Annotated in this window: 3 protein-coding genes (2 of these 3 cut by a window edge); all 3 read right to left on the reverse strand. The window is 73.0% G+C overall.

The window, feature by feature from the left end; all coding sequences use genetic code 11:
• Tightly spaced (at most 60 nt apart), the 3 genes in view from DEJ51_RS34930 to DEJ51_RS04650 form a layout consistent with a single transcriptional unit that may run on beyond the window.
• Window positions 1–19,503, reverse strand: partial view of a type I polyketide synthase gene (locus DEJ51_RS34930; protein ID WP_223835665.1) — the 5' portion only. Its footprint begins 489 nt before the window's first position; 19,503 of the gene's 19,992 nt are visible here — the first part of the coding sequence; it begins with the start codon at window positions 19,501–19,503; its stop codon lies off the left edge, out of view.
• Between the two features lie 24 nt (window positions 19,504–19,527).
• Entirely contained in the window at window positions 19,528–29,901 is a 10,374-nt protein-coding gene (locus tag DEJ51_RS04645; RefSeq protein WP_150256424.1) for a type I polyketide synthase, read from the reverse strand.
• A 60-nt stretch (window positions 29,902–29,961) separates the two neighbouring features.
• On the reverse strand, window positions 29,962–57,671 hold the 3' portion of the coding sequence (locus DEJ51_RS04650) for a type I polyketide synthase (protein WP_223835666.1). Its footprint extends 6,718 nt past the window's final position; only the last 27,710 of its 34,428 coding nucleotides appear in the window; its start codon lies off the right edge, out of view; it ends in the stop codon at window positions 29,962–29,964.

Consider the following 57,671-nt stretch of genomic DNA (forward strand, 5'->3'; position numbering starts at 1 on the left):
GGTCCGCTCCCGCTCGGCAGCCGACAGCTCGGCCAGCCGCTGGGCCAGCGTCTCCCCCGCCGCCGCGGTGGAGCCGGGCGCCGCCGTCTCCGCTGCCGTGGTGTGCGGCGTTCCGGCCTGGCCGGCCGCCCGGCGCGGCCGGGCCGGCGTGCGGACCAGGCCCCGGAAGACGGGGAGGATCCCGCCGTCCGCCGCCCGGGCCCGCAGGGTCGGGAGGTCGACCGCGACCGGCAGCAGCACCGGCTCGTCCCGTACGGCGAGGGCGAGGTCGAACAATGCCAGGCCGTCCTGCGCCGACAGCGGTGCGACGCCGCCGCGGGCGGCCCGTTCCCGCTCCGCCCCGGTGAGGCGGCCCGCCATGCCGCGCTCTTCGGCCCACATGCCCCAGACCAGGGAGAGCGCGGTGAGACCGCGGGACCTCCGGTGCCGGGCGAGGGCGTCGAGGAAGACGTTCGCCGCGCCGTAGTTGGCCTGGCCCGCCCCGCCGAGGGTGCCGGCTGCCGCGGAGAACAGGACGAACGCCGACAGGTCGAGGTCGCGGGTCAGCTCGTGCAGGTGGAGCACGCCGTCGACCTTGGGCCGCAGGACCCGGTCCACGCGCTCCGGGGTGAGCAGGTCCACGACGCCGTCGTCGAGGACCGCCGCCGTGTGGACGACCGCCGTCAGCGGGTGCTCGGCCGGTACGGAGGCCAGGACCGCGGCCAGCGCGTTCCGGTCGGCCACGTCGCACGCGGCCCAGGTGACCTCGGCCCCCGACTCCACCAGCTGCGCGGTGAGTTCGGCCGCGGACTCGGTGTCGCCTCCCTTGCGGCCGGTGAGCAGCAGGTGCCGGACCCCGTGCTCGGCGACCAGGTGCCGGGCCAGCAGACCCGCCAGCCCGCCGCCGGCTCCGGTGATCAGGACGGTGCCGTCGGTGTCGATCCGGGCCGCTCCGGCCGGGGCCGGGTCCGCCTTGATCCGTGCGAGGCGCGGCGCGTACAGCACCCCGCCGCGCACGGCCAGTTCGGGCTCCCCGGAGGTGAGGGCGCCCGCCAGGACCCGGCCGGAGGGGTCGGCGTCGTCGAGGTCGACGAGCACGAACCGGTCGGGGTGCTCGGTCTGCGCGGAGCGCAGCAGCCCCCACACCGGGGTGCCGGCCAGGTCGCCCGGTTCGGTGTCCGCGTGGGCCGCCACCGCACCGCGGGTGACGACGGCGAGCCGCGCGCCGGCGAAGCGGCCGTTGTCCAGCCAGCTCTGCACCAGCGCGAGAGCACGGTACGTCGTTTCCCGTACTTCGTGGGCGAGGTCGGCGGCGGCTTCCCCTTCCCCGGTGGGCGTCAGGAGCGGTACGACCACGGTGTCGGGCAGCGGCTGCCGTCCGGCGCCGACGGCTGCGTCCAGGGCGGCGAGGTCGTCGTACGCGGCGACGGGAGCCGCCGCGGTGAGGGCGGTGGTGATGCTGCCGGTGGTGTCGCCGACGACCACGAGGGCCGCGGTCGCGGAGCGGGCCGGGAGCGGCGTCCGCACCCAGTCCAGGCGGAACAGCGAGTCGTGGACGCCGTCGGCCGCAGGGGCCGCGGCGAACCGCTCCGTGTCGATCTCCCGCGTCACGAGGGCTTCGACGGAGGCGAGGGGCGCGCCCTGCCCGTCGGCCAGGGCGACGGACACGGTGTCCGCGCCGACGGCCGTGATCCGCAGGCGCAGCGCGTCCGCTCCGGTCGCGTGCAGCCGGATCCCGCGCCAGGCGGCCGGCTCCCGGCCGACACCGCCGGTGGCTCCCAGCGCCTGCCCGACGGTGTCGAGCAGTGCGGGGTGCAGGGCGAACCCGGCTGCCGTGGCGCCGAGTTCGTCCGCCAGGCGGGCCTGGGCGAAGATCTCGTCGCCGCGCACCCAGACCCGGTCCAGGGCCTTGAGCGCCCGGCCGTGGTAGAGCCCGGCGGCCATGAGCCGCTCGTACACGTCCTCGGTCGCGACCTCCTCGGCCCCGGCGGGCGGCCACGCGGTGCCACCGGCGGCGACGTCGGCGGAGTCGATGATGTCGCCGTTCTCGCCGTTCTCGTCGTTCTCGTCGTTCTCGCCGGTCTCCCCGTCGGCCAGGAATCCGGTGGCGTGCCGCGACCAGGCGCCCGCCTCCGGGGTGTCCGTGCCGGGCTGTTCCGAGCGGCTGTGCACGTGCACGGTGCGGCGGCCTTCGTCGTCCGCCCCGCCGACGGTGACCCGCAGCCGGACTGCCCCGTCGTCGGGGAGCACCAGCGGCGCCTCGGCCGTCAGCTCGGCGATCCGGTCGCAGCCGGCCTCCTCCGCGGCCCGCAGGGCGAGTTCGACGAGGACCCCGCCGGGCACCACCACGGAGTCGGCCACGACGTGCTCGGCCAGCCATGGGTGCGTACGGCGGGACAGCCGGCCGGTGAACAGGAAGCCGCCCGTGTCCGGCAGTTCGACCGCCGCTCCGAGCAGCGGGTGGCCGGCCGGCTCGACGCCGAGGGAGGCGGCGTCCTCCAGCGGGGCGAAGGCGTCGACCCAGTAGCGCTCGCGCTGGAAGGCGTACGTGGGCAGGTCGACGCGCTGGGCGCCGGTCTCCGCGTAGGGGGCGGTCCAGTCGACGGCGACACCGTGGACATGGGCCCGGCCGAGCGCGGCGAGCACTGCCTCAGCCTCGGGGCGACCCTTGCGCAGGACGGGCACGAAGACGGCGTCCTCGGCGGTGGTGCAGTCCTGGGCCAGGGCGGACAGGACGCCGTCGGGGCCGAGTTCGACGTATGTCGTCACATCCGCGGCCTCCAGGGCCCGGATGCCGTCGAGGAAGCGGACCCCCTGCCGGACGTGCCGGACCCAGAAGTCGGCCGAGCCCATCTCGTCGGTGACCGGCGCGCCGGTGAGGTTGGAGACGATCGGGATCCGGGGGGCGGCGAAGGTCAGCTCCTCCACCACCTTGCGGAAGTCGGCCAGCATCCCGTCCATGAGCGGGGAGTGGAAGGCGTGGCTGACGGTGAGCCGCTTGGTCTTGCGGCCCTGCGCCGCGAAGGCGTCGGCGACGGCCTGGGCGTCGTCCTCGTCACCGGCCACGACCACCGACTGCGGCCCGTTGACGGCCGCGATGCTGACACGGTCGGTCAGCAGCGGCAGGACCTCGTCCTCCGACGCCTGGACCGCGATCATCACACCGCCCGACGGCAATGCCTGCATCAACCGGCCCCGCGCGGAAACCAGCGAGCACGCGTCCTCCAGCGAGAACACACCCGCCACATGCGCAGCAGCGATCTCACCGACCGAATGACCGGCGAGGAAGTCCGGCGACAGGCCCCAGCTCTCCACCAACCGGAACAGCGCCACCTCCACCGCGAACAACGCGGGCTGCGCATACTCCGTACGATCCAGAACCGCCGCATCGTCGCCGAACAGAACGTCCTTCAACGGCAGTTCGAGATCCATCCGGGCACAGACGGCGTCCAGCGCGGCCGCGAACACCGGGAAGGCGTCGTACAGCTCACGCCCCATCCCGAGCCGCTGACTGCCCTGACCCGTGAACAGGAACGCCGTCTGCCGGTCTCCGCTCGCCACGCCCTGCGCGACTCCCGGCGCGGACTCGCCCGCAACGAGGGCGGTCAGTGCCTCTCGGTACTCCTCCGGCGCCCCCGCGACGATCACGGCGCGGTGGTCGAGGACCGCCCGGCCGGTGGCCAGCGAGCGGCCGACGTCCACCGGCCGCAGGTCCTCACCCGCGGAGAGGTGGGCCAGCAGCCGGGACGCCTGCTCGCGCAGGGCGGCCTCGGTCCGGCCGGACAGGATCCACGGCCAGGTGCCGGGGACGTCCTGCGGCTCCTCGGCCGGCGCAGCCTCGGGGGCCTGCTCCAGGATGGTGTGCGCGTTGGTACCGCTCACACCGAAGGACGAGATGCCCGCGCGGCGCGGTCGCCCCGTCTCGGGCCAGGCCCGCTGCTCGGTCAGCAGCTCGACCTCGCCCGCGGACCAGTCGACGTGCGGGGTCGGCTCGTCCACGTGCAGGGTCTGCGGGAGCACCCCGTGCTGCATCGCCAGCACCATCTTCATCACACCCGCCACACCGGCAGCAGCCTGCGTGTGACCGATGTTCGACTTCACGGAGCCGAGGAGCAGCGGACGGCCGTCCTCACGCTCCTGCCCGTAGGTCGCCAGCAGGGCCTGCGCCTCGATCGGGTCACCCAGCTTCGTACCCGTACCGTGTGCCTCCACGGCGTCCACGTCGGCGGCCGACAGCCCGGCACTCGCCAGCGCCGCCCGGATCACCCGCTGCTGCGAAGGACCGTTCGGCGCGGTCAGACCGTTGCTCGCACCGTCCTGGTTCACGGCCGAACCCCGGACCACCGCGAGCACCGGGTGCCCGTTGCGACGGGCATCCGACAGCCGCTCCACGAGCAGCATGCCAACGCCCTCACCCCAGCCGGTGCCATCGGCCGCGGCCCCGAACGCCTTGATCCGACCGTCAGCGGCCAGACCACCCTGCCGGGCGAACTCCACGAACGCACCCGGCGTCGACATCACGGTCACACCACCGGCCAGCGCGATCGAGCATTCGCCGTTCCGCAGGGCCTGCACCGCGAGGTGCAGGGCCACGAGCGAGGCGGAGCAAGCGGTGTCGACGGTGACCGCCGGGCCTTCCAGACCGAACACGTAGGAGAGGCGGCCCGAGACGACACTGGCGGAGTTGCCGGTGCTCATGAAGCCGTCGCCGCCGTCGGCTGAGTTCAGCACGAGCGACAGGTAGTCCTGGCCGTTCGTGCCGACGAAGACACCTGCCTGGGTGCCTCGCATCGACGCCGGGTTGATGCCGGCCCGCTCGAAGGCCTCCCAGGTGGTCTCCAGCAGCAGCCGCTGCTGCGGGTCCATGGCGAGGGCCTCGCGCGGGGATATTCCGAAGAAGGCCGGGTCGAACTGGGCCACGTCGTAGAGGAATCCGCCTTCGCGGGCGTACGAGTCCTCCTGCTCGGACCGCGGCCCGAACAGTTCCTCGGCGTCCCAGCCACGGTCGGCCGGGAACTCCCCGATGGCGTCACTGCCGGTGGCCAGGAGCCGCCACAGGTCCTCGGGGGTGCGCACACCGCCCGGGAAACGGCAGCTCATGGCGACGATCGCGATCGGGTCGTCGTCGGTGGCCGCGAGAGCAGGCGCGGAGGTGGCCACCGCGGCTTCGGTGCCGAACAGCTCACCCCGCAGGTACGCCGCCAGGTCCACGGCGGTCGGGTAGTCGTAGATCATCGTGGCCGGGAGGCGCAGCTCGGTGGCGGCGCCGAGGCGGTTGCGCAGCTCGACCGCGGTGAGCGAGTCGAAGCCGAGTTCCTTGAACACCCGCCCCGCACCCACGCTTTCCAGACTGCTGTGGCCGAGGACCGCCGCGACCTCCTTGCGGACGAGGTCCAGGAGGAGGCGGTCCCGCTCGGCGGCGGAGAGGCCCGCCAGTTGCCGTCCGAGCGCGTGCCGGCTCTCCTCGACCTGCGGTGCGACGAACACAGCACGTGCTTCAGGGAGTTCGGCGAAGAGGTTGCCGGGGCGCACCGAGGTGAACCCGGGAGCGAAGCGGTCCCAGTCCACGTCCACGACGGAAACCACGGTGTCGTGGGCCGCGAGGGCGCGCTCCATGGCGGCGACGGCAGACTCGGCGTTCATGGGCGGTACGCCACCGCGGCGCATCCGCGCGTCCAGCACCCGGTCGGCGGCCATGCCGCCCTCGGCCCACGGACCCCAGGCGATGGACGTCGCGGCCAGCCCGGCCGCCCGCCGCTGCTCGGCGAGGGCGTCCAGGTAGGCGTTGGCGGCGGCGTAGTTGGCCTGACCGGCCGTGCCCCAGGTTCCGGTGACGGAGGAGAAGAGGACGAAGGCGTCGAGCTCGATGCCGAGTTCGACCGTCAGCTCGTGCACGTTGAGTGCGGAGGTGGCCTTGGCGCGCAGGACGCTCTCGAACCGCTCCGGCGTCAGCGCGTCCAGCACACCGTCGTCCAGCACACCAGCCGTGTGCACGACCGCGGTCAGCGTTTCGGCCTCGGCGGCGAGCAGCTCCCGCAGAGCCTCCCGGTCCGAAGCATCACAAGCAACGACGGACACATCGACACCCAGCTCAGCCACCAGCTCAGCCACACCCGGAGCATCCGGGCCCCGGCGGCTGGTCAGCACCAGACGCTCGACACCCGCACCAGCGAGCCAACGAGCCACCCGGCCACCCAGCGCACCGGTCCCACCGGTCACCAAAACCGTCCCGGACGGCGACCAGGAACCCTCCGCCCGAGGCGCACGCACCAGACGACGACCGAAGACACCGGACGACCGGACAGCCACCTGGTCCTCGGAACCACCCAGAACGGCAACCAGCCGGCCCATGGCCCGCTCGTCCCACACCTCAGGCAGGTCAACGAGACCGCCCCAGCGCTCGGGAACCTCAAGCGCCGCGACCCGACCCAGACCCCACACCTGCGCCTGAACAGGCGACACGAGCTTGTCCGAACGGCCCACGCTCACGGCACCCCGGGTCAGGCACCACAGCGGCGCCGCCAGACCGGCATCACCCAGGGCCTGCACCAGACCAGCGGTGGCAACAAGCCCGCCGGTCTCATCCAGCGCCAGCAACGACACCACACCAGCCACCGCACCAGCACCAGCACCAGCACCAGCACCAGCACCAGCACCAGCCAGCAACTCGGCCAGCCCAGCACGGTCCATGCCCGGCTCCACCACGACCCGGCGCACCTCGGCACCGCGCCCGGCCAGAGTCGCCACCACAGCCGTGTCATCCACACCTGCGGCAGGCACGACGACCAGCCACTCACCCGACAGCCCGGCACCAGCAGCGCCGTCCGTCAGCGGCTTCCACGACACCCGGTACCGCCAGCCATCCACATCCGACCGGTTGTCCACCTCGTTGCGACGCACCAGCGCCGCCTCCGGCCAGTACCGCCGGCGTTGGAAGGCGTACGTCGGCAGGTCGACTCGTACCGCACCGGTCCCGAGCACCGCAGGCCAGGCAACTGCGAGGCCGCGTACGTGGCTCCGGGCCAGGGCGGTCATGACGGTCTCCGGCTCGGGCCGGCCCTTGCGGGCGAGGGGCACGAACACCGCTCCGTCCTCGCCGAGGCACTCCGCGCCCAGAGCGGACAGCACGCCGTCGGGGCCGAGTTCGAGGTAGGTCGTCACCCCCGCGGCTTCAAGCGCCCGGATGCCGTCCAGGAAGCGAACCGCCTCCCGGACGTGCCGCACCCAGAACTCCGCCGAACCCATCTCGTCCGAGACGAGGGCACCGGTCAGGTTGGAGACGACCGGAATCCGCGGAGCCGCGAACGACAACCCCGCCACGACCTCACGGAAGGCGTCCAGCATCCCGTCCATGTGCGGGGAGTGGAAGGCGTGACTGACGGTGAGCCGCTTGCTCTTGCGGTCGGCGAAAGCCTCCACCACCGCGAGCACAGCGTCCTCGTCACCCGCCACCACGACCGACGCAGGGCCGTTGACGGCCGCGATGCTCACGCGGTCGGTCAGCAGCGGCAGGACCTCGTCCTCCGACGCCTGCACCGCGACCATCACACCGCCCGACGGCAGCGCCTGCATCAGCCGCCCGCGGGCGGCGACGAGCGTGCAGGCGTCCTCCAGCGAGAACACACCCGCCACATGCGCAGCCGCGATCTCACCGATCGAATGACCCGACAGGAAGTCCGGCCGCACACCCCACGACTCGACGAGGCGGAACAGCGCCACCTCGACCGCGAACAGGGCCGGCTGGGTGTACTCCGTACGGTCCAGCAGCTCCGCATCGCCGCCGAACAGCACGTCCTTCAGCGGCAGTTCGAGGCTCATCCCAGCGGACACCGCGTCCAGCGCCTGCGCGAACACCGGGAAGGCGTCATACAGCTCACGGCCCATCCCCAACCGCTGACTGCCCTGCCCCGTGAACAGGAAGGCGGTCTTCCCGCCCACCGGCGAGCCCTTCACCAGCCCGGCCGCCGATGCGCCCTCGGCCAGAGCGGTGAGACCGGCGAGCAGACCCTCCCGGTCCGCGGCGACGACCGCCGCCCGCTCCTCGAATGCCGATCGGCCCGTCGCCAGGGTCCTGGCGACGTCCGTCATCCGCAGCTCGGGGTCGGTGAGCAGCCACGCGCGCAGGCCGTCGGCCTGGGCCCGGAGACCCTGCTCCGTCTTCGCCGAGACGACCACCGGCAGCAGGGCCGGGCCCTCGGCGGCCGGTTCCACCGCCGCCTGCGGCGCCTGCTCGATGATGGTGTGGGCGTTGGTGCCGCTGAAGCCGAACGACGAGATGCCCGCACGGCGCGGGCGGCCGGTCTCCGGCCAGGCCCGCTGCCCGGTCAACAGCTCGACCTCGCCCGCGGACCAGTCGACGTGCGGGGTCGGCTCGTCCACGTGCAGGGTCTGCGGGAGCACCCCGTGCTGCATCGCCAGCACCATCTTCATCACACCCGCCACACCGGCAGCGGCCTGCGTGTGACCGATGTTGGACTTCACGGAGCCGAGGAGCAGCGGCCGGCCGTCCGGGCGCTCCTGCCCGTAGGTCGCCAGCAGTGCCTGCGCCTCGATGGGGTCGCCGAGCCGCGTGCCCGTACCGTGGGCCTCCACCGCGTCCACGTCGGCGGCCGACAGCCCGGCACTCGCCAGCGCCGCCCGGATCACCCGCTGCTGCGAAGGACCGTTCGGCGCGGTCAGACCGTTGCTCGCACCGTCCTGGTTCACGGCCGAACCACGGACCACCGCGAGCACCGGGTGCCCGTTGCGACGGGCATCCGACAGCCGCTCCACGAGCAGCATGCCGACACCCTCACCCCAGCCCGTACCGTCCGCCCCAGCCGCGAACGCCTTGATCCGGCCGTCCTCCGCCAGACCACGCTGACGGGCGAACTCGATGAACGTACCCGGGGTGGACATCACGGTGACGCCACCGGCCAGCGCCATGGAGCACTCGCCGTTGCGCAGGGCCTGGATCGCCCAGTGCAGGGCAACCAGCGAGGAAGAACAGGCCGTGTCGACCGTGACCGCCGGCCCTTCCAGACCGAACACGTACGACAGTCGGCCGGACACCACGCTGGCGGCGTTGCCCGTGCCCAAATGGCCCTCAAGACCGGCTGGTTCCTCGAGGAGGACGGAGAGGTAGTCCTGGCCGTTCGTGCCGACGAAGACGCCGGCCTTGCTGCCCCGCAGCGTCTCGGGGTCGATCCCGGCCCGTTCGAACGCCTCCCAGGAGGTCTCCAGCAGCAGCCGCTGCTGCGGGTCCATGGCGAGGGCCTCGCGCGGGGAGATCCCGAAGAAGTCGGCGTCGAAGTCGGCTGCGTCGTAGAGGAATCCGCCTCCACGGGAGTACGAGGTGCCCTGGGCACCGGGGTCGGCGTCGTACAGGGCGTCGAGGTCCCAGCCGCGGTCCAGCGGTAGGTCGGAGATCGCGTCGGTACCGGAGGTCAGCAGCTGCCACAGGTCCTCGGGGGTGCGCACACCGCCCGGGAAACGGCAGCTCATGGCGACGATGGCGATCGGGTCGTCGTCCACGGCACCGACCACGGCACTGGTCGCCTCGGTCTCGGTACCCAGGAGTTCGGCGCGCAGGTGGGCGGCGAGAGAGACCGGCGTCGGGTAGTCGTAGACGAGCGTGGCCGGGAAGCGCAGCTCGGTGGCGGCACCGAGGCGGTTGCGCAGCTCGACCGCGGTGAGCGAGTCGAACCCGATCTCGCGGAAGGCCCGTCCGGTTTCCACGTCCTCGGCACCGGAGTGCCCCAGGACCTGGGCGACCTGCGTACGTACGAGGTCGAGGAGGAACGGCTCCCGATCGCCGTCGGCCATCCTCCGGAGCTGCGCGACGAGCGCCGAGGCCGACCGCTCGGTACGGTCGCCCGCGGTCTGCGCGCCCCGGGTGAAGGCCTCCACTTCGGGTAGGTCGGCGAGCAGCCGACCCTCGCGCACGGCGGTGAAGCCGGGTACGAAGGCCGCCCAGTCGAAGTCGGCTATCGTCAGGGCCGCTTCGTCGGAGCCGACCGCCTGGCGGAACGCGGTGATCGCGAGATCGGCGTTCATGGGCGGTACGCCACCACGGCGCATCCGGGCTTCGAGAGCCTCATCGGCGGCCATGCCGCCCTCGGCCCAGGGACCCCAGGCGAGGGAGGTCGCGGCCAGCCCGGCCGCCCGCCGCTGCTCAGCCAAAGCGTCCAAGTAGGCATTCGCGGCGGCGTAGTTGGCCTGACCGGCCGCACCGATCGTGCCGCTCATGGAGGAGAAGAGGACGAAAGCGTCGAGCTCGATGCCGAGTTCGACCGTCAGCTCGTGCAGGTTGAGCGCGGAGACGGCCTTCGCCCGCAGGACGCTCTCGAACCGCTCCGGCGTCAGGGCGTCCAGGACCCCGTCGTCCAGCACACCAGCCGTGTGCACGACCCCAGTCAGCGTGTCGGCCTCGGCGGCCAGCAGCTCCCGCAACGCCTCCCGGTCCGAAGCATCACAAGCAACGACGGACACATCGACACCCAGCTCAGCCACCAGCTCAGCGACACCAGGGGCATCCGGCCCCCGGCGGCTGGTCAGCACCAGACGCTCAACACCCGCACCAGCGAGCCAACGAGCGACCCGGCCACCCAGCGCACCGGTCCCACCGGTCACCAGAACCGTCCCGGACGGCGACCAGGAACCCTCAGCCCTGGCAGCACGCACCAGACGACGACCGAAGACCCCAGACGACCTCACCGCCACCTGGTCCTCGACACCACCCAGAACGGCAACCAGCCGGCCCATGGCCCGCTCGTCCCACACCTCAGGCAGGTCAACGAGACCGCCCCAGCGCTCGGGAGCCTCAAGCGCCGCGACCCGACCCAGACCCCACACCTGCGCCTGAACAGGCGACACGAGCTTGTCCGAACGACCCACACTCACCGCGCCACGCGTCAGGCACCACAACGGCGCCCGAACCCCGGCATCACCCAACGCCTGCACCAGACCAGCCGTCGGCACAACACCCGCAGCCTCATCCAGCGCCAGCAACGACACCACACCAGCCACCGAACCAGCACCAGCCAGCAGCTCGGCCAGCCCAGCACGGTCCATGCCCGGCTCCGCCACGACCCGGCGCACCTCGGCACCGCGCCCGGCCAGAGCCTCCACCACAGCCGTGTCATCCACACCTGCGGCAGGTACCACCACCAGCCACTCACCCGACAGTCCGGCACCCGCGGTGCCCTCCGTCAGCGGCTTCCACGACACCCGGTACCGCCAGCCGTCGACTTCCGACTGCTGCTCCGCCTGGCGGCGCCATGCGGACAGTGCCGGGACGAGTTCGCTGAAGCCGGCGTCGTCGCCCACCTCCAGTTCGGACGTCAGGGCGGCGAGATCGCCGCGCTCCACCGCGTCCCAGAACCGGGCGTCCACCGCGTTCACCGCGAAGGCGGGGGTATGCGCGCCGTGGGAGAGCGCGTTCTCCGGCCAGTAGCGCTGGCGCTGGAAGGCGTACGTCGGCAGGTCCACCCGTCGGGCACCCGTACCGGCGTAGAAGGCGGACCAGTCCACGGCCACACCGCGCACGTGGATCTGGGCCAGAGCGGTGACCGTGGTCTCCGCCTCCGGCCGACCGGCACGCAGCACCGGCATGAACCCGGCGGTCGCTTCGCCCGTCACGCACTCCTGAGCCAGCGCCGACAGCACACCGTCCGGCCCGAGTTCGACGTACGTCGTCACCCCCGCGGCCTCAAGCGCCCGCACACCATCGAGGAAGCGAACCGCCTCCCGGACGTGCCGCACCCAGAACTCGACCGAACCCATCTCATCCGAGACCAGCGCACCGGTCAGGTTGGAGACGACCGGGATCCGCGGAGCGGCAAACTCCAGCCCCGCCACCACCTCACGGAAGTCGTCCAGCATCCCGTCCATGTGCGGCGAGTGGAAGGCGTGACTGACCGTCAGCCGCTTGGTCTTCCGGTCGGCGAACGACGCCACCACGGCCAGCGCCGCGTCCTCGTCACCCGCGATCACGACCGACTGAGGCCCGTTGACGGCCGCGATGCTCACGCAATCGGTCAGCAGCGGCAGGACCTCGTCCTCCGAAGCCTGCACCGCGACCATCACGCCACCACCCGGCAGCGCCTGCATCAGCCGGCCACGAGCCGCCACCAGCACACACGCGTCGTCCAGCGAGAAGACGCCCGCGACGTGCGCTGCAGCGATCTCGCCCACGGAGTGCCCCGACAGGAAGTCCGGGACCACGCCCCAGCTCTCCACGAGCCGGAACAGCGCCACCTCGACCGCGAACAGCGCGGGCTGCGCGTGCTCCGTACGATCCAGCAGAGCCGGATCCGACCCGAACAGCACCTCCTTGAGCGGCAGTTCGAGCTTCATTCCCGCGCACACCGCGTCCAGCGCGGCCGCGAACACCGGGAAGGCGTCGTACAGCTCACGCCCCATCCCCAGGCGCTGGCTGCCCTGCCCGGTGAACAGGAAGGCCAGCGCGCCCCCCGCCACCGAGCCGCGTACCAGGCCCGGGACCTGTTCGCCGGCGGCCAGGGCCTCCAGGCGGGCGAGCAGCGTCTCGGGGGCCGTGGGCTCGCCGAGAAGGACCGCGCGGTGTTCCAGGGCGGCCCGGTGCGTGGCCAGGGTGTGGCCGAGGTCGAGGGCGCCGTGGGTTCCGGCGGTGGCGACCAGGTCGGCGGCGGTCGTACGGAGGCGGTCGGCCTGGGCGCGCAGTGCGTCGGCGGTGCGGCCGGAGACGAGCCACGGGAGGACGGCCGGTACGGGGTGCCCTGCGGGGGCCGGCTCGGGCCGGGTCTCCTCGTCGTCCTCGCGCGGTGCCTGTTCGAGGACGGCGTGGGCGTTGGTGCCGCTGTAGCCGAAGGAGGAGATGCCGGCGCGGCGCGGGCGGCCGGTCTCCGGCCAGGCCCGCTGCTCGGTCAGCAGCTCGATGTCACCGGCGGACCAGTCCACGAACGGTGTGGGTTCGTCGACGTGCAGGGTCTGCGGGAGCACCCCGTGCCGCAGGGCCATGACCATCTTGACGACACCGGCGACACCGGCGACGGCCTGGGTGTGCCCGATGTTGGACTTGACGGAGCCGAGCAGCAGGGGGCGTTCGGCGGGGCGGTCCTGGCCGTACGTGGCCAGCAGCGCCTGCGCTTCGATCGGGTCGCCGAGCTTGGTGCCGGTGCCGTGTGCCTCGACCGCGTCGACGTCCCCGGCGGTCAGACCGGCGTCGGCGAGGGCCTCGCGGATGACGCGCTGCTGGGAGGGGCCGTTGGGGGCGGTCAGGCCGTTGCTGGCGCCGTCCTGGTTGATCGCGGTGCCGCGGACGACGGCGAGGACCGGGTGGCCGTTGCGGCGGGCGTCGGAGAGCCGTTCCAGCAGGAGCAGGCCGACGCCCTCGGCCCACACGGTGCCGTCGGCGGCCGCGGCGAAGGCCTTGATCCGGCCGTTCTGGGCGAGGCCGCGCTGGCGGCTGAACTCGGTGAACGCTCCGGGCGTGGACATGATCGTCACGGCGCCCGCCAGGGCCATCGAGCACTCGCCGCGGCGCAGGGCCTGGGCGGCGAGGTGCAGGGTGACGAGCGACGAGGAACAGGCCGTGTCGAGGGTGACCGCGGGCCCTTCCAGGCCGAAGGTGTAGGAGATGCGGCCGGAGACGACGCTGGCGGCGTTGCCGGTGCCGAGGTGGCCCTCCAGGCCGTCGGCGTCGTTCAGCCACAGCTGGAGGTAGTCCTGGGCGTTGGAGCCGACGAACACGCCGGTCCGGCTGCCCTGCAGGGCGGTCGGGTCGATGCCGGCCCGTTCGAAGGTCTCCCAGGCGGTTTCCAGCAGCAGGCGCTGCTGCGGGTCCATCGCGAGGGCCTCGCGCGGGGAGATCCCGAAGAACGCGGCGTCGAAGTCGGCCGCCTCGTGGAGGAACCCGCCCTCGCGGACGTAGCTGGTGCCCTCGCGGTCGGGGTCGTCGCTGTAGAGGGAGTCGAGGTCCCAGCCGCGGTCGGCGGGGAAGGCGGTGATGCCGTCGCGGCCCTCGACGAGCAGCTGCCACAGGTCGTCGGGGCCGCGGACGTCGCCGGGGAGGCGGCAGCCCATCGAGACGATGACGACCGGGTCGTCGTCGGCGCCCGCGGCGCCCGGCCCGGGGGCCGGACGGCCAGCGCCGGGCGCACCGTTCCCGGCGCCGTCGGCCAGGTCACCGATCAGCTCGTCGCGCAGGTACTGGGCGAGGGCCGTCGCCGTCGGGTAGTCGAAGACGAGGGTGGCGGGCAGGCGGCGGCCGGTGGCTTCGCCGAGCAGGTTGCGCAGCTCGACGGCGGTGAGGGAGTCGAAGCCGAGTTCCTTGAAGGAGCGGCCCGGCTCGACGGACGCGGCGCTCGGGTATCCGAGTGCGGCGGCGACCTGCTTGCGTACGAGGTCGAGGACGGCGCGGTCCTGTTCGGCGGCCGGGAGACCGGCCAGGTGCTGCCGCAGACCGGAGGCGGCCGCGGACGCGCCGCCCGCCGATCGGCGCGCGGGGACCCGTACGAGGCCGCGGAGCAGTGGCGGCAGGGTGCCGGCCTGGGCCTGGCCGCGGAGGCCCGCGGGGTCGAGGCGCATCAGGGCGGGCGCGGGCTCGTCGATCCGGTGGGCGAGGTCGAAGAGGTCGAGGCCCTCAGCGGTGCTGAGCGGGGGCAGACCGGCGCGGGTCATGCGGCTGATGTCGGCGTCGGTGAGACTGCCGGCCATGCCGTTGCTGTCGGCCCACAGGGCCCAGGCCAGGGAGGTGGCCGGAAGGCCCAGGGAGCGGCGGTGCTGGGCGAGGGCGTCGAGGAAGACGTTGGCGGCGGCGTAGTTGCCCTGACCCGCGCCGCCGAAGACACCGCCGACGGAGGAGAACAGCAGGAACGCGGAGAGGTCGAGGTCCCGGGTCAGCTCGTGCAGGTGCCAGGCGGCGTCGGCCTTGGGGCGCAGCACGGCGGAGAGGCGTTCGGGGGTGAGGGATCCGATCGCGCCGTCGTCGAGGACGCCCGCGGTGTGGACGACCGCGCCGAGGGGGTGCTCGGCCGGTACGGAGGCGAGCAGCGCGGCCAGCGCATCGCGGTCGGCGACGTCGCACGCGGCCCACGTCACCGAGGCTCCCGCGGCGCTGAGTTCGGCGGCGAGCTGCTGCGCCTCGGGGGTGGTTCCGCCGCGGCGGCCGACGAGGAGCAGATGGCGCACGCCGTGCTGGGCGACGAGGCGGCGGGCGACGAGACCGCCGAGGAGTCCGCCCGCGCCGGTGATCAGTACGGTCGACCCGGGGTCGTACGCGGGCCGGCCGGAGCCGGTCGTCGGTTCGTCGGCGGTGTCCCGGGCGACTCGGGCGAGGCGCCGGGCACGCAGGGTGCCCGCCCGTACGGCGAGGTGCGGCTCTCCCGAGGCGAGGGCGGCGGGCAGCGCGCGGGCGGATGCGGCGGTGCCGTCGGTGTCGACGAGCAGCAGCCGGTCGGGGGCTTCGGCCTGGGCGGAGCGCAGCAGGCCGAGGGCGGCGGCGTGCACCGGGTCGGTGAGCGCGTCGGCGGCCTCGGTGTCGTCGATGGCGGCGACCGCGCCGCGGGTCAGGACGACCAGACGGCTGGTGGCGAACCGGTCGCCGGCGAAGGGGGTGTCGCCGAGCCAGGTCTGGGCGAGGGCGAGGGCGTGGTGCGCGGCCCGGTGCAGGGCCTCGGTGGAGAGTTCCGGCGCGGCGGGGTCATCCGAGGCCGAGCCGGCCTGTCCGTAGCCGACGAACACGGCGTCCGGTACGGGCGCTCCGGCGTCGACGGCCGCCGCCAGCGCGGCGAGGTCCGCGTAGCGGTCGATCCCTTCGGCGTGGAGGGCGGCCGGGGCCTCGATGCCCAGGACCGCCCAACGGCCCTCGTGCGCCGGGGTCGTGCCGACGGGCTGGGCGAGCTCCGTCCAGACGGTGCGGAACACCGATTCGTGGTGGGCGCTGCGGGCCGCCCGGACCTGTTCGGCCGACACGGCCCGCAGGACGAGGGAGTCGACGCTCGCGACGGGCGCGCCCGTGGCGTCCGCGATCTCCAGCCGTACGCCGTCGCCTCCCTTGGGGGTGAGGCGTACGCGCAGGGCGTCGGCGCCACCGGCGTGGAGGGTGACGCCGCTCCAGGCGAAGGGGAGGCGCCCCTCGCCCTCGGTGCCGCCCAGGACGCCGAGGCCGAGGGTGTGCAGTGCGGCGTCGAGCAGGGCGGGGTGGAGGCCGAAGTCGCGCGCCGCCGTGGCGTTCTGCTCGGGGAGTGCGACCTCGGCGTAGAAGCTGTCGCCGTGGCGCCAGGCGGCCGTGAGGCCGCGGAAGGCCGGGCCGTAGCCCATGCCGACTTCGGCGAGGTCGGTGTACAGGCCGTCCGTGGCGAGGGGTTCGGCTCCGGCAGGGGGCCACTGCCCGGCCGCGAGGGGCGCGGGGGCGGGGGCGGCCGTGGGGGCCAGGACGCCGCCGGCGTGGCGGGTCCACGGTTCGTCGGCGGAGCTGTCCTTCGCGCGGGAGGAGACGGTGAAGGCGCGTCGGCCGCTTCCGTCGGCGTCGGGGGCGCTCACGTGCATCTGGAGCTGTACGCCGCCCCGTTCGGGCAGGACGAGCGGGGCTTCGAGGGTCAGCTCCTCGACGAGGCCGCAGCCGAACTGGTCGGCGGCACGGATCGCGAGGTCCACGAAGGCGGTACCGGGCAGCAGGATGCTGCCCATGACGACGTGGTCGGCCAGCCAGGGGTGGGCTGCGGCCGACAGCAGTCCGGTGAAGAGGAAGCCGTCGGATTCGGCGAGGGCGACGGCTGCACCGAGGAGCGGGTGCGCGGCCTCCTCCAGGCCCGCCGCGGTGACGTCCCCGGCGCGGGTGCCGGGCTCGATCCAGTAGCGCTGGCGCTGGAAGGCGTACGTCGGCAGGTCGACGCGGCGGGCGCCGGTGCCCGCGTAGAACGCCGTCCAGTCCACGCGGACGCCGTGGACGTGGGCCCGCGCGAGGGCGCCGACGAGGGTCTCCGCCTCCGGACGGCCCTTGCGCAGCACGGGCACGAAGACCGCGCCCTCGGCGGCGACGCAGTCCTGCGCCAGCGCCGACAGGACACCGTCGGGCCCGAGCTCGACGTACTTGGTGACCCCGGCGGCCTCCAGCACCCGGACACCGTCCAGGAACCGCACGCCCTCACGAACGTGCCGCACCCAGAAATCGGCCGAACCCATCTCGTCGGAGACGAGGGCACCGGTCAGATTGGACACGACCGGGATGCGCGGAGCCGCGAACTCCAGCCCGGCCACGACCTCACGGAAGGCGTCCAGCATGCCGTCCATGTGCGGCGAGTGGAACGCGTGACTGACCGTCAGACGCTTGGTCTTCCGATCGGCGAACGACGCCACCACGGCCAGCACGGCATCCTCGTCGCCCGCCACGACCACCGACTGCGGGCCGTTGACGGCGGCGATGCTCACGCGGTCGGTCAGCAGCGGCAGGACCTCGTCCTCCGACGCCTGCACCGCGACCATCACGCCACCACCCGGCAGCGCCTGCATCAGACGACCACGAGCCACCACCAACGTGCAGGCATCCTCCAGCGAGAACACACCCGCCACATGCGCAGCAGCGATCTCACCGATCGAATGACCGGCGAGGTAGTCCGGCCTGACACCCCACGACTCCAACAGCCGGAACAACGCCACCTCGACCGCGAACAGCGCGGGCTGCGCATACTCCGTACGATCCAGAACCGCCGCATCTTCGCCGAACAGGACCTCTTTCAGCGGCACTTCGGGCTCAAGCCGCTCGCACACCGCGTCCAGCGCGTCCGCGAACACCGGGTAGGCGTCGTACAGCTCACGCCCCATCCCGAGCCGCTGGCTGCCCTGACCGGTGAACAGGAACGCGGTCTTCCCGCCCACCCGCGAGCCCTTCACCACACCCGCGGAGGTGCCGCCCTCCGCCAGTGCGGCGAGTCCGGCCAGCAGGCCCTCCCGGTCCGTGGCGACCACGGCCGCCCGGTCCTCGAAGGAGGCCCGGCCCGCGGTCAGCGCCCGGGCGATGTCCACCGGACGCTGCCCGGTGTGCTCGCCCGCGTGGGCGAGGAGGCGCTCGGCCTGCGCGCGCAGGGCGTCCCCGCCCTTGGCCGAGAGCAGCCACGCCACGACCGGCGGGGCCGCGGACGCCGGTGCCGGCTCCGGCTCCGTGCTCCGATCGGACTCCGGGGCCTGCTCGATGATCGTGTGGACGTTGGTGCCGCTGACGCCGAAGGCGGAGACGCCGACCCGGTACGGGCGCCCGGTCTGCGGCCACGGCTGCTGCTCGGTGAGCAGCGAGACGGCTCCGGCGGTCCAGTCGACGTGCGAGGTCGGCTCGTCGACGTGCAGGGTCCTGGGCAGCACCCCGTGGTGCATCGCCATGACCATCTTGATGATGCCGGCGACGCCCGCGGCGTTCTGGGTGTGGCCGAGGTTGGACTTCAGGGAGCCGAGCCACAGCGGCCGGTCCTCCGGGCGGTCCTGGCCGTACGTGGCCAGCAGCGCCTGGGCCTCGATGGGGTCGCCGAGGGTCGTGCCGGTGCCGTGGGCCTCGACGGCATCGACGTCGGCCGCGGTCAGGCGGGCGGATTCGAGGGCCTGGCGGATGACGCGCTGCTGGGCGGGGCCGTTGGGGGCGGTCAGGCCGTTGGAGGCGCCGTCCTGGTTGACGGCGGAGCCGCGGACGAGGGCCAGGATCCGGTGCCCGTTGCGGCGGGCGTCGGAGAGGCGCTCCACGAGGAGGACGCCGACGCCCTCCGACCAGCCGGTGCCGTCCGCCGCCTCGGCGAAGGACTTGCAACGGCCGTCGGCGGACAGGCCGCGCTGGCGGCTGAACTCGACGAAGACCTCCGGTCCGGCGAGGACGGTGACGCCCGCGGCCAGGGCCAGCGAGCACTCCCCCTGCCGCAGGGCCTGGACGGCCATGTGCAGGGCGACGGAGGAGGACGAGCAGGCGGTGTCGATGGTGGCGGCGGGGCCCTCAAGGCCGAAGACGTAGGCGAGGCGGCCGGAGACGACGCTGGAGGCGGTGCCGGTGAGGAGGTGTCCCTCGACGCCTTCGGGCAGCTCGCCCGAGCCGGCGCCGTATGCGTTGGCGGACGCACCGACGAAGACACCGGCTCGGCTGCCGCGCAGGGTCTCGGGGTCGATCCCGGCCCGCTCGAAGACCTCCCAGGAGGTCTCCAGCAGCAGACGCTGCTGCGGGTCCATGGCCAGGGCCTCGCGCGGGGATATCCCGAAGAAGGCCGGGTCGAAGTCGGGGGCCTCGTGAAGGAATCCGCCGTCGCGGGCGTAGGTCGTACCGGGGTGGTCGGGGTCCGGATCGTACAGCGACTCGACGTCCCATCCCCGGTCGGAGGGGAAGCCCGAGATGGCGTCGCCGCCGCTCTCGACGAGCTTCCACAGGTCTTCGGGCGAGCTGATTCCTCCGGGGAAGCGGCAGCTCATGCCGACGATCGCGATGGGTTCGCGGGAGGCGTCGGTGAGCTCCTGGTTCCGGCGGCGCAGCCGCTCGGTTTCCTTGAGGGAGGCCCGCAGCGCTTCAACGACTTTTTCGTTAGGGGTGCTCATCACTTACTCCGCACTTCGGGCACGTCAGGAGTTGCTGGTGCTGGTGGTGTTGTCGGTCGGGGTGTCGTCGTCAGGACCGGCTCCGCCGTCCAGCGCGAGGTCGAGGAGGTCTTGGAGGTCCATCTCGTCGATGGATTCGAGGGAGTCGCCCGCCGCTTCCCCGTCGCCGGCTCCGTGGCCGGAGTCTCCGGCCGGGGTGCCGGGTCCGGCGAGGCGCAGGAGCGTGTCGAGGAGCCCGGCCTCGCGGATCCGGCCGAGGGGGATCGTGGCCAGGGTCCGCCGCAGTTCCACGTCCTGCGGGTCGGTGTCGAGGTCCGCGCCGGACGCCCCGGCTCCGGCGCCGCCCGCGCCGCCCGCGGGGAAGAGGGTGCGCAGCAGGTGCCGGGTGAGGGCCTGCGGGTTGGGGTAGTCGAACACCAGGCTGGACGGCAGTCGCAGGCCGCAGGCGGCGCCGAGGCGGTTGCGCAGGTCGACGGCGGTCAGCGAGTCGAAGCCCAGGTCCTTGAAGGCCCGGTCGGCGGCGACGGCGTCCGCGGAGGGGTGTCCGAGCGCGGCCGCGGCGTGCTCGCGTACGAGGTCCAGCAGGGCCGTGTCCCGGTCGTCGCCGGAGAGTCCGGCCAGCCGCCCCAGGACGGCCTGGGACGGATCTGCGGCCACGGCTCCGGCGGCGCCGGCGGCGGGGTCCTGGGCGAGCAGGGCCGCGCGGACCTCGGGCAGGTCGCCGATGAGCGGGCGGGGCCGGGCGGCGGCGAAGACCGGCGCGAAGCGGGTCCAGTCGACGCGGGCCGCGGTCACGGCGGCGTCGCGGCCCGTGAGGGCGCGTTCGAGGGCGAGCAGGTTGGTCTCCGGGGCGACGGGCGGCAGCCCGCGTCGGCCGAGCTGTTCCTCGGCGTCGCCCTCGGTGGCCATGCCGCCGTCGGCCCACGGTCCCCAGGCGACCGCGGTGGCCGCGAGCCCGCGGGCCGCGCGGCGCTCGGCGAGCGCGTCGAGGAAGGTGTTGGCAGCCGCGTAGGCGCCCTGTCCGCCGCCGCCCCAGACTCCGGCGATGGAGGAGAACAGGACGAACGCGTCGAGGGAGTCCGGCGTGTCGAACAGGGCGTCCAAGTGGACGGCCCCGGCGGTCTTGGCGGTGACGACCCTGGCGAAGCCGGGCAGGTCGGTGCCGGTGCCGGGCGGCTGGGAGACGCCCGCGGCGTGCACGACGGCGCGGACGGGTGTGCCGTCGGCCGCCAGGCCCGCGACGAGGGCGGCCAGGGCGTCCCGGTCGGTGACGTCGCAGGCGGCGAGGGTCACGGCGGCGCCGAGTGCTTCGAGTTCCGTACGGACCCGGTCGGTGCCGGGGGCGTCGGCGCCGCTGCGGCTGACGAGCACGAGGTGCTGCGCGCCCCGCTCGGCCAGGCGCCGGGCGACGTGGCGGCCGAGGGCGCCGGTGCCGCCGGTGATGAGGACGGTGCCGCGCGGGGTCCACCGGGGGGCGGGGCCGCCGGACCCGGTCGCGGGGGCGTGGACGAGGCGCCGTACGAGGGCACCGGCGGGCCGGAGCGCGAGCTGGTCCTCGTCGCCGCTGCCGGTGAGGGCGGCGGCCAGGCCGGCCAGGGTGCGCTCGTCGCAGGTGCCGGGCAGGTCGACCAGTCCGCCCCAGCGGTCGGGGTGCTCCAGGGCGACGACCCGGCCCAGGCCCCAGACCTGGGACTGGGCGGCGCCGTCGAGCGGGTCCCCGGGGGCGGCGGCGACGGCGTCGCGGGTGACGCACCACAGGGGCGCGTCGCCGCAGCCGGTCCGATCGGCCTCCGGGCCGGTGAGCGCCTCGGCGAGGGCGGCGGTGAGGGCGAGACCGACGGGCACCGCGGGGTGCTCGGGGTGGGGCCGCTCGTCCAGCGCGAGGAGTGACAGGACACCGCGGACCGGTGCGGCGGCGGTCGCGTCGCCGTGCCCGAGCCGCTCGGCCAGGCGGGCCCGCAGGACCGCCGGGTCGGTGTCCGCCGTGTCGAGGGGCAGGGTCAGCAGGCGGGCTCCGTCGGCGGTGAGCCGGTCGGTGAGTGCCCGCACCCAGGGGTCGTCCGCTTGGGCGGCGGGGACGGGCACCAGCCAGGTCCCGGCCTGGGTGGTGCCTGCGCCCTGGCCCGTGCGGGGCAGGGGCTGCCAGACGACGCGGTAGAGGAGGGCGTCGGCCTGCTCCTGCGCCTGCTGCTCGCGCCGCCAGGCGGACAGAGCGGGCAGGACCTCGCTGAGCGGCCGGTCCGCGCCGGTCTCGAACTCCCCGGCGAGGGCGCTCAGGTCACCGCGTTCGACGGCTTCCCAGAACCGGGCGTCGGCGGGGGTTTCCCGGGCCGGGGCGCCGCCGCCCCGGGCAGCGGGCTCGGGCCAGTGGCGTACGGACCGGAAGGCGTAGGTGGGCAGGTCGAGCCACTGGGCGGCGCCGGTGACGGAGGCCGCGCAGTACGCCTGCCAGTCGAGCGGGACCCCGCGGGTGAAGGCCTGGGCGAGGGCCGTCGCCAGGGTCTCGGCGGCGGGCCGCGCGGCGCGCAGGGCGGGCAGGAAGGCCGCGCTGGTGTCGGTGGTGCAGTCCTGGCCGAGGGCGGACAGGACGCCGTCGGGGCCGAGTTCGAGGTACGTGGTGACCCCCGCGGCCTCCAGGGCGCGGATGCCGTCGGCGAAACGCACGGCTTCGCGGACGTGCCGGACCCAGAAGTCGGCCGAGCCCATCTCGTCGGTGACCGGCGCGCCGGTGAGGTTGGAGACGATCGGGATCCGGGGGGCGGCGAAGGTCAGCTCCTCCACCACCTTGCGGAAGTCGGCCAGCATCCCGTCCATGAGCGGGGAGTGGAATGCATGGCTGACGGTGAGCCGCTTGGTCTTGCGGCCGACGAACGCCGCCACGACGGCCAGCGCGGCATCCTCGTCGCCCGCGATCACGACCGAGGTCGGCCCGTTGACCGCAGCGATGCCCACGCGGTCGGTCAGGAGCGGCAGGACCTCGTCCTCCGACGCCTGGACCGCGATCATCACACCGCCCGACGGCAGTGCCTGCATCAACCGGCCCCGCGCGGAAACCAGCGAGCACGCGTCCTCCAGCGAGAACACACCCGCCACATGCGCAGCCGCGATCTCACCGATCGAGTGACCGGCGAGGAAGTCCGGCGACAGGCCCCAGCTCTCCACCAGCCGGAACAGCGCCACCTCCACCGCGAACAGCGCGGGCTGCGCGTACTCCGTACGATCCAGTACGGCCGCATCGTCGCCGAACAGAACGTCCTTCAACGGCAGTTCGAGATCCATCCGGGCACAGACGGCGTCAAGCGCCGCCGCGAACACCGGGAAGGCGTCGTACAGCTCACGCCCCATCCCGAGCCGCTGACTGCCCTGGCCCGTGAACAGGAACGCGAGCCCGCGGCTGGAGGCCGTGCCGCGGACGAGCCCCGGCGCGTCCTCTCCGGCGGCGAGGGCTTCGATGGAGCGGAGCAGACCTGCGCGGTCGGTGGCGGTGAACGCCGCGCGGTGTTCCAGGGCCGCCCGGCCGGTGGCCAGGGAGCGGGCCAGGTCCACGAGGCCGGAGCCGTCCTCGGCGACCGCGGCGGCAGCCGCGGGCAGCAGCCGGGCGGCCTGGTCGCGCAGCGACTGCGGGGTCCGGGCGGACAGGACGCAGGGCACGGGGCCGGTGGCGGCCGCCCTGGGCTGCGGCCGGTCCGTGGTGTCGGGGGCCTGTTCGATGATGGTGTGGGCGTTGGTACCGCTGATGCCGAAGGAGGACACCGCGGCGCGGCGCGGCCGGTCGCCGGCGGGCCAGGCCGTGGCCTCGGTCAGGAGGCGGACGTCGCCCGCCGTCCAGTCGACGTGCGGGGTGGGCTCGTCGACGTGGAGGGTCTGCGGGAGCACTCCGTGCCGCATCGCCATGACCAACTTGATGACGCCCGCGACACCGGCCGCGGCCTGCGTGTGACCGATGTTGGACTTGACCGAGCCCAGCAGCAGCGGGCGGCCCTCCTCGCGGTCCCGGCCGTAGGTCGCCAGCAGGGCCTGCGCCTCGATCGGGTCACCGAGCCGGGTGCCCGTACCGTGCGCCTCGACCGCGTCCACGTCGCCGGCCGACAGACCGGCGTTCGCGAGCGCGGCCCGGATCACCCGCTGCTGTGCGGGGCCGTTGGGGGCGGTCAGGCCGTTCGAGGCGCCGTCCTGGTTGACCGCGGAGCCGCGGACCACGGCGAGGACGGGGTGCCCGTTGCGGCGGGCGTCGGAGAGCTTCTCGACGAGGAGCATGCCGACGCCCTCGCCCCAGCCCGTACCGTCCGCCGCGGCCGCGAAGGCCTTGCAGCGGCCGTCGGGGGCGAGGCCGCCCTGGTGGCTGAACTCGCTGAAGGTGCCGGGGGTGGACATCACGGTGACGCCGCCCGCCAGCGCGAGGGTGCATTCGCCGCGCCGCAGGGCCTGGACGGCCCAGTGCAGGGCGACCAGCGAGGACGAGCAGGCGGTGTCGACGGTGACGGCGGGCCCTTCCAGGCCCAGCGTGTAGGAGACCCGGCCGGACATGACGCTGCCGGCGTTGCCGGTCATCACGTGGCCGAGGACGCCGTCCGCGTCGGCGGACCGCTCCAGCAGGGCGTCGTAGCCGGTGTAGGAGGCGCCGACGAAGACGCCGGCGGCGCTGCCGCGCAGGGACGTCGGGTCGATGCCCGCCCGCTCGACGGCTTCCCAGCTGGCCTCCAGCAGCAGGCGCTGCTGGGGGTCCATGGCGAGGGCCTCGCGCGGGGAGATCCCGAAGAAGTCGGCGTCGAAGGAGTCGGCTTCGTGGACGAACCCGCCCGCGAAGTCCCGGCCGTGGCCGTCCGCCGCCGCGGACAGCTCGGCGGCGTCCCAGCCGCGGTTGCCGGGGAGTCCGGCGATGGCGTCGCCGCCGGTTTCGACGAGCGTCCACAGTTCCTCGGGGCTGCGGACGCCGCCGGGGTAGCGGCAGCTCATGGCGACGATGGCGATGGGCTCGTCGTCACCGGTGGCGGTGGCGGCCCCGGCGGGCGCCGGGGTGACGGGTGCGGCGCCGAGGAGTTCGCCGTGGAGGTGCCGGGCGAGTGCCGTGGGTGTGGGGTGGTCGAAGACGAGCGTGGTGGCCAGGCGCAGCCCGGTGGCCGCGCCGAGGCGGTTGCGCAGGTCGACGGCGGTCAGCGAGTCGAAGCCGAGGTCCTTGAACGCCTTGGCGGGCTCGACCTGTTCGGCCGAGGCGTGCCCCAGTACGGCGGCGACCTGGGCCTGGACCAGGTCGAGCAGGGCCCGGTCCTGTTCGGCACGGGTGAGTACGGCGAGGCGCTCGGCGAGCGGGGTGCCCCCGTCGGTACGGGTGCCGGCGGTTCGGCGGCCCGCCGGTCCGAGGAGCTCCCGGAAGACGGGGGCGACCGGTCCGGGTGCCGCGGCGTCGCGCAGCGCGGCCGGGTCGAGGCGGGCGGGGACGAGCGCGGGGCGGCCGGAGGCGAGCGCGGCGTCGAGGAGGGCCATGCCGTCGGCGGCGGTGAGGGCGCCCATGCCGAGCTGTTCCATGCGGCGCAGCTGGGTCTCGTCGAGGCCCGCGGTCATGGCGCTGGTGTCGGCCCACAGGCCCCAGGCGAGGGAGGTGGCGGGCAGGCCCTGGTGGTGACGGTGCTGGGCCAGGGCGTCCAGGAGGGCGTTGGCGCTGGCGTAGTTGGCCTGGCCCGCGCTGCCGAGGACACCGGCGATGGCGGAGTACAGGACGAAGGCGGTGACCGGCAGGTCGCGGGTCAGCTCGTGCAGGTGGAGTGCGGCGAGGGCCTTCGGCCGCAGCACCGTGTCGAGGCGGTCGGGGGTGAGGGAGGCGAGGACCCCGTCGTCGAGGACGCCCGCCGTGTGGACCACGGTGGTCAGGGGGTGCTCGGCGGGGACCGTCGCGAGGGCGGCGGCCAGGGCGTCGCGGTCGGCGGCGTCGCAGGCGGCCCAGGTGACCTCGGCGCCCAGCGCGCGCAGTTCCGCGGTGCGTTCGGCGGCGCCGGGCGCTTCGGCGCCCCGGCGGCCGAGGAGCAGCAGGTGGCGGACGCCGTGGGCGGTGACGAGGTGGCGGGCGACGATGCCCGCGAGGGTGCCGGAGCCGCCGGTGATCAGCGCGGTGCCCTGCGGGTCGATGGTGGTGGCGGCGGTGGCCGGGCGGTCCGCGCGGGTCCGGCGCAGCCTGGCCACGTGGACGGTGCCGTCGCGCAGCAGCAGCTCGGGCTCCCCGGAGGCGAGGGCGCTCGCGAGGACGGCCGCGTCGGAGCCGGACAGGTCGTCGACGTCGGCCAGGACGAACCGGCCGGGGTTCTCGGTCTCGGCGCTGCGCAGCAGGCCGCGGACGGCGGCGTGCGGCAGGTCGGCGGCGTCCTCGGCGGGCCCGGCGACGGCGCCGGTGGTCAGGACGACCAGGCGGGAGGCGGCGAACCGCTCGTCGGCGAGCCAGGCGTGCACCAGGCCGAGGGCCCGGTGCGTGGCCCCGGTCAGGGTCTGCGGGGTGGTTCCGGCCGCCTGCCGCGGGAAGGGGGCCAGGACGTACGCGGGGACGGGCGATCCGGCGTCGGCCGCCGCGGCCAGGGCCGCCAGATCGGCGTGGCGGGTGGCCGTTCCGTACCCGGTGTCGCCGAGCACGGCCCAGTCCCCGACGGGCGCGGTCGCTCCGGCGGTGGTGTCCGCCTGCTCCGGGAGCGGCACCCAGTCGAGCTGGAACAGCGCGTCGCGCACCACGGCCGGCCGCCGCTCCGGCCCCGCGACGGCGTGGTCCCCGGCGGTGAACGGGCGGGACGCCAGTCGGCCGACGGTGGCGACGGGGTCGCCGAAGTCGTCGGCGAGGTCCAGGGCTACGGTGCCGTCGGCGGCGGGCCGGATCCGGACGCGCAGGGCTCCGGCGCCGACGGCGTGCAGGGCCACGTCGGACCAGACGCTGCCGGGGGCGGTGCCCGCGGCAGCGGCAGCTGCGTCCGGGTCGGTCAGGAGGGCCGTGGCGTGCGCGGCAGCGTCCAGCAGCACCGGGTGCAGGCCGAAGGCGTCCCCCTGCGGGGCGCCCTCGGGGAGGCGCACCTGGGCGTAGTAGGCGCCGTCGCGGTGCCAGGCGGCCTCCACGGCCCGGAAGAGGGGGCCGCGCTGCGGACCGGGGGCCCGGCCGGGCTCGTCGGCCTCGGCCTCGGCCTCGGCGTAGAGGCGGCCGAGGTCGACGGCCTCGGCCCCGGCGGGCGGCCACTGGGCCAGGTCGGCGGGGGCTTCCTGCGGGGCGGGGGCGCCGGGGCGCAGGACACCGCGGGCGTGGCCGGTCCACGTACCGTCCTCGGCGGGAGCGCCGTCGGGACGGGCGGACACGGTGAAGGCGCGGCGGCCCCCCGCGTCCGGCTCCTCCACGAGCACCTGGATCCGTACGCCACCGTCGGCGGGCAGCGCGAGCGGGGTGTCGAGGGTCAGCTCCTCGATGTGCCCGCAGCCGGCCTGGTCGCCCGCCCGGACGGCGAGCTCCACGAAGGCGGCACCGGCCAGGACGGCCGCACCGGACAGGGTGTGCTCGGCCAGCCAGGGCTGGGTGCGCACCGAGAGCCGGCCGGTGCACAGGACGCGGCCGGACCCGGCGAGGGTGACGGCGGCGCCGAGCAGCGGGTGGCCCGCTGGGTCGAGTCCGGCGACGGCGAGGTCTCCGGCCGCGGCGGTGCCGGGCTCCAGCCAGTAACGCTCGTGCTGGAAGGCGTAGGTGGGCAGGTCGACGCGGCGGGCGCCGGTGCCGGCGTAGTACGCGCTCCAGTCGACGGCTGCGCCGCGGGCGTGGGCCCGGGCGAGGGCGGCGAGGGCCGTCTCGGGCTCGGGGCGTCCGTCGCGCAGGGCGGGGACGAAAGCGGCGCCGTCGGTGGTGACGCAGTCCTGGGCGAGGGCCGACAGGACGCCGTCCGGGCCGAGTTCGAGGTACGTCGTCACGCCCGCGGCCTCCAGGGCCCGGACACCGTCGGCGAAGCGGACGGCATCACGGACGTGGCGGACCCAGAATTCCGCCGAGCCCATCTCGTCGGTGACGCGCGCACCGGTCAGGTTGGACACCACCGGAATGCGGGGAGCCGCGTACGTCAGCGACTCGGCCACCTCGCGGAAGGCGTCGAGCATGCCGTCCACATGCGGCGAATGGAAGGCATTGCTGACCGCCAACCGCTTGGACTTGCGATCACCGAACGACGCCACCACGGCCCGCGCAGCGTCCTCATCACCGGAAACGACCACCGACTGCGGCCCGTTGACGGCCGCGATGCCGACACGGTCGGTCAGCAGCGGCAGGACCTCGTCCTCCGAAGCCTGCACCGCGATCATCACACCGCCCGACGGCAGCGCCTGCATCAAACGGCCCCGAGCCGCCACCAGGGTGCAGGCGTCCTCCAGCGAGAACACGCCCGCCACATGCGCGGCCGCGACCTCACCGGCGGAGTGACCGGACACGAAGTCCGGCGTCACACCCCACGACTCCAGCAACCGGAACAACGCCACCTCGACCGCGAACAACGCCGCCTGGGCGTACTCCGTACGGTCCAGGACGGCCGCATCTTCCCCGAACAGCACGTCCTTCAGCGGGAGTTCGAGCTTCACCCGCTCGCACACCGCGTCCAGCGCCGCCGCGAACACCGGGAAGGCGTCGTACAGCTCACGCCCCATCCCGAGCCGCTGGCTGCCCTGGCCCGTGAACAGGAACGCCGTGCGGCCCTCGGCCACGGTGTCCGTGACCAGACCCGCGGCGTCCTCCCCCGCGGCCAGCGCCGCGAGGGCGCCGTCGAGGTCGGCGTCGGTACGGCCGAGGACGACAGCCCTGTGCTCCAGGGCGGCGCGCGTGGTGGCGAGGGAGTGGCCGAGGTCCAGGGCCGAGGCTCCGGCGGCCGCCCCGCTCCGGGCGGCGATCAGCCGTGCGGCCTGGGCGCGGAGGGCGGCGGCGCTTCGGCCGGACAGGGTCCAGGGCAGCAGGGCGGGCCGGACCGGGACGGGGGCCGGGGTGGCGTCCTCGCCTTCGGGGACCTCCTGCGGCGGCGCCTGCTCGATGATCGTGTGGGCGTTGGTGCCGCTGACGCCGAAGGCGGAGACGGCCGCGCGGCGCGGGGCCCCGGTCTCGGGCCAGGCCATGGCCTCGGTGAGCAGCGAGACGGCTCCGGCGGACCAGTCGACGTCGGGGGTGGGCTCGTCGACGTGCAGGGTCCTGGGCAGGACGCCGTGGCGCATCGCCATGACCATCTTGATGATGCCGGCGACGCCTGCGGCGGCCTGGGTGTGGCCGAGGTTGGACTTCAGCGATCCCAGGCGCAGCGGCCGGCCCTCCGGGCGCTCCTGCCCGTACGTGGCGAGCAGCGCCTGGGCCTCGATGGGGTCGCCGAGGCGGGTGCCGGTTCCGTGGGCCTCCACGACGTCGATCTCGGCGGCCGAGAGGCGGGCGGATTCGAGGGCCTGGCGGATGACGCGCTGCTGGGAGGGCCCGTTGGGGGCGGTGAGGCCGTTGCTCGCACCGTCCTGGTTGACGGCCGAGCCCCGGACCACCGCGAGCACCGGGTGGCCGTTGCGGCGGGCGTCGGAGAGCCGTTCCACGAGGAGGACGCCGACGCCCTCGGACCAGCCGGTGCCGTCGGCCGCGGCGGCGAAGGACTTGCAGCGGCCGTCGGCGGCGAGGCCGCGCTGGCGGCTGAACTCGACGAAGACGTCCGGGGTGGGCATCACGCAGACGCCGCCGACCAGGGCGAGCGAGCACTCTCGCTGCCTCAGGGACTGCGCGGCGAGGTGCAGGGCGACCAGGGAGGAGGAGCAGGCCGTGTCGATGGTGGCGGCCGGGCCCTCCAGACCGAGGACGTAGGAGACGCGGCCGGACAGCACGCTGGTGGCGCCACCGGTCAGCAGCAGTCCTTCGAGTCCTTCGGGGACCTCCCGCAGATCGGCCCCGTACCCCATGGCTCCGGCGCCGATGTAGACGCCGGTACGGCTGCCGCGCACGGACGCGGGGTCGATCCCGGCGCGCTCGAAGACCTCCCAGGAGGTTTCGAGGATCTGGCGCTGCTGCGGGTCCATCGCGAGGGCCTCGCGCGGCGATATGCCGAAGAATCCCGGGTCGAACGCGGTGGCGTCGGCGAGGAATCCGCCGCCCGTGTTGTAGAAGGTGCCCGTGCGGTCGGGGTCGGGGTCGGCGAGGGAGCCGATGTCCCAACCGCGGTCCTCGGGGAAGCCGGTGATGGCGTCACCGCCACCTTCGACCAGCCGCCACAGGTCCTCGGGAGACCGGACGCCGCCGGGGAAGCGGCAGCTCATCGCGACGATCGCGAGGGGTTCGTGGGCGTCCTGCTCGACCTCCTGGAGACGGCGGCGGGTCCGCCGCAGCTCCGTGGTCATCCACTTCAGGTTTTCGAGAAGCTTTTCTTCGTTCGCGCTGGCCACTGGAACGTCACCTCCTGGAGAAATGCGGCTTATTTGATGTCATCTGATCGGGCATCAAGATCAGGCTTTTCCGAATTCGTTGTTGATGATGTCGAAGAGGTCTTCGGCGGACGCCGAGTCGATGGCGGATTCCTCGTCCTCCGCGGCCTGCGCGGCACGGTCGGTCCTGGTCCAGTTCGCCAGGAGCGTTTCGAGCCGTGCCGTGACGCGGGTGCGTTCGGCGGCGTCGTCCTCGGGGACCGACGAGAGGAGGATCTCCAGCTTGTCGATCTCCGCGATCGCCGGGAGCGCGGGCGCGCCGTCCTCGCCGAGGAGTTCGGCACGGAGGTGGGCGGCCAGGGCGGCGGGGGTGGGGTGGTCGAAGACGAGGCTCGCGGGCAGGCGCAGTCCGGTGGCGGAGCCGAGCCGGGTGCGCAGGTCGACGGCGGCGAGCGAGTCGAAGCCGAGTTCCTTGAAGGCGCGGCCCGCGGCGACCGTGGCGGCCCCGGCGTGGCCGAGGACCGCGGCGACGTGCTCGCGGACCAGGCCGAGCAGGGTCCGTTCGGCGTCGTCGGGGGCCATGCCCCGCAACTCGGCGAGCAGCCGCTCCGGTCCGGCCCCGGTACCGGTGCCGGTACCGGCGTCGCCGCCCGTCCCGGTGCCGTGCTCCGGCTGCCCGGTGGCCAGTGCGCGCCGTACCTCGGGGAGGTCGGCGATCAGCGGCCGCGGACGGGCCGCGGTGAACGCCGGGGCGAAGAGGTCCCAGCCGACGTCGGCGACGGTGACCGTCGTGTCCCCGGCGTCGAGGGCCCGCTGGAGGGCGGCGATCGACCGCTCGGGGTCCATGACGGGCAGGCCGCGGCGGCGCAGCTGCTCCGCCGCCTCATCGTCGGCGACGAGCCCGCCCTCGCCCCACGGGCCCCAGGCCACGGCCGTGGCCTGCAGGCCGCGGTCGCGACGCTGCTGGGCCAGGGCGTCGAGGTGGGCGTTGGCCGCCGCGTAGGCGGCCTGACCGCCGCTGCCCCAGACGCCGGCGATGGAGGAGAACAGGACGAAGGCGTCCAGCTGCGCGTCGCCGAGCAGTTCGTCGAGGTGCTCGGCGCCGGTGACCTTGGCGGCGAGGACCGCCGCGAGGTCGCCGGGGCCGCTCTCGGCGAGCGGGGCGTACTGGCCGACGCCCGCCGTGTGGAACACGGCGGTCAGGGCCGGGCCGGAACCGTCCCCGCCGAGGGAGGCGAGGAGCGTACGGAGGGACTCGCGGTCGGTGACGTCGCAGGCGACGGCCGTGGCCCGGGCCCCGAGCGCGGCGAGCTCCGCGATCAGCGCGTCGACGCCCTCGGCCCGCGGCCCGCGGCGGCCCGCCAGGACGAGGTGCTCGGCGCCGTGCGCGGCGAGCCAGCGAGCCACGTGCGCGCCGAGCGCACCCGTGCCGCCGGTGATCAGGACGGTTCCGCTGGGCCGCCAGGGGGCGCGGTCCTCCGCCGCCGGGGCGGCATGGCTGATCCGGCGGGCGAGGAGCCCGGCGGACCGGACGGCGACCTGGTCCTCGTACGCGGCCCCGGATGCGGCCCCGGTCCCGGACGCGGTCCCGGTTCCGGACGCGGTCCCGGTTCCGTGCGCGGTGTCCGTCGCGCCGAGCACGGCGAGCAGCCGCTCCAGCGCCCGGCCGTCCGCGTCGGCGGGCAGGTCCACGAGACCGCCCCAGCGCTCCGGGTGCTCCAGGGCGACGACCCTGCCGAATCCCCAGATCTGTGCCTGCGCGGCGCTGCGTACCCGGTCGGCGGCTCCGGTCGCGACGGCCCCGGCGGTCACGCACCACAGCGGTGCGTCGACCCAGGCGTCCCCGAGAGCCTGGACGAGCGCCCCGGTCAGGATCAGCCCGGCCGGTGCGGCCGGGTGCGCCGGGTGCGGGAACTCGGCGAAGCCCAGCAGCGACACCACGCCGTCGGCCCGGTCGCCTGCGAGCGCCGTGGCCAGCAGGTCCGCCACGGCGGCACGGTCGGCCGTGGCCGCGTCCAGGACGACCTCGCGTACGTCCACGCCCTGCGCCCGGAGGGTGTCCGCGATCCCGGGGACGGCGGTCCCGGGGACGGCGGAACCGGACTCGGCGGCAACGGTGGTGACGACGAGCCAGGTGCCCGAGGGGCGCGCGGCCGTCTGCGGGTCGCCGAGCGGCTTCCAGGTGACGGCATAGCGCCAGCCGTCGACGACCGAGCGCTCCGCACGGCGGCGCCGCCAGGCGGACAGCGCCGGCAGCAGGTCGCTCAGCGGCCGGTCGGCGTCGATCTCCAGGGTGGCGGTGAGGGCGGTGAGGTCCTCGTTGTCGACGGCAGCCCAGAAGGCGGCATCGACCGCCCCTCCGGCCGCGGCACCGGCACCGGCCTCGGCGGACGCCGGGAGGGCGGCCTCCTCCAGCCAGTAGCGCGTCCGCTGGAAGGCGTAGGTCGGCAGGTCGACGCGGCGGGCTCCGGTACCGGCGTAGTACGCGTCCCAGTCCACCGCGACGCCGTGGACGTGGGCCAGCGCCACGGCTGTGGCGAGGGACTCGGTCTCGGCACGGCCCTTGCGCAGTGCGGGGACGAAGACGGAGTCAGCGGTGTCAGCGGTGCCGCCGGTCAGGCATTCCCGGGCGAGCGCGGACAGGACGCCGTCCGGCCCGAGTTCGACGTAGGTCGTCACGCCCGCGGCCTCCAGCGCCCGCACCCCGTCGAGGAAGCGGACGGCTTCACGGACGTGCCGGACCCAGAAGTCCGCCGAGCCCATCTCGTCGGTGACCGGCGCACCGGTCAGGTTCGACACGAGCGGGATGCGGGGCGCCGCGAAGGCGAGCCCCTCGACGACCTTGCGGAAGTCGGCGAGCATGCCGTCCATGAGCGGCGAGTGGAAGGCGTGGCTGACGGTGAGGCGCCTGGTCTTGCGGCCCCGTGCCTCGAAGACCGCGGCGATCGCGGTGGCCTCGCCCTCGTCACCGGAGATGACCACCGACTCCGGGCCGTTGACCGCGGCGATGCCGACGCGGCCGGCTCCGGCGAGGAGCGGCAGGACCTCGTCCTCGGCGGCCTGGACGGCGATCATCGCACCACCACCCGGCAGCGCCTGCATCAAACGGCCCCGAGCCGCCACCAGCGCGCACGCGTCCTCCAGCGAGAACACACCCGCGACGTGTGCAGCGGCGATCTCGCCGATGGAGTGGCCTGAGAGGAAGTCCGGCCGCAGGCCCCAGCTCTCGACGAGGCGGAACAGGGCCACCTCGACGGCGAACAGGGCCGGCTGGGTGTACTCCGTACGGTCCAGCAGCGCCGCGTCCGTACCGAACAGCACATCCCGCAGCGGGAATTCGAGCAATCCGTCCATCCGGGCGCAGATCGCGTCCAGCGCGTCCGCGAAGGCCGGGCAGGCGGCGTACAGCTCACGGCCCATGCCCAGGCGCTGACTGCCCTGACCGGTGAACAGGAAGGCCAGAGCCCCGGCCTTCGCGGTTCCGCGGAGCAGGCCCGCTGCGGACTCACCCGCGGCGAGCGCCTTCAGCGCGGCCTCGAACTCGGCCCGCTCGGCGGCTACCACGACGGCGCGGTGTTCGAGAGCCGACCTCGACGTGGCCAGGGAGTAGGCCACATCGGCGGGTTCGGCCCGCTCGTCCGCCGCGACCCGGGCGGCCAGACGCTCGGCCTGGGCCCGCAGGGCGGTCTCGGTCTTCGCGGAGAGCACCCACGGCAGCACGGCGGTGGGCGCGGCCTTCGAGAGCGCGGACTGCGGGAGCGCGGACTGCTCGGCCTCGGCGCCGTCGAGGACTTCCGGTACCTGCTCGATGATCGTGTGGGCGTTGGTACCGCTGAAGCCGAAGGAGGAGATGCCCGCTCGGCGCGGACGCCCCGTCTCGGGCCAGTCACGCAGCTCGGTCAGCAGCTCGACGTCACCGGCCGACCAGTCGACGTGCGGGGTCGGCTCGTCCACGTGCAGGGTCTGCGGGAGCACCCCGTGCTGCATCGCCAGCACCATCTTCATCACACCCGCCACACCCGCGGCGGCCTGCGTGTGACCGATGTTCGATTTGATCGAGCCGAGGAGCAGCGGACGGCCGTCCTCGCGGTCCTGGCCGTAGGTCGCCATCAGGGCCTGCGCCTCGATGGGGTCACCGAGCCGCGTACCGGTGCCGTGGGCCTCGACAGCGTCGACCTCGCCGGCCGAAAGCCCGGCGCTCGCGAGGGCGGCGCGGATGACGCGCTGCTGGGAGGGGCCGTTCGGGGCGGTGAGCCCGTTGCTGGCACCGTCCTGGTTGATCGCCGAACCACGGACCACGGCGAGGACGGGGTGGCCGTTGCGGCGGGCATCCGACAGCCGCTCCACGAGCAGCATGCCGACGCCCTCACCCCAGCCGGTGCCGTCGGCCGAAGCCGCGAACGCCTTGATCCGGCCGTCCTCCGCCAGACCACGCTGACGGCTGAAGTCGATATACGCACCGGGCGACGACATCACGGTGACACCACCCGCGAGGGCGAGCGAGCACTCGCCGCTGCGCAGGGCCTGAACCGCCCAGTGCAGGGCGACGAGGGAGGCCGAGCAGGCGGTGTCGACGGTCACGGCCGGGCCTTCGAGACCGAAGGCGTAGGAGAGCCGGCCGGAGACCACGCTCGCGGCGTTGCCCGTGCCCAGATACCCCTCGATGCCGTCGGGGACGGACTGGAGCGTGGCGCCGTAGTCCTGGCCGTTGGTGCCGACGAAGACACCGGCCTGGCTGCCACGCAACGACGCCGGGTCGATACCCGCCCGCTCGAACGCCTCCCAGGTGGTCTCCAGCAGCAGCCTCTGCTGAGGGTCCATGGCGAGGGCCTCGCGCGGGGAGATCCCGAAGAAGTCGGCGTCGAAGTCGGCGACGTCGTAGAGGAAGCCACCCTCACGGGCGTAGAAGGTGCCCTGCTGGTCGGGGTCCGGGTTGTAGAGGCGGTCCAGGTCCCAGCCGCGGTCGACGGGGAACTCGCCGATCGCGTCTCCACCGGATGCCAGCAGCTTCCACAGGTCCTCGGGAGTCCGCACCCCGCCGGGGAAGCGGCAGCTCATCGCCACGATCGCGATCGGATCGTCGTCCACCACCGTCGCCACCGGACCACTGACCTCGACCGCGGTCCCCAGCAGCTCGTCCCGCAGGAACGCCATGAGAGCGGAGGCCGTCGGGTAGTCGAAGATCAGCGTCGCCGGCAGGCTCACCCCCGTCGCCGCCCCGAGCCGGTTACGCAGCTCGACGGCCGTCAGTGAGTCGAAGCCCAGCTCCTTGAACGCCCGCTCCGCACCCACCGCCTCCGAACCGTCATGACCCAGCACCGCGGCCACATGCGCACGAACGAGCCCAAGCAGCTCCCGCTCCAGCTCGGCCGCGCCCAGACCGGCGAACCGGTCGGTGGGCGAAGCCGTGGCCTCGGCGGCGGATCCGGCCGGGCGGGTCTCGACGAGTTCGGAGAAGAGGGTGCTGGGGCGGACCACGGAGAAGGCGGGTGCAAAACGCTCCCATGCCACATCGGCCACCAGCAAGGCAGCCGCATCACCGACCGCACCCACGCTCTGCCGCAGGACGGCCATCGCCGTCTCTGGCGCCATCGGCGGAAGACCCTCACGCCGCATCCGCGCATCCAAGACCTCGTCGGCGGCCATGCCGCCCTCGGCCCACGGACCCCAAGCGAGCGAGGTGGCAGCCAGCCCGGCCGCCTGCCGCTGCTCGGCGAGGGCGTCCAGGTAGGCGTTGGCGGCGGCGTAGTTGGCCTGACCGGCCGCACCGGTCATGCCGCTCATGGAGGAGAAGAGGACGAAAGCGTCGAGCTCGATGCCGAGTTCGACGGTCAGTTCGTGGAGGTTGAGCGCGGAGACGGCCTTCGCCCGCAGGACGCTCTCGAACCGCTCCGGCGTCAGCGCGTCCAGGACCCCGTCGTCCAGCACACCAGCCGTGTGCACCACCGCAGTCAGCGTTTCGGCCTCGGCGGCCAGCAGCTCCCGCAGAGCCTCCCGGTCCGAAGCATCACAAGCAACGACGGACACATCGACACCCAGCTCAGCCACCAGCTCAGCCACACCAGGAGCATCCAGGCCCCGGCGGCTGGTCAGCACCAGACGCTCAACCCCGGCACCGGCGAGCCAACGAGCCACCCGACCACCCAGCGCACCCGTCCCACCAGTCACCAGAACCGTCCCGGACGGCGACCAGGAACCCTCAGCCCTGGCAGCACGCACCAGACGACGACCGAAGACCCCAGACGACCTCACCGCCACCTGGTCCTCGACACCACCCAGAACGGCAACCAGCCGGCCCATGGCCCGCTCGTCCCACACCCCAGGCAGGTCAACGAGACCGCCCCAGCGCTCGGGAACCTCCAGCGCCGCGACCCGACCCAGACCCCACACCTGCGCCTGAACAGGCGACACGAGCTTGTCCGAACGACCCACACTCACCGCGCCACGCGTCAGGCACCACAACGGCGCCCGAACCCCGGCATCACCCAACGCCTGCACCAGACCAGCCGTCGGCACAACACCCGCAGCCTCATCCAGCGCCAGCAACGACACCACACCAGCCACCGAACCAGCACCAGCCAGCAGACCGGCAAGACCAGCACGGTCCATGCCCGGCTCCGCCACGACCCGGCGCACCTCGGCACCGCGCCCGGCCAGAGCCTCCACCACAGCCGTGTCATCCACACCTGCGGCAGGCACCACCACCAGCCACTCACCCGACAGCCCGGCACCCGCGGTGCCCTCCGTCAGCGGCTTCCACGACACCCGGTACCGCCAGCCGTCCACCTCGGACTGGGTCCGCAGACCCCGGCGCCACGCCGACAGGGCGGGCAGTGCCGGCAGGACCGTTCCCAGGGTGTTCTCGTCGTCCATGTCCAGCGCGGCAGCGAGCGACTCCAGGTCCTCCCGCTCCACGGCGTCCCAGAAGCGGGAGTCCAGGTCGTCCGCCGCACCCTTCCGGGTCGCACCCGGCATCTCCAGCCAGTAGCGCTGGTGCTGGAAGGCGTACGTCGGCAGTTCCACCCGTCGGGCGCCGGTACCGGCGTAGAAGGCGGACCAGTCCACGGCCACACCCCGTACCTGCGCCTGGGCCAGAGCCGCAACCGCGGTCTCCGCCTCCGGCCGACCATCCCGCAGCACCGGCACGAACCCGGCAGCAGCCGTCACGCACTCCTGTGCCAGCGCCGACAGCACGCCGTCGGGACCGAGTTCGAGGTACGTCGTCACCCCCGCGGCCTCAAGCGCCCGGATGCCGTCGAGGAAGCGAACCGCCTCCCGGACGTGCCGCACCCAGAACTCGGCCGAACCCATCTCGTCGGAGACGAGGGCACCGGTCAGGTTGGAGACGACCGGGATGCGCGGAGCGGCAAGGTCCAGCTTCGCCACGACCTCACGGAAGGCGTCCAGCATGCCGTCCATGTGCGGCGAGTGGAACGCGTGGCTGACGGTGAGCCGCTTGGTCTTCCGGTCGGCGAACGACGCCACCACGGCCAGCACGGCATCCTCGTCACCCGCCACGACCACCGACTGAGGCCCGTTGACGGCAGCGATGCTCACGCGCTCGGTCAACAGCGGCAGGACCTCGTCCTCCGAAGCCTGCACCGCGACCATCACACCACCGGACGGCAACGCCTGCATCAGACGACCACGAGCCGCCACCAGCGTGCACGCGTCCTCCAGCGAGAACACACCCGCCACATGCGCAGCCGCGATCTCGCCCACGGAGTGACCGGACAGGAAGTCCGGCTTCACACCCCACGACTCCAACAGCCGGAACAACGCCACCTCGACCGCGAACAGCGCGGGCTGCGCATACTCCGTACGGTCCAGAACGGTCGCATCAGCCCCGAACAGGACGTCCTTCAGCGGCACTTCAAGTTCAACCTGCTCGCACACCGCGTCGAACGCGGCCGCGAACACCGGGTAGGCGTCATACAGCTCACGCCCCATCCCGAGGCGCTGGCTGCCCTGCCCGGTGAACAGGAAGGCAGTCTTCCCACCCGCTGGCGAGCCCTCGATCACACCTGCTGCAGAGCGGCCTTCCGCGAGCGCGGCGAGCCCGGCCAGCAGACCCTCACGGTCCGCGGCCACCACGGCCGCCCGGTCCTCGAACAGAGCCCGGCCGGAAACCAGCGACCACGCCACATCCACCGGACGCAGCTCAGGCGCGCCCAGAACGAAGGACTGCAGCTGGCGGGCCTGGGCACGCAGCGCGTCCTCGCCCTTGGCAGACAGCAGCCACGGCGTCGCAGCCGGGACGACGGTCTCGTCCTGCTGGACCACCGCTGCCGCGACCGGCGGCTGCTCGATGATCGTGTGGGCGTTGGTGCCGCTGATGCCGAAGGAGGAGATGCCCGCGCGACGTGCCCGGCCGGTTTCCGGCCATGCCACCGCCTCGGTCAGCAGGCTGACATCGCCGGCCTCCCAGTCGATCTGCGCCGACGGCGCATCCACATGCAGCGTCTTGGGAAGCACGCCATGCCGCATCGCCATGATCATCTTGATGACGCCCGCGACACCGGCGGCAGCCTGCGTGTGACCGATGTTCGACTTGATCGACCCCAGCAGCAGCGGCTGACCGTCCAGCCGCTCCTGCCCATAGGTCGCCAGCAGCGCCTGCGCCTCGATCGGGTCACCCAGACGCGTGCCGGTGCCGTGCGCCTCCACCGCATCCACATCCGCAGCCGACAGACCGGCCCCGGCCAGCGCCTCACGGATCACCCGCTGCTGCGAAGGACCGTTCGGCGCGGTGAGGCCGTTGCTCGCACCGTCCTGGTTGATGGCCGAGCCGCGTACGACGGCAAGGATCGGGTGGCCGTGACGCAGGGCGTCGGACTGCCGCTCGACCAGGAGCATGCCCGCACCCTCGGCCCAGCCGGTGCCGTCCGCCGCGTCAGCGAACGACTTGCACCGGCCATCGGCCGCCAGACCACGCTGACGGCTGAAGTCGACGAACGTCTCCGGCGTCGCCATGATCGCGACACCACCCGCCAGAGCCATGTCGCACTCGCCATTGCGCAGTGCCTGGATCGCCCAGTGCAGAGCGACGAGGGACGACGAGCACGCCGTGTCGACCGTGACCGCCGGACCCTCCAGGCCGAAGGCGTACGAGACGCGACCCGAGGCGATGCTGCCGGAGATGCCGGTGCCGAGGTAGCCCTCCACGCCTTCTGGCAGGTCCTCGCCGTTTCCGTAGCCGCTCGCGTAGTCGTGGTACATCACGCCGGCAAACACACCGGTGCGGCTGCCCCGCATGGAGGTCGGGTCGATACCGGCCCGCTCGAAAGCCTCCCACGAGGTCTCCAGCAGCAGCCTCTGCTGCGGATCCATCGCCAGCGCCTCACGCGGCGAGATCCCGAAGAACCCCGCATCGAACTCGGCCGCCTCGTGCAGGAAACCACCCTCACGCGTGTACGACGTACCCGCATGATCCGGATCCGGGTGATACAGCGCCTCGACATCCCAACCACGGTCCGTCGGGAAGGCCGTGATGCCGTCCGCACCGGACGCGACGAGCTGCCAGAGGTCCTCGGGGGTACGGACTCCACCGGGGAAGCGGCAGCCCATGCCCACGATGACGATCGGGTCGTCCGCGACGACCGTGGTCGACCGTGCGGCCGAGACCGCCTTCCCGTGTACGCCGCTCTGCTCGTTGGGCTGGTCGTCGACGGCGAGTTCGGCGAGCAGGTGCCGCGCCAGCGACACCGGCGTCGGGTAGTCGAACACCAGCGTCGGCGCCAGCCGCAGCCCCGTCTCCGCCTTCAGATCGTTCCGCAGCTCCACAGCCGTCAGCGAATCGAAGCCCAGATCACGGAACGCACGCTCCGCATCCACCGCCCCCGCACCGCCATGCCCCAGAACCGCAGCGACCCGACCACACACCAGATCCAGCAGCACACCCTCACGCTCGACCACCGGCACACCCAGCAGCCGCGCCACCAACGGCGAACCACCCTCACCGCCCGCACCCGAACCCCGACGCTCCACCGCACGCCGCGCCGGAACCCGCACCAGAGCCCGCAGCAACGCCGGAGTCGAACCCGACGACACCGCCCGAGCCCGCAACACCGCCACATCCAGATGCATCGGCACCAACACCGCCGCATCCACCGTCAACGCCGCATCGAACAGCGCCAGGCCGTCCTCGGCGGCGAGTGCGGCGACCCCTTCGCGGGCCAGGCGGCGGAGGTTGGCGTCGTCGAGCGTCGCGGCCATGCCCGCTGCACCCTCGGCTCCGTTGCCCGCCTGCGGGGCCCACAGGCCCCAGGCCAGCGACACCGCAGGCAGACCCTCGGCCCGCCGCCGCTCCGCCAACCCCTCCAAGAACGCGTTCGCCGCCGCATAGTTCGCCTGACCCGCCGCACCGAACGCAGCCGCAGCACCCGAGAACAACACGAACGCCGAAAGACCCATCCCCCGCGTCAGCTCATGCAGGTTCCACGCCGCATCCACCTTCGGACGCAACACCCCCACAACCCGCTCCGCAGTCAACGCACCCAACACACCGTCATCCAGCACACCAGCCGTGTGCACCACACCCCGCAACGGGAACTCCGCAGGAATCCCCGCCAACAACCCCGCCAACGCCTCCCGATCCGCCACATCACAAGCAACCAGGTCGGCATGGGCACCCAGCGCACGCAGTTCGGCGACCAGTTCGGCAGCGCCCTCGGCCGCCGCACCCCGGCGGCTGGTCAGGAGCAGGCGCTCCACGCCATGGGCCGTCACCAGGTGGCGGGCGAAGAGCCGACCCAGGCCACCGGTGGCTCCGGTGACCAGCACCGTGCCGGAGGTGCCTCCCAGGGCAGCGACCGCTTCGGCCGTGCTGTCCGAGGCGGGTACGCGGACCAGGCGCGGCACGCTCACCACACCTCCGCGGACCGCGAGTTCCGGCTCACCCACCGCCAGCGCCACAGGAAGCGCCGCCACCGACACCGCGTCCACATCCGCACCCAGATCCACCATCACCAGCTGGCCCGGGTTCTCCGACTGCGCCGAACGCAGCAGACCCCGCACCGCACTCCCCGGCAGATCCCTCACCCCAGCACCGGCCTCGACCGCCACCGCACCAGCCGACACCCACACCAGCCGCGACCCCGCCAACCGAGCCTCAGCCAGCCACTCCTGAACCATCACCAGCGCCGCATTCACCGCCACGTGGACCACCCCAGCACCATCAGCGACCTCCCGGCCGACCGCAGGCAGCACGAACACCGCATCCGGTACGGACTCACCCGCATCCAGCGCCGCGGCCAAGGCAGTTACGTCTGCGTACTCGGAGACCTGAGCACCCGTACCGCCCAGCCCGATCTCATCGCGACCGCCCAGCACCGCCCACCGCAGACCGGCAGCAGACGCAGGAACCACCGGCGCAGGCAGCCACTCCACCCGGAACAACGACTCGACGTGACCGGCGCCAGTCGCGCTCACATCGCCGGCCGAGGCGGGGCGCAGCATGAGCGACTCCACCGAGGCGACCGGGCCACCGGCCTCGTCGGCCACCAGAAGCGCCAGGCTGTGCGGGTCCCCCGCCGAGTTCGGCGTCAGACGCATCCGCAGCGCCGACGCACCAACCGCGTACAGCGACACCCCCGTCCACGAGAACGGCAGGAGAGCGCCCGATGAGTCCTGGCTGGCCGGGTCGCCGTGCCCGATGGCGTGCAGACCGGCATCCAGCAGCGCCGGATGCAGCCCGAACCGCGCCGCATCCCGCTGACCGTCCTCCGGCAGAACCACCTCGGTGAACAGCACACCACCCCGACGCCACGCCGCCTTCAACCCCTGGAACAGCGGGCCGTAGGCCATTCCGTCCCCGGCGAGTTCCTCGTACAGCCCGTCGATGTCGACGGGTTCGGCACCCTGCGGCGGCCAGACGGCCAAGTCCGCGAAGTCCTGTGCCGCTTCGGTCTGGTCTCGGGTGGCGAGGACGCCCGCCCCGTGGCGGGTCCACGGCTCCTCCGCCAGCGCGCCCTGAGGACGCGAGTACACGCCGAACGGCCGACGGCCCGACTCCACCGGCGCCTCGACCACCAACTGGAGCTGAACACCTCCACGCTCCGGCAGCACCAACGGCGCCTCCAGCGTCAGCTCCTCCACCACATCACAGCCGACCTCATCACCCGCACGCACCGCCAAGTCCACGAACGCGGTACCCGGCAGCAACACATTGCCCAGGATCGTGTGGTCGGCGATCCACGGGTGGGTCTCCACGGACAGACGGCCCGCGAACAGCACGCCCTCGGAATCGGCGAGTGCCACGGCAGCGCCCAGCAGGGGGTGCGCCACCTCGCCCAGACCGATGGACTCCGGGTCCCCGGCCACGAACGCCATCGCACTCGGCCAGAACCGCCTGCGCTGGAAGGCATACGTCGGCAGATCGACACGCCGGGCGCCCGTGCCCTCGTAGTAGGCGCTCCAGTCGACGGTGACGCCGTGGGCGAAGGCCTGGGCGAGTGCCGTCGTGACGGCCTCCGCCTCGGGGCGGCCCTCGCGCAGTGCGGGGACGAAGACCGTGTCGTCGGCTTCGTTGGTGAGGCACCCCTGGGCGAGGGCGGACAGGACGCCGTCCGGGCCGAGTTCGAGGTACGTCGTCACACCGGCGGCCTCAAGCGCCCGCACACCATCGAGGAAGCGAACGGCCTCCCGGACGTGCCGCACCCAGAACTCCGCCGAACCCATCTCGTCGGAGACGAGGGCACCGGTCAGGTTGGAGACGACCGGGATCCGCGGAGCGGCAAACTCCAGCCCCGCCACCACCTCACGGAAGGCGTCCAGCATGCCGTCCATGTGCGGCGAGTGGAACGCATGGCTGACCGTGAGCCGCTTGCTCTTCCGGTCGGCGAAGGCCTCTACGACGTCCAGCGCGGCGTCCTCGTCACCCGCGATCACGACCGAGGTCGGACCGTTGACCGCCGCGATGCTCACGCGCTCGGTCAGCAGCGGCAGGACCTCGTCCTCCGACGCCTGCACCGCGACCATCACACCACCCGACGGCAGCGCCTGCATCAAACGGCCCCGAGCCGCCACCAGCGAGCACGCGTCCTCCAGCGAGAAGACGCCCGCGACGTGTGCGGCGGCGATCTCGCCGATGGAGTGGCCGGAGAGGAAGTCCGGCCGCAGGCCCCAGCTCTCGACGAGGCGGAACAGGGCGACCTCGACGGCGAACAGGGCCGGCTGGGTGTACTCCGTACGGTCCAGCAGCGCCGCGTCCGTCCCGAACAGCACATCCCGCAGCGGGAATTCGAGCAATCCGTCCATCCGGGCGCAGATCGCGTCCAGCGCGTCCGCGAAGGCCGGGTAGGCGGCGTACAGCTCACGGCCCATGCCCAGGCGCTGACTGCCCTGACCGGTGAACAGGAAGGCCAGAGCCCCGGCGCTCGCGGTTCCGCGGGTCAGTCCGGCGGCCGGCTCACCGGCTGCGATGGCCTGGAGCGCGGCAAGGAACGCGGCCCGCTCCCCCGCGACCACCACGGCCCGACGTTCCAGGGCTGACCGGGAGGTCGCCAGGGAGTACGCCACGTCGAGCGGTTCGAGGTCCTCCCCGTCCGCCGCGACGCGCTCGGCCAGACGCTCGGCCTGGGCCCGCAGGGCGGTCTCGGTCTTCGCGGAGAGCACCCACGGCAGCACGGCGGTGGGCGCGCTCTGCGGGAGCGCGGTCTGCTCGGCCTCGTCGCCCTCGGGGGCCTGCTCGATGATGGTGTGGGCGTTGGTTCCGCTGAAGCCGAAGGAGGAGATTCCCGCTCGGCGCGGTCGGCCGGTCTCGGGCCAGTCACGCAGCTCGGTCAGCAACTCGACGTCACCGGCCGACCAGTCGACGTGCGGGGTGGGCTCGTCGACGTGCAGGGTCTGCGGGAGCAGCCCGTGCTGCATCGCCAGCACCATCTTCATCACGCCCGCCACACCGGCAGCAGCCTGTGTGTGACCGATGTTGGACTTCACCGAACCCAGCAGCAACGGCCTCTCGGCCGAACGCTCCTGGCCGTAGGTGGCCAGCAGGGCCTGCGCCTCGATCGGGTCGCCGAGCTTCGTGCCCGTGCCGTGGGCCTCGACCACGTCCACGTCCCCGCCGGAGAGCCCGGCGCTCGCGAGGGCGGCGCGGATGACGCGCTGCTGGGAGGGGCCGTTCGGGGCGGTGAGCCCGTTGCTGGCACCGTCCTGGTTGATCGCCGAACCTCGCACGATCGCCAGTACCGGGTGGCCGTTGCGACGGGCGTCCGACAGCCGCTCCACGAGCAGCATGCCGACACCCTCACCCCAGCCCGTACCGTCCGCCCCAGCCGCGAACGCCTTGATCCGGCCGTCCTCCGCCAGGCCGCGCTGACGGCTGAAGTCGATGTACGCGCCGGGCGACGACATCACGGTCACACCGCCGGCCAGTGCCATGGAGCATTCGCCCTGACGCAGGGCCTGAACGGCCAGGTGCAGGGCGACGAGGGAGGCCGAGCAGGCAGTGTCGACGGTCACGGCCGGGCCTTCGAGGCCGAAGGCGTAAGACAGCCTGCCCGAGACCACGCTCGCGGCGTTGCCCGTACCGAGGAAGCCCTCGATACCGTCGGGAACGCTCTGGAAGGTGGCGCCGTAGTCCTGGCCGTTGGTGCCGACGAAGACACCGGCCTGGGTGCCCCGCAGCGACGCCGGGTCGATACCGGCCCGCTCGAAGGCCTCCCAGGTGGTCTCCAGCAGCAGACGCTGCTGGGGGTCCATGGCGAGGGCCTCGCGCGGGGAGATCCCGAAGAAGTCGGCGTCGAAGTCGGCGACGTCGTAGAGGAAGCCACCCTCACGGGCGTAGAAGGTGCCCTGCTGGTCGGGGTCCGGGCTGTAGAGGCGGTCCAGGTCCCAGCCGCGGTCGACGGGGAACTCACCGATCGCGTCTCCACCGGACGCCAGCAGCTTCCACAGGTCCTCAGGAGTCCGCACCCCGCCGGGGAAGCGGCAGCTCATCGCCACGATCGCGATCGGATCGCCGTCCACCACCGTCGCCACCGGACCACTGACCTCGACCGCGGTCCCCAGCAGCTCGTCCCGCAGGAACGCCATGAGAGCGGAGGCCGTCGGGTAGTCGAAGATCAGCGTCGCCGGCAGGCTCACCCCCGTCGCCGCCCCGAGCCGGTTACGCAACTCGACGGCCGTCAGTGAGTCGAAGCCCAGCTCCTTGAACGCCCGCTCCGCACCCACCGCCTCCGAACCGTCATGACCCAGCACCGCGGCCACATGCGTACGAACGAGCCCAAGCAGCTCCCGCTCCAGCTCGGCAGCACCGAGTCCAGCCAGTCGGCCCGTGGGGGCACCGGTCTCGTCAGCGGGGTGAGCAGAAGTGGTGGTCGCCGCCAGGACCTCCCGCAGCTCGGAGAAGAGGGTGCTGGGGCGGACCACGGAGAAGGCGGGTGCAAAGCGCTCCCACGCCACATCGGCCACCAGCAAGGCAGCCGCATCACCGACCCCACCCACGCTCTGCCGCAGGACGGCCATCGCCGTCTCCGGCGCCATAGGCGGAAGACCCTCACGCCGCATCCGCGCATCCAAGACCTCGTCAGCGGCCATGCCGCCCTCGGCCCACGGACCCCAGGCGAGCGAGGTCGCGGCCAGACCAGCCGCCCGCCGCTGCTCAGCCAAAGCATCCAAGTAGGCATTCGCAGCGGCGTAGTTGCCCTGTCCTGGGGCACCAACCATGCCGCTCATGGAGGAGAAGAGGACGAAGGCGTCGAGCTCGATGCCGAGTTCGACCGTCAGCTCGTGCAGGTTCAGCGCCGAGACGGCCTTGGCCCGCAGCACGCTCTCGAACCGCTCCGGCGTCAGCGCGTCCAGGACCCCGTCGTCCAGCACACCAGCCGTATGCACCACACCGGTCAGCGTGTCGGCCTCGGCGGCCAGCAGTTCTCGCAACGCCTCCCGGTCCGAAGCATCACAAGCAACGACGGACACGTCGACACCCAGCTCGGCCACCAGCTCGGCGACACCAGGGGCATCCGGGCCCCGTCGGCTGGTCAGCACCAACCGCTCGACACCCGCACCAGCGAGCCAACGAGCGACCCGGCCACCCAGCGCACCCGTACCACCGGTCACCAGAACCGTCCCGGACGGCGACCAGGAACCCTCCGCCCTGGCAGCACGCACCAGACGACGACCGAAGACACCGGACGACCTCACCGCCACCTGGTCCTCGACACCACCCAGAACGGCAACCAGCCGGCCCATGGCCCGCTCGTCCCACACCTCAGGCAGATCGACCAGACCACCCCAGCGCTCGGGAACCTCAAGCGCCGCGACCCGGCCCAGACCCCACACCTGCGCCTGAACAGGCGACACGAGCTTGTCCGAACGGCCCACACTCACCGCGCCGCAGGTCAGGCACCACAGCGGCGCCGCCAGACCGGCATCACCCAGCGCCTGCACCAGACCAGCGGTAGCAACAAGCCCACCGGTCTCATCCAGCGCCAGCAACGACACCACACCAGCCACCGAACCAGCACCAGCACCAGCCAGCAGCTCAGCCAGCCCAGCACGGTCCGTACCCGGCTCCACCACAACCCGCCGCACCTCGGCACCGCGCCCGGCCAGAGCCTCCACCACAGCCGTGTCATCCACACCTGCGGCAGGCACCACCACCAGCCACTCACCCGACAGCCCGGCACCCGCGGCGCCCTCCGTCAGCGGCTTCCACGACACCCGGTACCGCCAGCCGTCCACCTCGGACTGGGTCCGCAGACCCCGGCGCCACGCCGACAGGGCGGGCAGGACCGAGCTCCAGGCGCCTTCGTCCTCGACGTCCAATGCGCCGACGAGCGACGCGAGGTCCTCCCGCTCGACCGCGTCCCAGAAGCGGGAGTCCGCGTCGTAGGCGGCAACGCTGCGGGCGGCCGCCGCCAGCTGGAGCCAGTAGCGCTGGCGCTGGAACGCGTACGTCGGCAGTTCCACCCGACCGGCACCCGCGCCGCCGAGGAACGCAGCCCAGTCGACGGCCACACCCCGCACATGCGCCTGAGCGAGGGCCGAAACCACGGTCTCGGCTTCGGAACGGCCGTTCCGCAGGGCGGGCACGAAGGTCGTGCCTTCATCCGTCACGCAGTCCTGGCCAATCGCCGAGAGCACGCCGCCGGGCCCCAGCTCCAGGTACGTCGTCACACCCACGGCCTCAAGCGCCCGCACACCATCCAGGAAACGAACCGCCTCCCGTACGTGCCGCACCCAGAACTCGGCCGAACCCATCTCGTCCGAGACCAGCGCACCGGTCAGGTTGGAGACAACCGGGATCCGCGGAGCGGCAAACTCCAGCCCCGCCACGACCTCACGGAAGGCGTCCAGCATGCCGTCCATGTGCGGCGAGTGGAACGCATGACTGACCGTCAGCCTCCGGCTCTTCCGGTCAGCGAAGGCCTCTACGATGCCCAGCGCGGCATCCTCGTCACCCGCGATCACAACCGAGGAGGGCCCGTTGACCGCAGCAATGCCCACCCGCTCGGTCAGCAGCGGCAGGACCTCGTCCTCCGACGCCTGGAGGGCGATCATCACGCCACCACCCGGCAGCGCCTGCATCAGACGACCACGAGCCGCCACCAGCGTGCACGCGTCCTCCAGCGAGAACACACCCGCCACATGCGCAGCAGCGATCTCGCCCACGGAGTGACCGGACAGGAAGTCCGGACGCACACCCCACGACTCGACAAGGCGGAACAACGCCACCTCCAGCGCGAACAGCGCCGGCTGAGTGAACCGCGTCTCGTCGAGCAGAGCCACGTCGTCGCCGAACAGGACGTCCTTCAGCGGGACTTCGAGCTCAAGCCGCTCGCACACCGCGTCGAACGCGGCCGCGAACACCGGGTAGGCGTCATACAGCTCACGCCCCATCCCGAGGCGCTGACTGCCCTGCCCGGTGAACAGGAACGCGGTCTTCCCACCCACCGGCGAGCCCTCGATCACACCCGCGGAGGTGCCTCCCTCCGCGAGCGCGGCGAGCCCGGCCAGCAAACCCTCACGGTCCGCGGCCACCACGGCCGCCCGGTCCTCGAACAGAGCCCGGCCGGAAACCAGCGACCACGCCACATCCACCGGACGCAGCTCAGGCGCGCCCAGCAGATAGGACCGCAGCTGACTGGCCTGCGCCCGTACGGCCTCCTCACCCTTGGCGGACAGCACCCAGGCCGCCATCGGAGCGGCCGTCTCGTCCTGCTGGACCACGGCTGCCGCGACCGGCGGCTGCTCGATGATCGTGTGGGCGTTGGTGCCGCTGATGCCGAAGGAGGAGATGCCCGCGCGACGTGCCCGGCCGGTTTCCGGCCATGCCACCGCCTCGGTCAGCAGGCTGACATCGCCGGCCTCCCATTCGATCTGTGCCGACGGCGCATCCACGTGAAGCGTCTTGGGAAGTACGCCGTGCCGCATCGCCATGATCATCTTGATGACGCCCGCGACACCGGCGGCAGCCTGCGTGTGACCGATGTTCGACTTGATCGACCCCAGCAGCAGCGGCTGACCGTCCAGCCGCTCCTGCCCATAGGTCGCCAGCAGCGCCTGCGCCTCGATCGGGTCACCCAGACGCGTGCCCGTGCCGTGCGCCTCCACCGCATCCACGTCCGCAGCCGACAGACCGGCCCCGGCCAGCGCCTCACGGATCACCCGCTGCTGCGAAGGACCGTTCGGCGCGGTCAGACCGTTGCTCGCACCGTCCTGGTTCACCGCCGAACCACGGACCACCGCCAGGACAGGGTGGCCGTGACGCAGGGCGTCGGACTGCCGCTCGACCAGGAGCATGCCCGCACCCTCGGCCCAGCCGGTGCCGTCCGCCGCGTCCGCGAACGACTTGCACCGGCCATCGGCCGCCAGACCACGCTGACGGCTGAAGTCGACGAACGTCTCCGGGGTCGCCATGATCGCGACACCACCCGCCAGGGCCATGTCGCACTCGCCGTTGCGCAGTGCCTGGATCGCCCAGTGCAGCGCCACGAGGGACGACGAGCACGCCGTATCGACCGTGACCGCCGGACCCTCCAGGCCGAAGGTGTAGGCGATCCGGCCGGAAGCAATGCTGCCGGCGTTGCCGGTGCCGAGATAGCCCTCCACGCCCTCCGGCAGTCCCTCGCCGGCGCCTTCGCCGATGGCGACGCCCGTCACGTAGTCGTGGTACATCACGCCGGCGAAGACACCGGTGCGGCTGCCGCGCATGGAGGTCGGGTCGATACCGGCCCGCTCGAAAGCCTCCCACGAGGTCTCCAGCAGCAGCCTCTGCTGCGGATCCATCGCCAGCGCCTCACGCGGCGAGATCCCGAAGAACCCCGCATCGAACTCGGCCGCCTCGTGCAGGAAACCACCCTCACGCGTGTACGACGTACCCGCATGATCCGGATCCGGGTGATACAGCCCCTCGACATCCCAACCACGGTCCGTCGGGAACGTGGTGATCCCGTCGGCACCCGAGGCGACCAGCTGCCACAGGTCCTCGGGGGTCCTCACCCCGCCGGGGAAGCGGCAGCCCATCCCGACGATGACGATCGGATCGTCGGCGACACCGGCCGCCGTACGGACCGGGGCACGCAGATCCCGCGCCGCGTCCTGTGCGGCAGGCTGGTCGTCGACGGCGAGTTCGGCGAGCAGGTGCCGCGCCAGCGCCACCGGCGTCGGGTAGTCGAACACCAGAGTCGGCGCCAGCCGCAGCCCCGTCTCCGCCTTCAGATCGTTCCGCAGCTCCACAGCCGTCAGCGAATCGAAGCCCAGATCACGGAACGCACGCTCCGCATCCACCGCCCCCGCACCGCCATGCCCCAGAACCGCAGCGACCCGACCACACACCAGATCCAGCAGCACACCCTCACGCTCGGCCACCGGCACACCCAGCAGCCGCGCCACCAACGGCGAACCACCCTCACCGCCCGCACCCGAACCCGAACCCCGACGCTCCACCGCACGCCGCGCCGGAACCCGCACCAGAGCCCGCAGCAACGCCGGAGTCGAACCCGACGACACCGCCCGAGCCCGCAACACCGCCACATCCAGATGCATCGGCACCAACACCGCCGCATCCACCGTCAACGCCGCATCGAACAGCGCCAGGCCCTCGTGGCCCGTCAGGGCTCCGACGCCGTCCCGCGCGATACGCCGCAGGTCGACCTCGTCGAGCTGACCGGCCATGCCACCGTTGCTGCCCGCCTGCGGGGCCCACAGGCCCCAGGCCAGCGACACCGCCGGCAGACCCTCGGCCCGCCGCCGCTCCGCCAACCCCTCCAGGAACGCGTTCGCCGCCGCATAGTTCGCCTGACCCGCCGCACCGAACGCAGCCGCAGCACCCGAGAACAACACGAACGCCGACAGACCCATCCCCCGCGTCAGCTCATGCAGGTTCCACGCCGCATCCACCTTCGGACGCAACACCCCCACAACCCGCTCCGCAGTCAACGCACCCAACACACCGTCATCCAGCACACCAGCCGTATGCACCACACCCCGCAACGGGAACTCCGCAGGAATCCCCGCCAACAACCCCGCCAACGCCTCCCGGTCCGCCACATCACAGGCGACGAGTTCCGCCTTGGCGCCGAGTCCGGCCAGTTCCGCGACCAGTTCTTCCGCGCCCTCGGCCGCGGCACCGCGACGGCTGACCAGCAGCAGGTTCCGTACCCCGTACTCGGTGGCGAGGTGGCGGGCGAAGAGCCGTCCCAGGTCACCGGTGCCTCCGGTGACGAGCACCGTGCCGGACGGGTCACCGAAGCCGGTCGGCAGCTCGGTGGCCTCCACAACCGCCGAGGCGGGTACGCGGACCAGGCGCGGCACGCTGACCACACCTCCGCGGACCGCGAGTTCCGGCTCACCCACCGCCAGCGCCGCCGGAAGCGCCGCCACCGACACCGCGTCGGCGTCCAGATCCACCATCACCAGCTGGCCCGGGTTCTCCGACTGCGCCGAGCGCAGCAGACCCCGCACCGCACTGCCCGGCAGATCCCTCACCCCAGCACCGGCCTCGACCGCCACCGCACCAGCCGACACCCACACCAGCCGCGACCCCGCCAACCGAGCCTCAGCCAGCCACTCCTGAACCATCACCAGCGCCGCATTCACCGCCGCATGGACCACCCCAGCACCATCAGCGACCTCCTGGCCAACGGCAGGCAGCACGAACACCGCATCCGGCACGGACTCACCGGCATCCAGCGCCATGGCCAGAGCGGCCACACTCGCGTACTCGGAGACCTGAGCACCCGTCCCCGCCAGCCCGATCTCGTCGCGACCGCCCAGCACCGCCCACCGCAGACCGGCAGCAGACGCAGGAACCACCGGCGCAGGCAGCCACTCCACCCGGAACAGCGACTCGACATGCCCGGCACCAGCCGCGCTCACCTGCTCCGCGGAAGCGGGCCGCAGTACCAGCGACTCCACGGAGGCGACGGGACGGCCGGCCTCGTCGGCCACCAGAAGCGCCAGGCTGTGCGGGTCCTCCGCCGAGTTCGGCGTCAGACGCATCCGCAGCGCCGACGCACCAACCGCGTACAGCGACACCCCCGTCCACGAGAACGGCAGCAGTGCGCCGGCCGCCGCCCCACCCGTGTCACCGTGCCCGATGGCGTGCAGACCGGCATCCAGCAGCGCCGGATGCAGCCCGAACCGCGCCGCATCCCGCTGACCGTCCTCCGGCAGAACCACCTCGGTGAACAGCACACCACCCCGACGCCACGCCGCCTTCAACCCCTGGAACAACGGGCCGTACGCGACGCCCTCCCGCGCCAGTTCCTCGTAGAGCCCGTCGATGTCGACCGGCACGGCGCCGGCCGGCGGCCAGTTCGCGAGGTCGTCGAACTCCTGCGAGGGCTCGGGCCGGGCTCCGGTGGCGAGGACGCCCGAGCCGTGCCGGGTCCACGCTTCGTCCCCCGCCCCTTCCTGACGACGCGAGTACACGCCGAACGGCCGACGGCCCGACTCCACCGGCGCCTCGACCACCAACTGGAGCTGAACGCCTCCACGCTCCGGCAGCACCAACGGCGCCTCCAGCGTCAGCTCCTCCACCACATCACAGCCGACCTCATCACCCGCACGCACCGCCAGATCCACGAACGCGGTACCCGGAAGCAACACACCGCCCAGGATCGTGTGGTCGGCGATCCACGGGTGGGTGTCGAGCGAAAGACGACCGGCGAGCAGTACCCCGTCCGAGTCAGCCGGCGTCACGGCCGCGCCCAGCAGGGGGTGCGCCGCATCGCCCAGACCGATGGACTCCGGGTCCCCGGCCACGAACGCCATCGCACTCGGCCAGAACCGCCTGCGCTGGAAGGCATACGTCGGCAGATCGACACGCCGGACACCGGTACCGGCGAAGAATGCGGACCAGTCGACCGTGACTCCGCGCACGTGGGCCTGGGCCAGGGCCGCCGCGCAGGTCTCGGCCTCGCCGCGCCCGGAGCGCAGGACCGGCACGAAGCGGGCGTCCGCGTCACCGGTCAGGCAGTGCTGCGCCATCGCGGACAGGACGCCGTCCGGGCCGAGTTCGACGTACGTCGTCACACCGGCGGCCTCAAGCGCCCGCACACCATCGAGGAAGCGAACCGCCTCGCGGACGTGCCGCACCCAGAACTCCGCCGAACCCATCTCGTCCGAGACCAGCGCACCAGTCAGGTTGGACACGACCGGGATCCGCGGAGCGGCAAACTCCAGCCCCGCCACCACCTCACGGAAGTCATCCAGCATGCCGTCCATGTGCGGCGAGTGGAACGCGTGACTGACCGTCAGACGCTTGCTCTTCCGGTCGGCGAAGGCCTCTACGACGTCCAGCGCGGCATCCTCGTCACCCGCGATCACGACCGAGGTCGGCCCGTTGACCGCAGCGATGCTCACGCGATCGGTCAGCAGCGGCAGGACCTCGTCCTCCGACGCCTGCACCGCGACCATCACACCACCGGACGGCAACGCCTGCATCAACCGGCCCCGAGCCGCCACCAGCGAGCACGCGTCCTCCAGCGAGAAGACGCCCGCGACGTGCGCGGCGGCGATCTCGCCGATGGAGTGGCCTGAGAGGAAGTCCGGCCGCAGGCCCCAGCTCTCGACGAGGCGGAACAGGGCCACCTCGACGGCGAACAGGGCCGGCTGGGTGTACTCCGTACGGTCCAGCATCTCCGCATCGCCGCCGAACAGCACGTCCTTCAGCGGCACCTCCAGGTCGAAGCGGGCACACACCGCATCCAGCGCGTCCGCGAAGACGGGGAAGGCCTCGTACAGCTCACGCCCCGCGCCCAGCCGCTGACTGCCCTGCCCCGTGAACAGGAAGGCCGTACGACCGTCACCGACGGCACCCGTGGCGGTCTGCGCCGGCGTCTCCCCTGACGCGATGCCCGTCAGGGCTTCGCGCAGCTCCTGGACGCCCTCGGCCGCAAGCACCACGGCCGCCCGGTGGTCCAGGTGCGCGCGGCTCGTGGCCAGCGAGAAGGCCACGTCGGCGGCCTCAACCGCGGAGTCGAGGTGCGCGGCGAGCGCGGCAGCCTGTGCCCGGACGGCCTCGGGGGTCCTGCCGGAGAGCAGGTACGGCAGGACGCGGAGACCCGAGAGTCGTCCGACCGGCTGCGCCCCGTCGCCGTCGCCGTCGCCGTCGCCGTCGCCCTGGGGAGCTTGCTCGATGATGGTGTGGGCGTTGGTTCCGCTGATGCCGAAGGAGGAGATTCCCGCTCGGCGCGGGCGGCCGGTCTCGGGCCAGGCCCGCTGCTCGGTCAGCAGCTCGACCTCGCCCGCAGACCAGTCGACGTGGGGGGTGGGACCGTCGACGTGCAGGGTCTGCGGGAGCAGCCCGTGCTGCATCGCCAGCACCATCTTCATCACACCGGCGACACCGGCAGCGGCCTGCGTGTGACCGATGTTGGACTTCACTGAGCCGAGGAGCAGCGGTCGGCCGTCCTCGCGGTCCTGCCCGTAGGTGGCCAGCAGGGCCTGCGCCTCGATCGGGTCGCCCAGCTTCGTACCCGTGCCGTGGGCCTCCACGGCGTCCACGTCGGCGGCCGACAGCCCGGCACTCGCCAGCGCCTGGCGGATGACGCGCTGCTGCGAGGGGCCGTTCGGGGCGGTCAGGCCGTTGCTCGCGCCGTCCTGGTTGATCGCCGAGCCCCGGACCACCGCCAGTACCGGGTGCCCGTTGCGACGGGCATCGGAGAGCCGCTCGACGAGCAGCATGCCGACACCCTCACCCCAGCCCGTACCGTCCGCCGCAGCCGCGAACGCCTTGATCCGGCCGTCCTCAGCCAGACCACGCTGACGGCTGAAGTCGATGAAGTTCTCCGGCGTCGACATGACCGTCACACCGCCCGCGAGTGCCAGCGAGCACTCGCCGCCGCGCAGCGCCTGGATCGCCCAGTGCAGCGCGACCAGCGAGGACGAGCAGGCGGTGTCGACGGTGACCGCCGGACCCTCCAGTCCGAAGACGTAGGAGACGCGCCCGGACATGACGCTGCCCGCGTTGCCCGTACCCACGTGCCCTTCGAGGCCGTCCTGGTCGCGGGTGATGAGGGAGAGGTAGTCCTGGCCGTTGGTGCCGACGAAGACACCGGCGCGGCTTCCGCGCAGCGACGTCGGGTCGATGCCGGCCCGCTCGAAAGCCTCCCAGGAGGTCTCCAGCAGCAGGCGCTGCTGCGGGTCCATCGCGAGGGCCTCACGCGGGGAGATTCCGAAGAAGTCCGCGTCGAAGTCGGCCGCCCCTGCGACGAAAGCGCCTTCACGGGTGTACGAAGTCCCCGGCTGGTCCGGGTCGGGGCTGTAGAGGCGGTCCAGGTTCCAGCCGCGGTCGGCCGGGAAGGCGTCGACCGCGTCCGTACCCTGTGCGAGCAGCTCCCAGAGGGCCTCAGGGGTGCTGACCCCGCCGGGGAAGCGGCAGCTCATGGCGACGATGGCGATCGGGTCGCCGTCGACGGCGGAGGCGACGGGGAGCATGGCGCCGGCGACGGGGACGCTGCCTACCAGCTCCTCACGGAGGTACTCGGCGAGAGCGGCGGAGGTCGGGTAGTCGTAGACGAGGGTGACGGGCAGGCGCAGCTCGGTGGCCGCGTTCAGGCGGTTGCGCAGCTCGACCGCGGTGAGCGAGTCGAAGCCGAGTTCCTTGAAGGCACGCTCCGCGCCGACCGCGTCGGCACCGGCGTGCCCGAGGACTGCGGCGACGTGCCTACGGACCATGCCGAGCAGCTCGCGTACCTGCTCGGCGGGGGCGAGCGCGGAGAGCCGCGCGCCGAGGGTGAGGGGGCCGTCGGCCTGCGCGGACGCAGCCCGGTCAGTACGGGCCTCGGCGGCCGAGCGGGTCGCGCGGACCTCGCTGAGCTCGTCGAAGAGGGTGCTGCCCCGGACAGCGGTGTGGCCGGAGAGGTACTGCTCCCAGACGACGTCGGCCACGGTGAGGGAGGCGTCCTTGCCGACCACGGCCTGGCCGAGGGCACGGATCGCCGCGCTCGCGCTCATGGGCGGTACGCCGTCCCGGCGCATCCGGGCTCCGAGAGCCTCATCGGCGGCCATGCCGCCCTCGGCCCAGGGACCCCAGGCGAGGGAGGTCGCGGCCAGCCCGGCCGCCCGCCGCTGCTCGGCGAGGGCGTCCAGGTAGGCGTTGGCGGCGGCGTAGTTGGCCTGACCGGCCGCACCGATCGTGCCGCTCATGGAGGAGAAGAGGACGAAAGCGTCGAGCTCGATGCCGAGTTCGACCGTCAGCTCGTGCACGTTGAGTGCGGAGGTGGCCTTGGCGCGCAGCACGCTCTCGAACCGCTCCGGCGTCAGCGCGTCCAGGACCCCGTCGTCCAGCACACCAGCCGTGTGCACCACCCCGGTCAGCGTTTCGGCCTCGGCGGCCAGCAGCTCCCGCAGAGCCTCCCGGTCCGAAGCATCACAAGCAACGACGGACACATCGACACCCAGCTCAGCCACCAGCTCAGCCACACCAGGAGCATCCAGGCCCCGCCGACTGGTCAGCACCAGACGCTCAACCCCGGCACCGGCGAGCCAACGAGCCACCCGACCACCCAGCGCACCCGTCCCACCAGTCACCAGAACCGTCCCGGACGGCGACCAGGAACCCTCAGCCCTGGCAGCACGCACCAGACGACGACCGAAGACCCCAGACGACCTCACCGCCACCTGGTCCTCGACACCACCCAGAACGGCAACCAGCCGGCCCATGGCCCGCTCGTCCCACACCCCAGGCAGGTCAACGAGACCGCCCCAGCGCTCGGGAACCTCCAGCGCCGCGACCCGACCCAGACCCCACACCTGCGCCTGAACAGGCGACACGAGCTTGTCCGAACGACCCACACTCACCGCGCCACGCGTCAGGCACCACAACGGCGCCCGAACCCCGGCATCACCCAACGCCTGCACCAGACCAGCCGTCGGCACAACACCCGCAGCCTCATCCAGCGCCAGCAACGACACCACACCAGCCACCGAACCAGCACCAGCCAGCAGACCGGCAAGACCAGCACGGTCCATGCCCGGCTCCACCACAACCCGGCGCACCCCAGAGCCCAACGCCCCGACGACAGCCGCGTCATCCACACCCACACCCGCAGCCGGCACCACGACCAGCCACTCACCGTCCAGCACACCCGCGGACGCCGCCGTCAGCGGCTTCCACGACACCCGGTACCGCCAGCCGTCGACCTGTTCCTGCTCCTGCGCCTGGCGGCGCCATGCCGACAGTGCGGGGACGAGCTCACTGAAGCGCGCGTCGTCGTCGACCTCCAGCTCCGCGACCAGCGAGGCGAGATCGCCGCGCTCGACCGCGTCCCAGAACCGGGCGTCCACCGCGCCGACCGCCTGAACGGGGGCCGAACCGCTGCTCGACAGGGTGGCCTCGGGCCAGTAGCGGCGGCGCTGGAAGGCGTACGTCGGCAGCTCCACCCGAGCGGCACCCGCGCCGGCCAGGAAGGCGGACCAGTCCACGGCCACACCGCGCACGTACGCTTGAGCCAGAGCCGCCACCGCGGTCTCCGCCTCCGCACGACCGGCACGCAGCACCGGCATGAACCCGGCAGTCGCTTCGCCCGTCACGCACTCCTGAGCCAGCGCCGACAGCACGCCGTCCGGCCCGAGTTCGACGTACGTCGTCACCCCCGCGGCCTCAAGCGCCCGCACACCATCGAGGAAGCGAACCGCCTCCCGGACGTGCCGCACCCAGAACTCGACCGAACCCATCTCATCCGAGACCAGCGCACCGGTCAGGTTGGAGACGACCGGGATCCGCGGAGCCGCGAACGACAGCCCCGCCACGACCTCACGGAAGTCGTCCAGCATCCCGTCCATGCGCGGCGAGTGGAACGCATGGCTGACGACGAGCCGCTTGCTCTTCCGCCCCGCGAAAGCGTCCACGATCGCCGTCGCCACATCCTCGTCACCGGCGATGACCACCGACTGAGGCCCGTTGACGGCAGCGATGCTCACGCGATCGGTCAGCAGCGGCAGGACCTCGTCCTCCGAAGCCTGGAGGGCGATCATCACGCCACCACCCGGCAGCGCCTGCATCAGCCGGCCACGAGCCGCCACCAGCACACACGCGTCATCCAGCGAGAAGACGCCCGCGACGTGCGCGGCAGCGATCTCGCCCACGGAGTGCCCCGACAGGAAGTCCGGGACCACGCCCCAGCTCTCCACGAGCCGGAACAGCGCCACCTCGACCGCGAACAGCGCGGGCTGCGCGTACTCCGTACGGTCCAGCAGCTCCGCATCGCCGCCGAACAGCACGTCCTTCAGCGGCACCTCCAGGTCGAAGCGGGCACACACCGCGTCCAGCGCGTCCGCGAAGGCGGGAAAGGCGTCGTACAGCTCACGGCCCATGCCCGGCCGCTGGCTGCCCTGCC

The organism is Streptomyces venezuelae (assembly GCF_008642275.1).
Lineage (GTDB): Bacteria > Actinomycetota > Actinomycetes > Streptomycetales > Streptomycetaceae > Streptomyces > Streptomyces venezuelae_E.